We start from the raw sequence: 55,040 nt of genomic DNA, 5'->3' as shown, positions 1-55,040 counted from the left end.
GTTCAGTTTTCAAAGGACTACTTTGTCAAGCGACAACATTAACAATATACCATCGCAAGACTTCGCTGTCAACATTTAATTTTTCAACGCTTGGCGCTGATTTCTTCAAAAGACAACTTAAACACTTTAACAACTTTCAAAAGCGGCGTCAACCTTTTTCTGAAAATCAATTCAATGCCACACAAAAACCGGCCCGGAGCAAATCCCCAAGCCGGTTTAAATGACCTTAACGGTAATGCCGATTATATGCCCACAACTGTGCTAAAAGGCCGATAAGACCAACCATCATCACAGAAAGGCCAGCATAGCCAATCGAGCGTTGCCCTAAAATCACCATCGTCATGAAAGCGATGAATAACACCACATTTAGAATTCCTTTTGCAACAGTACTCATTCTGCCTCACGCTCCCATCTGATTTCTCCAGGTACCAAATCGACATTCGTTTGATGTCCATTCAGATACACGGCACTCGTTTGATGCTCGTTTGTATTGTTCAAAATGGCAATCAAACCGGCACTCGGATAAGCATTAACTTCGACATTCGGATTCTCAGCATAATACTGATTCAACGATTGCTCCTGATGGGCTGCATAATACAGGGCCCGCAATAACAGGTTGGCATTCGTTGGTGAAAATGGTAAGCCAGCCAGATAGACCCCGCGGCCCGCACCATAGTCATTCGTCACCAAGCGCGTATCATGATCCTCCTTGACGACAGTGGTGGCATCCCCGATTGGGAACAACCCCCGGGCTCCTTCGCCAAAGTCCAATGGCAAGGCGCCGACAATGAACGCTTTGGCCGCAGCGTCCACTGGCACGTCATAGCGGTCTGTGGACAAGCCATAGCCAATTTCCTGATCAACACCCAAGACATCAGCTAACTGGAACCGCCGGCCCTGGTAAGGAACCAATGTAGCAGTGGGTTCGCCAATGCCGACGAAACCATGTCCAGCAGCAACCCATTGCCGCATCATTGTCACCAGCTGTTCATTGCGCCAGATATCGCCACCAGAGAAGGCTGTACCAGCGGCGCCGACATTGATAATGACATCTAAGTCTTCAGGAATACCATTGGCCAAAATGTCACTAAAACTGAGGAATGACACATCCACCGCTGCACCGGACAGCGCTTCTAGCACGCCTTCATAGGAATACGTTTGTTGATACCACTTGCCGTGAGCCACGATAAATGGTTGCCAACTGCGTAGTTTCCCCCAGCTGTTTAAAATCCCAACCTTCAATCCTGAGTAAGGTTTGACGTCATGAATCCGCTGATAAATGTCGCGGAACTCGTCAGCAACGTGGGTCACATAGTCCACAAACTCAGGGAATTGGTTAGCCAATTTCAAATAACCACCATAGCCAATCCGATCAAGCGGCTTGCGCATGATTGCTCGGCGAGCAGTTAACCAATTCGTGCGAGCTTCAATCACTGGATCGTTTCCTTCATGAAAGACATCCGGGAAAAAGTATGGCAAGAACCGACCCTCAGTATATTTAACGCCAGGAATATCAGCAATCAGACGCAAGGTAATCCCGTTGCCGACAGAGCCGACCACTGAATCGAGCCCGATTTCTTTGAAGTATGGGCCATAAGGTTCGGCACCAATCCAGTTGTCCCCTAAGAACATCATGGCTTCTTTGCCTGCCGCGTGTACCATGTCGACCAAAATCTTGGCTTGGTCGCTGACAAAGCGTTGGATGAAATCAATATAATCTAAGTAATGTTGGCTTGGTGGCCGAAACGTCGAGTTATAGAAACCTGCATCCACAAAGTCTTCTGGTCGCAGCCGATAGCCATGAACCTTCTCGAAAGCTTCTAGTGCAGCGACAGAAACGGTCCCGCCATAGCCAAGCCAATCCACGAACTTCTCACGGGCGTGCTGATCAAAAACCAGTGTGAAATGATAGAAGAAGGTGGTAAAGCGAACCACGTCAATCTCAGGGTTTGCTGGTAACCATTCTTTTAAGAAGTTCTGCATGAAGTCGGCCGCGCCTGGCTGCCGGACATCAAACGGAATCTCATGTTCCTTATCACCCCAGTCATTGGTCAAATGATTGTACATCTCAGTGGGATCCCAAATCATATAGGCCAAGAAACTAACCGTGTACTCGTGATACGGCACTGAATCCGCAATGGTCACCACGTTGTCATTTTGATCAACAAGCCAACGCTCTGGTGCGACGACCTCGCCAGTCGTCCGATCAATGACTTCCCAATAGACCTTTGGATCATTGTTGTAGTTTGGCTGAATTTGTTGATCATAGTACTCTGCCATAAACGGAATCGCTAAACTTGTTTCGGCGCCTAACGTCCGCTTTGACATCAAGTACAGTTCCTGAGTGGTGTCCATGTGGGCTTTAGCGAAATCGTTGTGCCCGCGGGCCACAAAGTACGTACTATAAAACTTCATACTCAATGTTTTTAATTCTGGATCAAGTTTTGTGCCATCAGAATCACGGATGGCATCGGCGCCCCATTTCTCAATTAATGCTTTTGTGGCGTCAAAGAAATTCTCATCACTTGGGATGGTTAATTGTCCTTTAGTCATCTTTGTCTACCCCTTTACACCACCAACGGTCATTCCCTTGGTTAATTGTTTTTGAACCAAAATATACAGAATCAGGGTTGGCAGCATCACAATGACCAAGCCGGCATATAACTGCCCATAATTCTGAGCAGACTTTTGTGCGGCGGACAAGTTCAACAACCCAACTGGTAAGGTCTTGTTAGCCCCAGGAATCAGGGTCAAGGCCATGATATATTCATTCCAAAATGATAAGAAGTTAAACAGAATAACGGTAATGATTGATGGCCGAGCCATTGGGGCCATGACACTCAAGAACGTCTTCATATAGCCCGCGCCATCAATATACGCTGCTTCTTCAAAACTCTGTGGTAGCGTTCTGAAGTAGTTAGTCAATAGATAGATGGTGAATGGCAGCGCTGTTGCCGCATAAACCAGAGCCAGCACCCATAAATTATTCAAGAAGAATGTTGAGCCGAGCGTCCGTTGTAGGAACTGATCGCCGCCCAATAACATCAGGAAAATTGGAACAACGATGTAGTTGGCATTGATGAACAAACCCACCATGAAATACCCATTCCAGAACTTCTGGCCGATAAACTTAAACCGAGCCAAGACGTACGAAGCTGGTAAAGCAATAATAATCAACAAAACTAATGCCAGGGCGGTCACGAAGACTGAATTACCCAAATACCGACCCATTCCGGCAGTGGTCCAAGCTGACACGAAGTTGTTCCATTCAAAATGCTTTGGCAACGTCCAAGGATTGCCATAAAATTCTGGATTACTCTTAACACTTGCCATAAAGACCCAAGCGATTGGGACCACGATAGTAATCGCAAGAATAATTAACACCAGATAGACGAAGAACTTATACCAGCGCTGTGCGCGTTTGTTTTCTTTGCTTGCGTGAACTGAATCCATATCCTGACCCCCTTTTTAGAATTCGTAAATATCGCGTTTGGTAATGGCTTGCAGAACGGCTGACAAAATGAATGAAAAGCCGAAGACAACCACACCAATTGCCATCCCATACCCATAAGCACTGTTGGTATTTGCTTGCTTATACATGTAGCTTAAGAAGACTTCAGTGGATCCATTTGGTCCGCCGCCTGTCATCGCAGTCACCAACAAGAAACTTAAGTTGATGGTACTAATTACGAAGAAGGTCAGGGTTGTCCGGATGGTGCTCCAAGTCAATGGCAAGGTAATGCTGAAGAACTGCTTCAACACCCCAGCACCGTCCAATGCTGAACTTTCATAAAGGTCTTCAGGAATGCTGGCCATACTGGACATGTACATCACCATGTAGTACCCAATGGCTTGCCAGATTAACGTGATTGCCAGCGAGAAGATGACGATTTTCTCGTTCCCCAGCCATTGGATACCAGCCCAGTTAGCAGGATGGAAGAGCCGCAAGAAGCTATTCAACAGACCTTGGGTTGGATCATAAATCGCAGAGAACATCGCTGAGATAACAACAATTGATAAAATATTAGGAATGTAGAAAATTACTCGGAATAAACCAATCCCTTTAAATTTCACCCGCGTGAGAATTGCCGCAAAAACCAGTGCGAACGCTAACGTGAACACTGTAACCACAACAATCAATAGAATCGTATTTTGGAACGAGCGGATGAAGTTCATATCGCCAGCCAGGATTTTGAAGTTATCGAATCCAACGAATTGCTTATCCGGACTGTAGCCGCCCCACTTGTACAGGGACATCTGGAAAACTGAGACTACCGGATACAGCATGAAAATCGCCATGAGAATAACCGCTGGTGACAGGCAAAGCCAAATGAAACGCGTCCGTGCAGAGTTTGATCCTGTCATAAAACTTCCTCCTTTAACAACGAAGAGGCGGAAAGATTACTCTCCGCCTCTTCACCTCATTTAATCAAACTCGCTGATTAGCGAAGTTGATCTGCTGCTTTGACAACATCACTCTGCCATGACTTGACAGACTTAGAACCACTTGTGACAGATGTCATTTCGCCAAAGAGGGTATCAGTCCAGTTAACCCCTTCAACAGCCTTGGCATTCTTGAAGCCACCAACCAAGACCTTAGCACCTTGGTTATAAACATCGTAGAAAGTCTTTTGTTGTGCAGTTAATTGTGAGTCGATTGTCTTAATAGGTTGAACGGCGCCACCCTTTAAGAAGTCTTTAGCAGCTTTATCTGAGTACATGAAGGCGATGAATTTTTTTGCTAAAGTCTTGTTCTTAGCAGCCTTTGGTACCCAAATTTGTTCAAAGTATGTGTATGCATATTGATCGTCAGCTTTAATCCCTGGTAATGCGGTAAAGCCCCATTCGAAGCCCTTAGCCCGAGGTGCATCCTTCATTTCATCAACAACCCAGGTCCCATTAGGCATGAAGAGTGCTTTGTTATCAAGAATCAATTGTTGGTTCTTACGGTAGTTTTCGTTGTTAGCGTTAGCAACAGTGGTGCTTGCAGTTTGCTTCAACAATTGACCAACAGAATCAAAGTACTTGGTCCCGTTGCTGCCAGACCAAGCGTCATGGTCATAGGCCATTGCCTTGTTGAAGTAATCCTTACCACCGATGTCAGCAAGCAATGAGTAAGATAAGCTATCCATGTAGCCAGTTGTTGGATAAGTGAATAATGAAATGCCCTTTGCTTTCGCCTTTTGACCCAGGGCAATCATTTCGTCCCAAGTCTTAGGCACTGACCAACCATTTTCCTTCAACAATGCCTTGTTATAGAAGAGACCAGTTGGGGCGTAGAACATTGGCATCATATAAGTCTTGCCGTCGCCATAAGGTTCGGTAGCTAATGTGCCGTCAAACCCTGGACGAATCACATCTTTAACGGTCTTGCTTTCGCCAGGAATCTTCATGTTCATCACATCAGAGATGTTTTCCATGTTGTTGCCCTTGATCATGGTTTCGGTCAACCCATCAGGACGGCCCGTTGCCAAGTGAACAACATCAGGATAATCGCCAGCCTTCATTTGAGGACTGATAACAGATTCCAATTTCTTGTCGATGGTCAACTTAACTTTGACACCAGGATTTGCAGCTTCGAAATCCTTTGCGACTTGCTTCCAAACATCGGCACCATACCCGCCTTCAAGGGCAGCAACTTTCAAAGTTTTGCTGTCTGAAGATGATGTTGAAGTGCTGCTTGAGCTCTTACTTGAGCCACAGGCTGCTAAGATTAATGACACTGCAGCAGTCGCCATGACTGCGAATACCAAACGCTTTTTCATGCTGTATCTCCTCCTAAAATATAATTGCATTCCTTAACTGTGCTAAGTGTACCAAGATGTAAGCGCTTAATCTATAAATAAGTTGTCACAAATTTTAGGAATATTGATTGGTAAATATTTACCTAAAATCTATTTGTGGGCTTGGCGAAAAGCGGATGGCGACATCTGCGTTTTCGCCCGAAAAATCTGATTAAAGTAAGATTGTGATTCAAAGCCCGTGATCATTGCAATTTGGCCAATCGCATAATCTGTGTTGCGCAATAAATCTTGACTGGCTTCAATGCGCTGGCGAGTGACGTAGTTCATCGGCGTGTCATTAAAGGCTTTCTTGAACACATGGATAATGTAGAACTTGTCGAAATGAAGTGCCTTTGATAAGCTTTCCAGACTCAACCGCTCTTTAAAGTGGGCATCCAGATACGCCTTGACCAGTTGACCATCCCGTGGCACGCGGTCGACTGGGCTGACGAGGTGAATCTCGGTCGCCCGCAGAAACAATTGCACCACCACGCTGGCAAGCTGCCGCTTAACCCGCTCATACCCTTGCAATTGCCGTTGATCCTCAACCAGCATTAAGTTGAGCAAGGGCAGAATCTCCTTGCTATGATCAGTGAACAAATAGAAGTTCTCAACTAACATCTCATCCTTGGCCAGGCGAATATCATCCACACCCAGGACGATATAGCTCAGCGGCTTATCTGCCGTGGACACCTCCGTATGGCGTACATACGGGTTGACAACAATCACCGAATTCGCCGTCAAGATTTCTCGGTGATCATCAAACTGCATCGCGCCCTCTCCAGCGGTCACATATAGCATCTCGGTAAAATAATGTGAATGCATCGTACTATGCCAATCCTGTTCTGAATACTCGGATTCGCGGATATAGATGACTGACAGCGTTTCCGTTGTCAGTCCACTTGGTGCAACCATCCAACTTGGCCTCCTCCCCCGGTATCGCTTTCATTATAACGCTGTTTGCGTTCTCTTGTTAATTAGAACGTCTAGACCACTTTTCCTAAAAAGAGCGCCTCAGGAATTGACCTGAAGCGCTCTTTTCGCCTTCAATCTGGACCTTACCGAATGCCGTTGGTTAAATCAGCCTGAATCCACTGATTAGCAGCAATCTGCAGCATCACACCTTTAGCCGTATTTTGAGTGGCAATGACAGTCACTTGTTGCCCCGCAGCTAAACGTTTAACTTGTTGCTTCTGTTCAGAGGTGGTCCACACCGGTGCAGCAACTTTCAATTTTGCAGAATTCTTAGTCACCTTTGCGGCCGCCGAATTAGGCAAAAGCATTAGGTTCGCGCCATCAATCCATTGGTTACCACCTAAGTTATAGTAGGTATGCCCATTTTTACCGGTTGCTTTAGCGAAGAGTTTCCAACTCGAGCCCGTTTCCAGACGCTTGCCTGTGAACTTAGTCCCATTTTGATCAGACCAAACGGCAATCCCGTAGCCAGGAGCGTAGTTAATCACACCAACACCGCGGAAGGCTTGCACATGGTCAAAGACCACACCATCAGCTTTAATCCATTGATTGGTGCCGACACGATACCAAGTCTGGCCGTCTTTAGTTGTGACCGTGGCAGAAATTTGCCAAGCCGTACCAACTTTCAACGTCTGGTTAGTGGCTTTACCACTGACACCAGGGGCTGTATAGACGACACTACCTGCTGTCTCACTGATGACACCGACCGTCCGATTGTGGTTATATGTGGCAGGCTTAGCATCCAAAATGACACCATCGCCTTTAATCCACTGGTTACCACCTAAGTTATACCAAACCATGCCGTTTGCGTCCGTAACTTGACGGAAGGCCTTCCAATCAGTCCCTTCAGCCAGTTGCTTACTGGTAGCAGTCCCGTTGACTTGATCATAAACAATCACCGGCGTGCCATGTTGCACAATTGTCGCAATGGCATCGGTCAGTTCTTCACCAGTGCCTGGGGTTTCAGTCCCGGTGCCAGGATTACTTGGGGTTTGATTATCTGCGGCAAGTACAGTCACAAGGAATGATCCACTTGCAGGCTGACCGTTCACCGTACCCGTATAGGTAACGGTGTAGACGCCTGGGGTTGATAAATCAACCTTTGAGCTATCAACAGTTAATCCCGTCTTCGCCGTCTCTTGGCCGTTAGTTCCCAACGCAGTTAATGCAGCCAAGTAGTCCGGTTTAGCAGCATTTTGTTCAACAACAATATCCTCGCTTTGAACAGTTGGGGCATCGGTTAATCGATAAACCTTAAAGTTATCCAGCACGACGGTTCCCGAACCATCTCCAGCCGACTTATAAAGGCCGAACCAAGCATTATTGACGTCAGCTGGGACCTCAAACTCACCGCTGAACACGCCAGTCTTGTCATTGGTCTTGCTCAAGGTGGCGAATTGCTTATCAGTCTTGTTAGCATCAAACTCTCCATGTGCAATGAATGGCGTGAATGCATCAGCCGTATCCGCTTCGTAACTGAAGACAATTTGGTACTTGCCGCCAGCTTGGAAACCAATGGTCTGTGGCAAAGTTTGTAGCAGCAGACCGTCACTTTCTTCATAAGACTTCAAAGACCAGTTACCATCAATCGTATCGTCCAATTGGAAGGTATCACTACTTTCTTTACCAACCTTCCATTCCTTGTCCGTATATGGCGCATGCTTCTCAGACAGGTGCGTCCGCGGGTCGTTAACCCCATCCGCACTGCCCATAACAAATGGTGCTAGGCCAGTGGCGGAAGTATCTTCAAAGTCTTGACTATAGATAAGTCGGCCATGGCTATCAGTCCCTGGGATTTCGGTGGCCACTTCATCTTTATTAGGCGTTGTCAGCCGTGACACAATCCGTAAATTATCCCACAGCAATTCCCCAGAGCCATCCGCCGCAGCCAAGATCAACTTAGTTTGGCCTGTGCCAGCGACAGTAAAGTCAACCCGCAAGATCTGCATATACGAGGTTTCGGTCGCACCGTTACCAACTGTGTGATGAGCATCCCCACGAATATAGTTTTGCGCGACAGAGTCAACGACTGTCCCCACATAAGTCTTCCCGCCTTGTTGAATAATCAATTGCCCAGGACGATTCTGTGAAGAGACTTGGATCATTGCCGAGTATTGACCCGCCGCCAAACTAACATTTTGACTCATCTGTAGAGCACTTGTGCCAGTGCTCAGTTCATAGTCGCCATTGGTATTCCGAGCAATCGTTGGTTGTCCTTGATCAACTTTCCAATTCTTAGCGATTGTGTCCTTTTCATTAAACCCAGGGTCCTTAATGCCAGTGCCTGAACCAAAATCGGTTGCAGCCGCAAACGTATCCCCAACTTTAGCCACAACATAGGCTTGATTAGCATCAGCGTCGATGGTCACTTGATGGTTGGTCACATCCAGTGTGCCAACAGCTACGCGGCCTTGATCAGTCAGCTTGTAGAGAACCACTTTGCTTTCATTGGTCCAGCTGTCAGGCAAGGTCCAAGTGGTGGCGCCCCCCTTAGCATTGAAGTGATACAACTTACTGTCAGCAGTCTTGCCGTCAGCCGACCACCATGGCAACAGATAGCTATCTCCATTTAAGACAACGCGACCGTCTTGCAGAATTTGGTGCGTTTGTGTGGCATTGTCATTCGTTGAAACAACGTTACCTGTAAATTTAATGGTCCCGTTATTTTTCCCTGCAGTGTCCATTGTGGTTTGCCAGTTTTGAATCTGGAAATGTTGCAAGAACTTGGTCGGCAGGTTCTCACTGAAAGTCTTGGTAATCATCTGATCATAGCTACTTGCCCCAGCCCAGCCTTCATACGCTTGGAGCTGTGCTCCACCAAGTAATGGATTTTCATTGTTCTTTGAAATCCAAGTATCGCGCTGGTCATTGAACATGAAGCGGACGATATTACTGTTAATTCCCTTCGTGGAGTCGCCGCCATAGTTAACGTCGACTGCCCAGTGACTCATCAGCGAGTCGCCTTCCATAGCTTGTGGGAATTCAGATTGGACCCACCAACCATTACTTTGAATTTCTTCAGCGAGGCGCTTATTCTCAGCGCCACTTTCACCTTGTTGCCCCCAAACATCCACATAGATAAAGTCGAGCTCAGGCACAAGGGCTTTTAGTTCAGCAATCCGATCAAGACGATCACCTGAAATTGCGTCTTCCCGTTCTTGAATCAGGTAGGCTTGGTCTAACCATGCCCAGCCCTTTTTGGCGGTGTTCACTAATGGTGTCGACCCGTCTTTGCCGTCGCTAAAACTCTTGGCTTCTGGGTAAGCTTCAGTGGCGTTAATGTGGACCCCAATCTTGCCGCCATATTTATGAGCCTCGGCAATCATGGCTTTCAGCGCATCAACACCGCCAATCCGCTCCCCAACGGAGAAGTAGTCTGGGTGACCGGAATCGTGGCCTTCATTGGCGTAACCTTTCAACAAGATATCCTGCCCTAAGCCATCCGTACTGTTGTAAATCCGCTTGGTTTCGTCCAAGGTCTTGGTAAATGGATTAGTAGCTTCACTGGCAAAGTTAAATGGAATGCGGTCAACGACCAAATTCTTAATTTGATCAGCCCCAATTGGTGCGGGCGTAATAGAACGATAAGCTATCGCACCATCTTGCCAATCGACCACGCCATCGCCATTTTGATCACTCGTCAATTTGACGGTAATTGCCGGCATTGGATCAAGTGCATCATGTCCGTCTGGGGCAGTAAAACTACCGCCAAATTCGCTGACGGCACTTGGCCGGTACGTGAATTCACCACTGGTCAGCACAGTAACACGGCCTTGATCCGTGGTGACCGTTTGTTTGTACAGACGATCATACTTGGTCCCACCAGAGCGCAAATCGTCGGCAGAAGTACTGTAAACCGCCACTGACGTATCTGCATTAGACAAGAAGCCATAGGCATAGCCCTTCGCATTGGCATCAAGGGTCGCGTCTTTGGTCAGATCAGTAATGGTATCCCCGTTTTTGTTTGCGTAAGCATTGGTAGCCAGATAAATGGTGGCACCAGCAAATTGCGCGCCTTTATCCATGGCATTGACACTCACCAGTTGTAAGCCTGGCAAGCTGATTGAGTTCAGTTGGTTCTTTGGATCTTGAACATTCTGCATCTTAATTTGCAGTTGATTGTCGGCCGTGACTTCAAAGGCAATATCAAAGCTTAAATCTGGGAAGTTGGCGAATGTCAAAGTGTAAACCATCTTGCTTTGGCCATCTTGCTTGCTTGAGATTGTTGGCGTGTATGTCTTCCCGTTAATCACCACTGAATCATTAATCGTGGTGCTAGCCATCATGTGTTTGCCGATCTTTTGGTTCGTGTAACCGATAATCCGCAAATGATTTGGGTCCAGTCGAGCTGCCATATCCCCAGCAACAATATCAGTGCCTTGTTCCAATTCAACGTTCGGATCGAGCACGTGAACGGTGGTTTTGGCTGTCAGCGTCTTGCCGTTGATGGTGACGGTCCCATTGACTTCAAACGTTGTCCCAACCTTATCCGTTCCCCACAGACTTGGATCAATCGTATCCCAGACCACTGGGGCACTCTGAGCGGGGCCATACGTGTAATTCACTTGTACGGTTGGCGAAAGAATTGGTTGGTTCCCGGCCCGGGTGTAGCTATCGGATGGTGTGGTGGAAACTGGTGGATTCGGCAAATCAGGAATGCTACCTAATTCGCCCACTTGCAAGCTATTAATGGTCAGGTCTTTAACAAAACGCCATGACCGAATCCCAAAGTAACCGGCGTCCAAGCCGATGTTCGCACTCGTACCCGTGAAGAACGACTGACCATTCAAAAAGACGTTCAACCAATTGCCAATGTATTGCACTTTCAACACATATTGTTGACTCGGTGCTAGGGCAGGTCCATTAATGGTTTTGAACCCATGATCAGAAGATTCTAGCACCCAGCCATTCCCGGTGTCGTATTCCACACCGCTCCATTTAGTGCCGTTAGCGCGGAATAAGAAGCCAATTTGTGAGGCATTTGTTTTAGGTGTGGTAAAGGCCACTTGGAACTCCCCATCAGTTTGTGATGGGGCGTTGGTGTCATAGGTAACGGCGTTTGGATTCGTCGAATCGTTATTTGTCACGGTGACAGTGTTGTTAGCGGTGGTGACTGTTGGCTTGCCAAGACTCGGATTAGCTTGCCAGCCCGTCTGTTGTTGGTTGAAGTCCGGTTTATAAGTTGCTTGAGCGCTTGTCTGCAAGTTCAAGAACATTTCGGCCGCTGAGCCAAAAAGTAATTTACTACTTGGATTGTCATTAACAGCCGCCGTGATCTGGAAGCGAACATGCATGGTCGTCACTGGCTCGTCGAAATCAATGACTTTAATGGCCGCATTGGCAGCCAATTGACCCGTCTTAATTGGCCGCCAGGTTTGGCCATCATCACTGACTTGAATACTGTAGGCGGTCGCAATCCCATTGGTACCACTTTGTCGTGGCATGTACGTTAACCCATTGAGGGTTGTCGCCTGCTTTAAGTCAGCTTGAATATAGTTATGATCGACATCAGTGCCATTCCAACTGGAATGCCACAATGTGCTTGGATTCTTATCACTGACATTGGCCGCTTCATTCCCTGACTGGACACTACCCGCTTGCCAAGTAATCTGATCACTGGCGACATATGGATTTGTAACGCCAGCAGTTGGAACAGCGGTCGCTGGTGCGGCAGTCGGAACCGCAGTTGCCGGTGCACTGGTTGGACTCGCTTGAGCAGGTGCTTGAGTGATCGGTGCGGCAGTGGTCGCCGTTGTTGCTGGTGCCGTTTCAGCCGCATGCGCAGTGGTCTGAGCCTGCTGAATCGCCGTCACGGAAAGAATGGAGCCACTGAACAGGAACACAAACTTACCAACTGACTTAACTTGAGAACCAATCTTCGTCATTTTTGTACCCTCCAAAATTTTGTAAGTGTTTACAATGAGAGTATAACCGCTATTTAGCATAAATAAACAACTAATAAAATACCTTGAAATGACGGATATCAATGAAAGCTTTATATATTTAGTTTTCAATCAGCTTCCAATCAATATTTATAAAAAATAAGCCAATTTTAAAAGTGCAATATTCGGAGAAAATTATACAAAAAAAGCGTCCGGCTTCTGCCGAACGCTTATGTTGTAATCTTAAATTAGATAGCTTCTGGAACGAGCTTGATAGGCTTGTTACCAATCCAACCAGTGATTTCTTCAAAGGTTGCTTGGATAGCATCAGTACCAGGCTTAAGTAACTTACGAGGATCGAAGCCCTTACCAACTTGGTCCTTACCAGCTTCGATATATTCACGAGTAGCCTTGTCAAAGGCAAGTTGGCATTCAGTGTTGATGTTCAACTTAGAAACACCCATTGTGATAGCCTTTTGAACTTGTTCTTGAGGAATCCCTGAACCACCGTGTAATACTAATGGTACTGGAACAGCATCGTTAAGTTCTTGGAGACGGTCGAAGTGCAGACCCTTCCAGTTATCTGGGTATTGGCCATGAATGTTACCAATACCAGCAGCCATGAAGTCAACACCGGTAGCAGCGATTTGCTTAGCTTCTTCAACATCAGCTAATTCGCCTTCACCAACGATACCGTCTTCTTCACCACCAATTGAACCAACTTCAGCTTCAACAGAAATGCCCTTAGCATGTGCTAAAGCAACGATTTCCTTAGTCTTAGCTAAGTTTTCTTCAAAAGGTAAGTCATGGCCATCAAACATAACTGAGTTGTAACCAGCAGCAATGGCTTCCTTAGCAGCATCGTAGCTACCGTGGTCAAGGTGAATCACAACAGGAACTGTGATACCCATAGACTTAACAGTTGCTTCGATCATGGTCTTACAAAATTCGTAACCACCCATGTATGTAGCAGCACCCATAGAAGTTTGGATGATAACTGGAACGTTCTTTTCTTGTGCACCAGCTAAGATGGCACGAGTCCATTCCAAGTTGTTGGTGTTAAATGCGCCAATTGCATAGTGGCCTTCATGAGCAGCCTTAACAATTTCAGCAGCGTTGACTAATGGCATAAATAGAATTCCTCCTAGGAAATATTGTTATTCACTTACCAAGATATTTTAACACACTTTTTCATAATGTGGACTGAAAAATTAAAGCCGCCTCAGAGACCAAAAACCGCGCCATAGACAGCGCTTTCAGTAACTGTCTGTGACACGGTCTTTTACTTTAGTGAATTTTTACTGTTCATCTTTCTGAAAACTTTCACTAGACGAGGTCGATTTGATAACTCATCTGTTTTTGATCCCGGGCTTTGACGGCGACATTGCCTTCTTTATGGAACAAATCGCTCGGATCACCAAATTCATCAGGTAGACCATTGAAGGGTTCAACACAAACAAACGGTGCATTTTTGTGTTCAGGGCTCCAGATTGCCAAATAAGGGAAATCGTTAACCTGCAATGTCACGCTGTGCTTCTGATTGGGCGAACTCAAGCTGATACTTTGAATTTCGGGATTGTCCAAAATAATTAAGCCATCATCAAGCAGCTCATGGGTCAATGGAATTTTGTTGTCTTCAGCCGCATCCAAGTCGGAGATGTCGCCATCGCGGAATGGGACCGGATCAATATCAAATTGTTTAATGGCCCCATCCACTGGCGTCAGCGTCAGGCTGTAATCATCGAAGTCACCTTCATCATTAACAGCGACTTGGAAGCCCGGATGGGAGCCCAGTGAAAAAGCAAAGTCTTCCTTGTCCACGTTTTTAACGGTGTAATCAATTGACAGGCCCTTTTTGTTTAAGGTATAGGTCACCAGCAGTTCAAAATCATAGGGAAACATCGTCCGGGTTTCGTCGTTTGATTTAAGGCTAAATGTTGCTGAACCCTTGTCATGCTTGACTAATGTGAAAGGAAAATCGCGAGCGAAACCGTGTTGGTGCATTGGGTACAACTGGCCATCAATCATATATTGATCATCGTTAGATTTCCCAATCGCTGGAAACAAAATGGGCGCATGCCGAGGCCAAATACCGCGGCCTTTATCCGACCAGATGAACTCGTAGTCATCCTTGCGGTTCACTAAACTTTGGAGTTCGGCACCCATTTCACTAATGGTGGCCCGAAATTTACCATTCTCAATCGTTAACATTCACTCTTCCTCTTCTTTCATCGCCAAGCTGAAACCGCTTGCGTTTTACTTACGCTCTTATCATGCAACTCATTACCGGTTAATTCAACTATTCCGCCAAGCGCCACAAAAATAGGCCCCGTTATCGGGGGCCCATTTTTGATACTAAACTGCCTTGGTATAGCGGGCATCAATCCACTGATTTGTGCCAACTTGCAAGAAGGTCTTGCCGTTGGCCCACTTTGCAATGGCACTGACTTTCCACTTCGAACCTGTGGCCAGATGGCGACCGGCAAAAGTGGTACCGCCATTGTCCTTCCAAAGTGCAATGCCATAACCAGGTGTGTAGTTTACGGCAACAACTTGCTTGACTGATGTCACAACTGGTTTAGCGACAGACTGACCAACTTGAGCATTCTCCACTTTGATGTATTGATTTCCACCAAGGTTGTACAGCTTGTCACCGTTTGGCAAGTACACGAGATTGAAGACTTTCCAACTCGTGCCGACTGCCAACGTCCGCCCATCAGTCTGCATCCCCTTAGCGTCAGTGAATACCGTAGCAGCTGACTTAATTGTCACAATGCCTGGGAATTTAGCCAGATAGACATCGCCTGTTTGTGTATATCCAGCATCAATGAAGCCACCACTAGTTAATTCATAAAATGTCTTGCCATCAATACTAATGGCCTGCTTAATGTCATACCAAGTACCTGTCATCGCGCGCTTACCGCTAAAGACAGTTGGCTTCCCATTGCCATCAAGATTCCAGACCGCAATCCCGTAATCTGGCGCGTAATCTACCACCACGTTTCCAGAAAGTGCCGTTGCTTGGGTATCGACGACTAAATCAACGGTCTTAGTAATTGTTTGTCCGTTGACGACAGTACTGTAAACCACTTGATAGGTGCCTGGCTTATTGAAATCCACCTTAGTGTGATCCACGGTAATCGCTGGTGTTGTGCCGCCAGCGTTATCAACGCTGACACCTTTCAGCCAATCGACTAACGCTGGGTTGGTCCCAACCGTCACGTGCGTTACACCACCACTAATGGCAGGAGTTGGCGTTGGTGTCGGGGTAGGTTGTGAAGGCTTAATGGCTTCTAATTTACCAACAGCGGTGTTAATTTGATCAATTGCTGCCTTAATCATTGCCGATGTTGCCTGATCGTCCTTGAGCACTTTATTCGCATTCTCAAGTGCATTTTCGACCGCAATCCACGAACCCGCAGTGTAGTTGGCCGGATCCAGCTTGTTGGTTTTCTCAACCAAAGCTTCTAGAGCCGTCTTATCAACTGTGTCATCGATTGGCACCAGCGCATTCATTGCAGCTTTCAATGCTTGGTTTGCACTATCAATTTCAGCCTGAGTTGCGTTGTCATCAGCTTGAACCTTCTTAGCAGCTGCCAATGCCTCAGTGAAGGCTGGCCAATTAGCAGGTTGATAGTCAGATTCCTTGAGTTGGCCAGCTTGACTAATGCTATCTGCCAAAGCAATCTTGCTAGTTGAATTGTCTTTAATTGGTTTTAGCTGATCAATTGCCGACTGAATCGCTGCGGTCGCTGCAATGACGTCAGCTTGGACCGCATTTTCATCAGGAATGAGCTTATCACCTTTTGCCACAGCCGCCTGTAAGGCCGCCCAAGTATCTGGTGTATAGTCTTTTTCTGTTAATTGTGCTGCTTTGTTAAGCGTTGCTTGCAGGCCTGATTTGTCTGCCCGCGTTTGCAATTGTCCCAAGGCCGAAATTAAATCAGCAGCAGCTTGATTAACTTCCTCCCGAGTCGCGCCATCATTACTCATGACGGTAGTGGCCTTGCTCAATGCGTCGGTGAGAGTCTTGGCAGTATTTGGCGTATAAGCTGAGGCATCAATAGCTTTAGCACTGTCAATAACACTTTGAAGACTCGATTTATCAAGCTCTTTGGCAGGCGCTAATTGTGAAATCGCATCCGTAATGGCCTTTGCAGCTGTATCAACTGCGCCCTGATCTGGATCATTGCCGGTCAGCACGGTCTTACCGGCCTGAATGGCATCAGCTAGCTTTTGCCAACTATCCGCTGTGAAAGCATCTGGCTTCAAACTCTCACCAATCGTTATTGCTTGAGATAATTGTGAGGTATCTGCCTTGTCTTGAGTGAGCAAAATTGGATCTTGTTCAAGCGTCATCGTTTCTGGTGAATATTGGTTGACCAATTCACCGTCCGCAAGTTGTAAGGAAATGTCCTTGCCGTTAATAGCCTTGTTGGCTGTCAGCGTAAATGTCATCAATGTCTGATCCCCACTCAAGCGTGGTTGATCACCTTGGTTGACCAGCACCAGGTATAAATCTTCTGATCCGTCCGTATGGAGACGATACTTCGAGAAGTTAGTCATCTTGGCCGATGCGGCAGTACTGCTGAAGTCGCCTGACAACTTGAGTTCAGCTCCGTTAATATGAACCCGGGCACTCAGACCGTTAACACCGCTCATTCCAGTCCCGACAAGCGTCACCTTAATTTGATCACCAGGTTTGTATGACGTTTTATCAGTTCTTAAGCTTAAGACACCCGTTGGAACAGTTGTATCTGGTTGTGTAATTGCTGGATCAAGTTGGGCCAAAACATAGTTAATATCGTAGGCGTCAATGACCCCATTACCATTAATATCGCCATTTGATACGTAACCTTGGAAGTCACTATCCTTGCCCTTTGTTAGACCAGTATAATTTCTCAATGATGTCGCATCGTTATTGTCGATTGTGCCATCATTTGAAATATCACCAACCACACGACCCGAGGTATTATCCCGCTTCATAAACAGAAATTCATTCCCAGAAACAAAGTCCCCAACAGAACCGCCAGCAGGGATTTCAATCTGCACATAACGAGCCCATGTCCCAACAGGGAAGTCAACTTCCTTATTCGTCTTATCAGCTTGCCAAATGTAATCTTGTCCGGTTGACTGCCAATGAATACCATCCAAACTATAACTAATCTTCGCCTTGGTGATCATCCCATTGTTCCCGCCATCTTGACGAGGGACGTAAATGAATTGCGCTAAATCATAAGCCTCGCCAAAATCAGTTGCAATGGTCATTGGTGTGGCTGACTGTTTCACATCACCGGCACTGGCGAACCAATTTGAGTGAGCTTGTGAGGACAAATCTTTGTCAAAAAGTTTGTCAACGCCGTATCCGCTCTGCCAAACATCAACGCCTTTAATGTTTGACTCAACTTGATTTCGAACTACCGTTAAAGCATTCCGCATCGGATCTGGCACGGTGGCAATCGCCAATTCATCACTCCATGCTGATGATGCATCGGCAGTAACGGCTTGTACTTGGAAAGTATGCGTTGTTTCAGGTTTTAGCGCATCAAGAATAAATGAAGTATCTTTAATGCCTGTGTTCACTTGCCCATCGACTTTAACGTTGTAACTCACAGCACCTGGAACAGCATCCCAAGTAACTTGAAGACTCGTGGAAGGCGTTTTGGTATCAACAGCTTTGAAGTTCCCAGGGACAGCAACGTTATCTGACATTGGTGGAATGGTATTTTCAGCTTGGGTATTCACCGTCACACCATCAATGACGACATTCGTTGCGCCAGCAGTGACATCACTGGATTCCAACTTAATACGCAAGAACTTCTGATTCAGGGCCGTCCCACCGAGATCATTCAAATAACTGTTTGTGCTGTATGCTTCATCAAAGAGGAAGACGTTCGTGCCAGCAGCAAAGTCGGCTGCGCTCGTGACTGCTTTCAAGGTCACAGTCTTTCCACCAATAGTGGCAGTGACTGTTTCAGGCGCGCTTTCAGACTTGACGGCCAATTCAGTTGTCCGATTCTTGATCATGCCATTGTAATCGCCAGCCGTCACATCCAAATGGATGGTTAATTTCTTGTCGGATAAGGCACTAGTGATGTGTGTGGTTGCCGACCGGCCATCCAGATAACCCTGGCTGACGCCATCGTCTTCGTAGACGCTATAGTCATTGGTGCCGCCTGGGAAAATTTGGAAACTGCGATTTGTATGATCAATTTCTGATGGATTATTATTTGGATTGGTCGTCGCGATAATCGACCCTGCCTTCACAAACACTGGCAACTTCCAAATTGGCGCGTCAAAATTATTCAGCGTTTGGCCGCCTTGATAGGCCTTACCTGTGTAGTAATCCAGCCAAATTTGGTTCTTATCTGGTAGGTAAATGCCATTCCGGATGTCATTGCCGTCCTTGTCAGCGGCGGTATTTTGGTAAATTGGTGCCACTAACATGTTGTCACCCCAGAGATATTCATACTGGGTAACGTTGGTATAGACTTGTGGTTCATTTGGATAGTCCAGGAACAGCGCCCGAACCATCGGCTTGCCAGCAAATGAAGCTTGGGCTGCCGAGCTATAAATATATGGCATCAGCATTGACTTCTGTTTCAGGTAAGCTCTGTTAATGTCGGTAGTCTTCTTATCAAAGATGAACGGGTTCTTCGGGTTAGCCCCCCACCCATCCATGTTTAATTGGATTGGCGTGAACGCCTTCCACTGGTAATCGCGGGTGTTGATGACGGGATTGTTCCCGCCGAAAATACCGTCCATGTCTGAGCCAACGTTTGGCTGACCTGAAAGGCCTTCACCAATGTACGTTGGAATGTGGAAGCGAATATATTCCCATTGTCCACCAGTCTGGTCCCCATCCCAGATGCCGGCGAATCGTTGAGTACCAGCCCAACCGTCCAAGGTAACAATCAATGGCCGGACTTGGCCATCCTTTGTTTTGACAAATAAGTTGTAAGCGTCATCAATTCCTGATAACCCAAATGAATACCCTTGTCCTACCCATGCCACGTCTGTCTTTAGTGCGGTAATACCGGCGCCGATTTCTTTCTCTAAATCCCGGTCTTTATCAGTTGGATGTGCGGGATCAACAGGGTGCAAGGCCTGCTGCGTCCACAAGCCGACGTTTACCCCTTTAGATTTTGCATAATCAACAAAGCTCTTCAAATTAGCGATGTTCCCATCCAAAGTACCAGTTTGCCCATAACCGGCACCATAGCCATCGTTTGGCAAGAACCACCCCAGTGGCATGTCGTTATTAATATATTGATCGATTACTTCTCGAGCGCTAAATTGATAGGCACTCGTATCACCATTCAGCGATTCCAGGACACCAGTCTTGCCAGCTGGGACACTACCTGGTTGATATTCAACATAGTATTTCCCATCCGGGAAAAGAATGGCATTGTGATCGCCTTTATTGGCCTCGACCCAGTAGTCCCGATTGTAGGCATTCAGATGTGCTTCATAAAACCCGTACATTGGCATCAATGCTGGGTCACCAGTCAAATCATAATAACTCTTCAGAATTTGATACGGTGTATCCCCAACAAAATAGAATGCGTCCAGACGGTTCTCATCATGTGTAGTCGTTAATTCATTAGGATCTGTGGAGCCAAAGTCATATAGTCCCGGCGTAAAAGTATTCCGTAGCACACCATATCCATTAGTGGACCAGTAGAACGGATTTGGTGAAGCCACGCCACCATCTACCCAGTTATTCGTGTTGACAATCTTGACTTGCTCACCACGATGCGTGAACCGTCCATTTTGGGTCCCACCGCCAAAGAAGTTTTCGTCCTTAGCAACGCTCAAATGTTCGGTCGTCGAAGTACTGGTGACGTCAGTCGTCTTCGTTTCGGTGAAGGCCTGTTTGCTGGTGCCATTGGAAATCTTATTAACAGCCATCGTCCCAGCTGCCTTATTAAAGACGATGCTCATTTGCGGCGTCTTCAATGTGAAACTGTCCCCAGCAGCTTCCAATGTTGAAGCATTAAAAGCGTCCAACCCATACGCCGCTAGGTCTTTCACAATAATTTTGGCGTTCAAGTTTGGAGCTGATTGTGCCGGATCGGCGTATTGTCCAGTTGGATCCAGATAGTACCGGAATAAATTATTGGCAAAAATATAGACCCGTGCTGTAGTTGAATCACTATATTGAATATCATAGTGATCAGACTGCTTAATCACATTCACAATTGTCCGCCCGGCCACTGGTTCCGCGGTCGTTACTGCCGCCGTAGTCCTAGGCTGGGCAACAGGTGGATTTTGAACCGCTGTCTGAGGGACAGCAACTGGTGCTTGATTAGAACCAGTCGTGATGGTTTTCTGACCGCCAGGCTGTTGAGCGTCTACCTTAGCTTCGTCAACATTTGCGGTCGTGGGTGCCACGGTCGCCGATTGTGTTTCCGGCACAGTAGCAGTAATCGGCTCGACTGTTTCTTCAGCCTTGACGGTATGGCTATGGGTGCCGCCAATCACCATCAAGGTCAATACCGTGCTACTAAACAGTAAACTACGTGGTACTTTAATCCGGCGCTTGTCTTTCATGTACACTACCTCCAATAGTAAAAATCATGAACAACAAAAAACAACTGGTTCCTACAACAGAACCAGTGTAACCGCTAACAATATTTAACGCAATACTTTTTAATAACAAAAAACACCATCATTAACATAAACTCTTTTAAAACGAGCTTACATTCTTGGTTTCATAACTAAAACAATTCATTCCACGCTGTTATATTTATTTCTGACCGTTATTACATTCAATATTTCTAAAATCTTTCACTGACATGATAATTTGCATTCTTGGGAAATCCCAACTACAATCGCAAAAAAGTAAAACCTTGGAGGGCGACGATGAAAATTCTCGTAACAGGCTTTGATCCATTCGGGTCTGACCAAATGAACCCCGCTATCGAGGCCGTCAAACAATTACCCGACACCATTGCGGGCGCGACCATTATTAAGTTGGAAATCCCCACAGTCTTCAATCGCTCAGCTGAAGTCGTCCGCGAGGCAATTGCGGTCAACCATCCTGATTACGTTTTGAATATCGGGCAAGCCGGTGGCCGGACGGCGGTCACCCCTGAACGGATTGCCATCAATCTCGATGACGGTCGTATTCCTGATAACGCTGGCTATCAGCCGCTTGGTGCTCCCATCCAAACCAACGGCCAAACAGCTTACTTCACCCAATTGCCGGTTAAAGCAATGGTCAAAGCGATTCGCGCAGCCGGAGTACCGGCTGCAGTCTCCAATACGGCTGGCACCTATGTTTGCAACCACATCATGTATCAAGTGCAGTACATGCGGGAGCAAGAGTTCCCATTCATCAAAGCCGGATTCATACACATCCCCTATCTACCTGAGCAAGTGATCGATCGGCCGGGCCAACCCTCCCTTTCCCTTGCGGAGGACGTTGCTGCCATTACGGCTGCGATTAGCACCATCGTTCATCAAGACGGTCAAGCGGACATCCAAAGTATTGAAGGTACCATTAACTAAAAAAGCGTACCGGCAAATTTTGTCGGTACGCTTTTTGCATTCCAAAGAATCGCTTAAACCGTTACGGTATCACCTGGTTGTGCAATTTCAACCACACCAGCAGGCAACAATTTTGCGAACTGTTCTGGATCCTGCTTAATTGTTGGGAACGTATTGTAATGAATTGGCAGCACATGCTTAGCATTCAACCGCTTAGCAGCGCTGGCGGCTTCTTCAGGCCCCATGGTAAAGTTGCCTCCAATGGGCAGGACCGCCAGCTCAACGTCGAACCCCTTACCAAAGAGTGCCATATCCCCAAAGTTCGAGGTGTCACCAGCAAAGTAAACGGACTTGCCATCGATCGTCAGCATGAAGCCACAGGCATCCCCCATATATACAGGTAAGCCATTAATCACCAAACTAGAACTATGTTGAGCGTGCATCATTTTGATTTCGCCAAATGGAAACGCCCATTTGCCGCCCAAATTCATGGGATGGCCTTCGACCGCCCCTTGGCTTTCTGCGTAATGAACCAATTCTGGCATCCCAATAATCGGAGCCTGATTGCGCCGGCTGACTTCAACCATATCGCCACTGTGGTCTTGATGTCCGTGGGTCACCAAGATATAGTCGCACTTCACATCTAAGGTTAAATCCGTTTGGGGGTTGCCGGTAATCCAAGGGTCCACCAACAGCACCGTTCCATCATCCAGCTGTGCCTCTAAACACGCATGACCATGATAAATGATTTTCATTTGTCTTCCTCCTTGATTGAATATTCAAACGGGCTGACAATCAGCCAAAGCGTTAACAATCCTATAACAGCAATCCCCCAAAGTGGTGCCACGAAAGCAACCAAAATAGTGAGTGCCAACATAATCAAATTGATTAAATTCTTGGCTGGCTGCTTGGCGCTGACACTCGGGTTGGCCCGCAATAGGACCGCTTCTAGCCAGGAATACGTGACTGACCAGAGTAGCCACAACACGGCAAAAAATACGATTGGTTGCCAATGCGTGGGATATGCCATTACCCAGGCCATCGCAAATGGTGACGTCGAAAGAAACAATAACCAGACTGCGTTGGCCCAGTAGGCATGGTGATTCAACATCTTAATATACTTCAACAAATTATGATGGTTGTACCAAATCGCCATAATTTGCAAAAAAGTAATCAAGTACACAATATAGGTGCGCCAGTCATGCAACAGTGCAGCAAAGGTAAATCCTTCTGGCCGCGGAATTTCCAAGACCAGTAAAGTAACCACAATCGCAATAATGGCATCAGTATAGGCTTCAAATCGCCCTTTATTCATTTCCTCATCTCCACATAAAAAACCTCAACCTCATTTTAGAGGATTGAGGTTTTTGGACAAAGCATTAACCATTGATGGCTTGAATTTGATTGATATCAGCTTCAAGGGCATCCTTGGCTGTCTTGTACGCGTCAAGATCAGATTGATTTGGATATTGGGTGTAGAAACCATCCACACCGCCAGCTGCAAAAGCATATTCATAGTTGAATACCTGGTCGTAATCAGCCGCGAACTTCTTCAACAAGTCGGCGTGATTGCCGTCTAGTTGCAAGGCCATTTGAATAGTCCGAAAGTCAGTATAAGCTAATTCAAATTGCACCGCCCATGCGCGCATAAAGTCATGTTTGGCCACGATGTGCAAGTAATGATGCTCTGCCGTCCACAACAAACGATCAATTGAACCTTTAACATCTAACATTGAAAAGACCTCCTCAAACCTATTTTCAATGTGAGTATAACGCAAGCAATCGCAAATGCGGTGGATTAACGCTTATCATCAAAAAAAGCGCGTCCCCTCAAAGGGAAACGCGCTCACAGCATTATTTATTGAAATTGAGTGGTTGCATGGAAGCCTTGTAGATGCTGACGACGTCGCCAGTATTCAACTTCACATAAGGCACAACATCCAGGCGACCAACGGAAACGGCGCTGTCAGCCATGGCAACAAAGTTCTTCTCATCAGCAATCCCGACTTCTGGCAACGTCATCGGAATACCCAAGTTTTCAATCCAATTGTAAGTCGCTTCGATCGCTTGGTTAGCGACCATTTGATCATCATCGCCACGTAAGTCCCAGACATTGCGGCCGTAACGAGCAAACAATGCTTCTGTGTCAGCGTTCAAAGCAAATTCCATCCAGCGTGGGGTCAAAATACCTAAGCCGACCCCATGGGTGATGTCATAATAAGCTGATAATTCATGTTCTAATGGGTGCACTGTCCATCCATTCTGGTTCCCAGAACGGACAATTCCATTTAAGGCCATGGTTGCGCCCCACATTAAGTTAGCCCGTGCATCGTAGTCATCTGGGGTTTCTAAAGCAACAGGGGCCCACTTAATGACAGCGCGCATCAGCCCTTCAATCAAGCCTTTAGACACATCATTAGCGCCAGCAGCATCAAAATATTGTTCTAAGAGATGGCTCATGATGTCCATGGAACCAGCCGCAGTTTGATTGGCTGGCACGGTATAAGTCAAGGTTGGGTCCAAGAAAGACACAGCCGGTGAATTAGGGCCATATGTGCCCAGCTTTTGGTGGGTTTCAGGATTAGAAATCACTGAGCCATAGTTCATTTCAGTTCCGGTTGCCGCTAAAGTCAAAATATCAACAACTGGCACTTGCGCTAACTTAGTTCGTTCAGAGGCATTGATAACCAAGTCCCATGGATCGCCAGCATAGAACTTCGCTGAAGCGATTACCTTAGCGGCATCAATAACAGAACCGCCCCCAACAGCCAAGATGACATCAACGTCATTATCTTTGGCTAATTTTTGGCCATCGCGAACAGAATCAATCTTTGGATTTGGGGCGATGCCAGGTAATTCAGTCACAGAAAGACCATTGAGGAGGCCTTTCACTTGGTCGTACAAACCAGAGCGCTTGATGGACTGGCCACCATAGACCAGTAACACGCGGTCCCCAAATTGTTGAACAGCCGGACGCAGTTCTTCTTCAATTCGGTTGCGACCGAAACGAATATCAGTTTTGTTGTTAAAACGAAAGTCTTCCATGGTTGTGCTCCTTTGTATCAAGATAGCTGCATTATAACGCTTATCGAATATCAGTAAATAACAAAACGCTTAAATCAACACGCCATTACAGTGATCAACTTCATGTTGGATGATTTGAGCCGCCCAATCGGTAAAGGTTTGCGTGTGAGGTTGAAATTGTTCATCGAGATAGCTCACTGCAATCGATTGATAGCGCGTCGTTTCGCGGGTGCCAGGAATGGATAAGCACGATTCTTCAGTGGTGTAGGGCCCAACTTGCTTGGTGATCACCGGATTCACCAGCGCCAATGCCAAGGGTCCCACTTGAGCAACAATAATCCGCTTATGCACGCCAATCATGTTGGCGGCCAAGCCTGCTGCTCGGCCGGCATTGGCCCGCAACGTATCAAGTAAATTAGTGACCACTGGCGCGTCCAAAGGGCTGGCCGGGGTCGATGGTTGGGCTAAAAACGCTTGGTCATGAATAATGGTTTGTTTCATCTTTTTCTCCTATCATCGCTTAAGCAGCTTTTCTTGCCAGAAAAGGGCTGTCGCGGGATACTGTGGTGTAAATCAACACGCGACATTATGTCCGTGTTACTCTTTCAAAAAGAAGGCGTGGTTATGAAGATTTTCATTACCGGAGGAACCGGGTTTATTGGGACCGAGGTTGTTAAAGAAGCAATTGCGCGCGGGCACGAGGTTGTTGGCTTAGCTCGCTCGGATAAATCAGCTGCTCTCTTACAAGGGTTAGGGGCAACGGCCGTTCACGGCTCACTTGACGACCTTGAAGTCATTAGTAACGCTGCTAAAGCCAGCGATGGTGTCATCCACCTCGCGTTCACAAATGATTTTAGCGACTTTGATGGGGCCGTGCAAAAAGATATCAACGTCATCACGACGATTGGTGAAGCGCTCATCGGGTCGGACAAGCCTTTCGTCAACACATCTGGGACACTAACCGTCCAGAATTTAGGCCGGCCCGCCACTGAACAAGACTTTTCAGAAGATCAAACTGGTCGCGCGCAGTCTGAAGCCTTATCATTGAGCTTTGCCAAGCAAGGTGTGCGCGCCACGGCTGTTCGCCTCGCGCCAACCGTCCACGATGTTGGGCGGCAAGGTTTCGGGACCATCTTTGCGCAAATGGCCGCCCGCCAAGGTAAAACTGGCTACGTTGCCCAAGGCACTAATGTGTGGCCTTCCGTCCATCGTAAGGATGCTGCGAAGCTCTTTGTCGATGCCTTGGAGACAGGCACCGCTGGGCAAGTGTATAATGCCGTGGCTGAGGAAGGCGTTTCGTTTAAGGCCATCATCCAAGTGATTGCAGATGCCATGCATTTGCCAGTTAACCACTTCACAGATGATGAAGCTGACACTTACTTTGGCTGGTTTGCCCAAACGGCGACTACCGATGATCCCACCAGCAGTGTTTGGACGCAACAAGCCCTAGATTGGCATCCCATTGAGACTGATTTACTCAGTGATATGCGGACTTTCCTTGCTAATCCTGATAATATCGCCCAATTAAAGAAATAGAAACAAATAGCGTTGTGCCCAGCTTGAAGCTGGTGTCGCAACGCTATTTTTATGCGCCGTGTCCTTTGCCGCGCAAGACGTGATCCACGTGCTCCAGCATCTCATTGACGACATCCAGAATGTGCGGGTCGTCTAATTGATAGTAACTAGATTTGCCGACTCTGGTCACACTAACCAGTTGATGTTCACGCAGAATCGCTAACTGATGCGAAACGACTGACTGTTCTAACTGCAAAACCGTACCAATCTCGCCGACATTTAGTGGTTGTTGTTCCAAGAGTTTCAACATCTGGAGGCGATTGGCATTACTCAACAATTTAAAAATCCGCTCAGCTTCCTGTAAAGCTGTCGCGTCAATTAATTCTGGCTTGTCTGCTGTCATTTGTCCGTCCCTTGCCTTTAAAATCGTATTGCCTTCACTCTCATTATACATAACCGTAGGCCGACCACAAAAAAACCGCGAACATCCGTTCACGGTTCAAATGACGTATTCTATCAGGTCAATGTCAGTGATTAACGCACAACAGTAACCGAAACTGGTGCATATTTGGCCATGTAGGCTGCTTGACTACCAAAATATCGGGTCACGCCTTGCTTAGCCCTAGCGCCGATGACCAAGAGATCGGGTTCAACTGCTGGAATAACTTCTTTAACAATCGCTTCTCCTGGGTCACCCTCGGCGACGACTGCACGCACTGATTGGATACCACGATCTTTTGCTTGCTGCTGAAAATCCAAGATATGCTGTTCCAACATTTCCCGCTCACCATGAATATAGTCACGATCCAACGCTTGGAAGACGTTCATCTCATCCTTTTCAAGAACGGAAACCACAATAAGTTCTGCATTGTCCTTAAGGGCCAAGTTAATTGCGTAGTCAAAAGCCAATAAGGCATCATCTGAATCATCCACCCCAACTAAAATTTTCTCCAAGTTTGCTTCCATTTCGGATTCCTCCTAATTTTTGGCTGCTGCGACATCTTGCAAATGTTTGGCATAACGCTTGTTGCCGCGGTAGAGGTCATAAACAGTCCATGCGAGCAAGGCTAAGACCGCCACAATCAAAATATAGGCGATAATGTGGGCCATGTTGACGGTGCCTGCACTGGGGTTGTCACCAAAGAAACCGGTGATGGCATCTGGCAAACTCTTCATGTTCAAACCCGTCAGACTAATCACTGAAACCCAGCCGGCAATTTTAACCCAAAGGCTATTCTTGAAGCGATCGCCCATTTCAACTCGGCTATCTGTCATCATCAGTAGTGGCAACATTGAGAATGGCAAGGCAAATGCTAAGAACACTTGAGAATTATTCATTAAATTGTTAAGGGCGGTATGCTCTTCGACGGCACTTTTACCACTGGTCATCATGACACAGACCAGCACTGGAATCACCGAAATCAGACGAGTGATCAAACGCCGCGCCCAAATTGGCATCCGCATATGGATAAACCCCTCCATAATGACTTGACCAGTCAAGGTCCCGGTAATGGTGGAATTCTGCCCAGAAGCCAATAAAGCAACAGCGAACAACGTAGAGAGAATCCCCGATTTCGCAACGGCAATTAAGACTCCGTTGCTCAACATGGACGTGTTTGACAACGCGTCAAACAGTCCGAAGAATGAAGGGTCTTTGACGGCACCACTTTTGAAGACCGCGACACCCATAATCAGTAACAACGCATTGACGAAGAAAGCAAAGGTCAACTGGATATTTGAATCCCATGTCGAAAACTTCACAGTCCGAGCAACGTCTTCTTCGTCATTATGATCAATCGCCCGCGTTTGAGAGATGGCCGAATGCAGGTAAAGGTTATGCGGCATCACCGTCGCCCCGATGATCCCCAGGGCCCCATTAATTGGTGACATCCCATTGATGACTGGCGAACTTGCCATCACTTTAGCGGATGGCACTAAGCCGAAGAGCACGCCTTTCCAATCAGGATTGGATAACGCCACTTGGTAAACAAAGACGAACAGGATGACTAGAATCAAGGCCACAACAATCGCTTCAACTTTTCTAAAACCAATCTTTGTCAATAATAATAAGAGCAAGACATCAAAGACGGTGATAAATACAGCAATCACTAGCGGAATGTGAAATAACAGATATAACGCAATCGCTGCCCCAATAACTTCCGCAATATCAGTGGCCATAATCGCCAATTCGGTTAGAATCCATAGCACAATTCCGAGGCTCTTGCTGGTTCGAGCCCGAATCGCCTGGGCAAGATCCATCTGACTTACAATGCCAAGCTTAGCAGCCATATATTGCAGTAACATCGCAATTAAGCTTGAAATCAAGATGATGGACATCAACATGTACTGGAAGTTTTGTCCCCCAGTGATTGAAGTTGACCAATTCCCCGGATCCATATACCCGACAGCGACCAGCGCACCAGGACCCGAATACATAAATAAGGTCTTCCAAAAACTTAAATTTTTCGGCACTTTGACCGTCCCATTAATTTCTTCAAGCGACCGCCCATTAGCATATTCAATCAGCTTATGGTGTTGCTTTGGGTTCTTGACTCCCTTGTCCATAAAATGACTCCTCCTTTTTATCTTGAACCAGGGCCTATTATACGCTAAATTTTGCAATTAGGAAGACGAAATTTAGGAAAGCCTTAATAAATTCGGAGGAGCGCACAATGAGAAGTAGTCGGGATAACTATTTAAGAGCCGTGTATGAATATAGTCTGGTCACGGGATTCGCCCATAATAAGCAGCTCGCGGAATCTTTGGATGTGGCACCCGCGTCAGTTACCGAGAAAATTAAGCGACTAGTTTCGGGTGGGCTAATCAAACGGCATCCATATGGTCAAATCAGCCTCACACCACAAGGCGCAGCTCAGGTTAAACGTTTGATGCGGAATTACTATTTGATTGAGGTTTGGCTCGTCAATAGCATCCACTATCCTAAAGCAAACGTGGCCGATTTGGCCTGGCAAATGGCAGATATCGACGATTGTCTCGCTGAAATGTTATACACACAGTTAGGCGAGCCTAATAAAAGTCCTTTTCTTGAACCCATTGTCTGCTAAACATTAAAAAAGAGTTGGACCCGATTCAATTCACCGGGTCCAACTCACATGTTTATGATGCAGATTGATTTTGTTCGAGGCTCACGTCGTCGCGGTGAATCAGTTCAATCACTTCACCCTTAGCGCGGCGCTCATCAATATTGGCTTCGCCCCACTTACATAGTTGATTCAAAATCATGTTCAAACTCTCTCCCCGTTCAGTTAAGCAATACTCAACCTTAGGCGGCACCTGTTCGTACACGCGGCGCTGCACGATGCCATCTGCTTCTAACTCACGCAATTGTTGCGTGAGCATTTTTTGCGTGATCTGGGGAATGGCCCGCCGCAATTCACTCGTTCGCATCGTATCGTGTCGCAGATGACAGAGAATGATGGCTTTCCACTTACCACCAATCACTTCCATCGTGGCTTCAACGCCGATGTTATAGGTCTTATCTGCCATAATAGCCTCCTATAGGCACTAAAAGGTGTGTATCGCACTTTTTAGTACGTAATTGTCTTTATGAATCTACCCAGTATAATGAAAATTCGTACGTAACGCAACGACACAGGAGGAATTAAGATGGAGAAAACAGAAACACATGCTGTGGCACCGACACTGACGTTACTGGCGTTGGCCCTCAGCGCCTTTGCCATTGGCTCAACTGAATTTATTAGCGTGGGCGTGATGCCGCTGATTATTGACAGTTTCGGTATTAGCCTGAGCACCGCGAGTATGACGGTGTCAGTCTATGCGGCTGGGATTATGATTGGTGCGCCATTACTGACCGCACTCACAGGCCGGTTCCCACGCAAAGGCCTGTTGTTAGCCATTATGGTGACCTTTATCCTGGGCAATTTATTGACGGCGATTGCGCCAAACTTTGCGATGTTACTTGTCGGCCGCGTGGTCGCTGCCTTTGCCCACGGCCTCTTCATGTCAGTCGCAACTGTCATCGCGGCCAATGTGGTTGAGCCAAGCAAACGCGCCTCGGCCATTGCGACGATGTTCACCGGCTTGACCGTGGCCACCGTAACTGGGGTACCACTGGGGACCTTCATTGGGCAACACGCTAGCTGGCGTGCATCATTCATCGTTATTGCCGCCATCGGCTTCATTGCCTTGATTGGTAACTATTTCTTAGTCCCAAGCAATTTGCCCCAACCCATCCCTGGTCGGCGTGGCAGTTTGCTTCGGATTTTTAAGCAAAAGGAATTAACGGTCGGCTTAATCGTCACCGCGATTGGTTATGGGGCCAGCTTCCCAGTCTATACATTCTTAACCACCATTTTGACCGATGCTGGCTGGTCATCAGGTGTGATGGTCTTCATCCTAATCGCTTACGGATTAGCCGTCGCTATTGGGAATATTGTGGGTGGCCGCGTGGGCAATACTGAACCACTCAATGCCTTGGCCTGGATGTTTGGCGCCTTATTTGTTGTCATGACTGCCATGCTCTTTGGCTTAGGTCATCAAATGATTGGTTTGATTTTGATTCTGCTCATGGGCTTACTGGCCTTCATGAATGTCCCCGGCCTGCAACTCTTCACCATGCAAATTGCCGAGAAGAACTTACCTGAAGACGTCCAGATGGCATCCGCGTTGAATATTTCGGCTTTCAATGTCGGCATCATGATTGGTTCGGCCGTTGGGGGACAGATTGCGGATCACGTTGGCTTGGGCTTAACCCCGATTGCGGGGATGGTCCTCGCTGCTTTGGCCTTAATCTTGACTGGTTTGCTCAAAAAGTGGCGGTAAACGGGCACTTTCTTCAAACACACATTAAAAATAGCCTTGTCACGGCGGGCGGCAAGACCAAATATTTCCATTTTTGTGATTTTACAATTAGTATAACCGCATCAAGACAAATGATGAGGTGAGTTATATGGCAAAAGTTTTAGCAGTTTATGGGGTCGGTAAAGCCGGCTTGGGTCAAGCTTTAGGTTCAGTCTTCGGTAAACAGGGTTATAGCATTGCCTTATTGGAACGTGATCAAGATCATTTGAAACAAGTGCAAGCCGCATTGGCCGCTGAAGGCGTGACTGCAACCGCCATTCCTGTCGACCTATCCGACTTCGATAGCATTAACAAGTCCGTTGACGCCATTAGCAAGCTCGGCGATTTGGATACCGTGGTCTTCAACGCCACCGTTCGGCGTAAGGGCCGCCCAAGTACCTTTACTGGCGATGAAATCATGCAAGACTTACAAGTCAACGTCGGCAGTGCCGTCCAAATCGCTAATGCCACGATTCCATTACTCAAGCAGACTAAAGGTGCCATTCTGTTCACCAACAGTGTGGTGGCTGAAAAACCTGGGACTACGGATGCTTCGCAATCCATGGGTAAGGCAGCCGTTCACAATTTCGCCTTGTCCTTGAACAAAGACTTGGCTAAAGATGGCGTCTTCTCAGGGCTGGTCAACATTTGGACTTATATCCGTGAAGGTAATGATGGCAAGCAAAACCCAGACACCATTGCCCAAGCCTTCTATGACCAAGCAACCCAACGTAAAGAACCAGAACTGATTTACGGCAAACGTTAACCAATAAGAAGGGGTTGTGACAAAACTACTTTTGTCACAACCCCTTTTTTAGTCTTTAAATCGCGCTTGCAACTCAGCAAAGAAGTCTTCATTAATCGCGGCCTCGTTGCGTTTCAACCCAACTTCCCACGTGGGGGCAAACTCAGGAAATACGCGAGCAATCAGCTGATCTTTGAGCATAAACTGAACGATGGCCAAACTTTTTTCGGGCACCAGGTTATACAAACGCCCTGCGCTCAATGTCCCTCGCGCCTTAGTCCAGGTATTATTGGCGACATAACCCACCTTGCCAATAACTGGCAACACGGCAGCAATCGCTTCATCATCATGGACATTGGTCGGATCTTTTTGCAACAAGAGATAGGTACCGATATCAAACGGCGCCAAGTCAAAATAGTGATTCATCCCTGTGATCGTGACATATAACCCGTCATCCAGCGTTGGCTGTGCCATAAGCTCAAATCCTTCCGCGTATTTTTACGGTTAGTATAGCAGGTAAGCCACCAATTGGCATGGGTTAATTATGCGTTAGGCGCGACATCCATTGGTGGCCAGGTTTTTTGGATAAAGGTGGCCATTTGTTCCGGCGTTTCCTGCTGACCATGTGCCAACCAATCAATAATGACGCTGTCCAAGCCTGCTGCTTGATACAAAATGTAGTACCGTTTCTCAGCATCGGTGAAGTTTTGTAACGATTCCTTAGATGCTGCTAAATTTGTCATCACTGTCATCACGGCCTGCCGCAGCATTGCCTCTTGGCCTGCTTTTAATAAGAGTTGCAGGAACTCAGCATGTTCACTGAAAAACCGCATATAAAACATCATCGCCGCACCATATTCTTGCACCGGAAGATGTTTGTACTCTGGTAACATGGCCACCAATCGCGCCAACTCTTGGCTGAGGACATCGGCCACGTTGCCGTAATGCCGATAAAACGTCATCCGCGAAATCCCAGCCACTTTGGTCAGTTCACTCACAGAAATGGCATCAAAATCCTTTTTCTCGATGAGGCGTGCTAACGCCCCTAATAGATACTCACGTGTATTCTCACTGACACCTGGCATTGACAATTTCTCCTTTTTTGTCACATCTGTGATCAACGGACTTGCATAGCCGATGACACGAAGTTACACTTGTCACATCGATGGTTACAAGTGTAACATTTTTAAGCCGATTGGCAAAGGAGAAAATCATGACAAATCAAAAAGTAGTTGCAATTACTGGGGCTTCAAATGGCATGGGCAAGGCCGCCTTAGAACTTTTCACGCAAAAAGGTTGGATTGTTTATGGGGGCGCGCGGCACATTGACAACATTCCGACAGGCGCGAACACCCGCGCATTATTTCTCGACGTGACAGATCCCGAATCAGTCACCAATTTTGGACAAACCATTCTCGATGAGCAACACCGGATTGATGTGTTGATTAATAACGCCGGTTACGGCGAAAATGGCCCTGTGGAAGATACGACGATGGCTCATATCCGGCGCCAATTTGACACCAACTTCTTTGGCGCCGTTGCCCTCACGCAGTTTTTCCTGCCAACAATGCGAGCTCAGCACAGCGGGCGTATCGTCAACATTTCTTCCGTCGGTGGCGACATCTATTCACCGCTGGGCGCATACTACCACGCGTCAAAAGCAGCACTGCAACAGTGGAGCGACACCCTTGACCTTGAAGTTGAGCCATTTGGCATTCGTTCAATCATTGTCCAACCTGGTGGGACGCAATCGTCTTGGGGCGCCGTCGCCCGGGCCAATATTCAAAAGAACCTCAAGCCAGACACAGCCTATGAACCACTTGTGAACGTGATGAATGCCACATTGGCCGATGATGCACCAGGAATGGGCGCCTCAGTTCAGGACCTCGCGCAACTCTTTTATCGCGCGGCGACTGACAACAAGCCCAAGCGCCGCTACTTCAATAAGTTCAGTGATCATATGAGTGTCATCGTGGCTCGCGCGTTTCCTAAGCTTTTCCGAAGTAACTTGAAGCGCATGATCCAGCAAAATAAATAAATTAGCGGCCTAATTCGAAGCTGAAGTAAATAATCGCTCCGACCAGAATTAAGCCGTGCGTCAGCAGTTTTAATTGGTACTGCCGCCGCAGTTGCACAGGTGGGGTCCAGTATAAGTCATTGGGCCCGCCGGGATGACTGGCATCAGCTGCAGTAAGTTGCCGAAACTGGAACCGCGCCATGATGAGCCACAAAATAGCAGCGATAATTGCGAGGCCCGCAGCCAACAAGCCGCTATAAGGAATCTCGGAGACGAAATTAATCACCAACCGCAGCACTCGAATCCGCAACGCCCCGAATGCCAACGGGAATTGTTGGACAATCGTCGCAAAAGCCATGAACCCAGCCAAACCCGAAATGATTTTGGCCGCCAAGTTGAGGCCAGCCATGCCGGAAACCTGCCGGACCAGTCCGCGCCAATAAACTCGGCGGGCATTGCGAATCTGGGGTGGAAACATCATTTTATGCGTTGCCAGTTGGGCGGCCACAATCTGGTTGCTGTTCAAACGCTGGCCAATAAGAACCAAGATTACGGCCACGGCAATGATGCCGAGTAACACATATTCAACCATAGTGGTCCTCCTTTAAGTATTTGCGCTCATTATAGTCGATAATCACGCCTTAATAAAACACTACTGAATCGAGCGTTTCGTGAATAGCCATTGACCCTTAATTTGTTCAAGTTGGTGTGTCACTTGAGCCAAGGAGACTATCTGGCGTGAAGTAACCTCAACGATTACTAATATTGAAGTGGCCGTCGCAGTGTTAGCTGTGAGACTTTGGATGACGACAGAGGATGTTAAATGTAACGTCTGCCCTTCTTGTTGCCAAACACGTTGCACCATCTCCATGAGAGCTTCATGGCCGGTGGCCTGGCCTTGAGTGCCCTCAATTGCGCCATCTTCGGCAAAAAGCGCCACATAACCTTTGGCATCCTTTTGACCGGCCAACTGATCAGCTTGAGTAATTAGTTGCATAATTGCGAATTGATCATCACAACGAGCCATTCTTTTCACCTTCTGCATATATTGAGTTCACACTGCCATTCTGGCGCGATTTGGCCAAATGTCAAACTATGCTGCTCACGACAAAAGAGGCTGTGACACCCGCAAGGGTTTGTCACAGCCTCTTAATTATGATCTGGCATCGTCTTGCGCGTTGGTGACACCCAGGTTCCTGAGCCAAAACCAAGAATGGTTTTAACTGCGGGGATAAATGTCACAATAATCGTAATGGGATTAATCATCCAAAAGAACATCATATATAGCGGCGCAAAGGGCAGATATTTTAGTTTGGCGCCGCGATGATCCAGCAATAAGGCCGTAATCAGTTGCAATAACCCAGCCAACAATTCAAAGGTCACAAAAATCCACGCCATCGCGAACATGTGCCAAATTTCAGGCCAATTACCTTGAATCGCCTGCCACGCAAGACTGCCTACGTACATGGCCGTCGTGATGGCAAAGAAAAACGACCAAATCACTGACAACGTCGAATCAATGAACATCGACATCTGATAGCGATGCCGCCATGGATGTAAGACGAACTTCTTGAAGTTCGTCAGCCAGACTTCAGTGCCGCCTTGGGCCCACCGCTTGCGTTGCTTGTATAAATCGCCAATTGTTTCAGGCACATTCATATGAAAGACAATGTTTGGTGCAAACCGCGGTACTGCGCCAAGCATCTGATGATCCCAGGCAATACTGATATCTTCTGTGGCACGATTCTGGCGGAACCCACCAACGTCAATGAGAAAACTTTTACGGTACATGGTATTCGCACCACTGTAAGCATACATCGAGTCATTCACTGCCGCCTGACTCCGTTTAATCACACCAACAATGCTCGAGAATTCAACCGTCTGCGACTTGCCTAATAAAGTCGTGCGATTCTGTACATCCATGTTGGCTGTCACGGCCGACGTGTTCATATCATAATCGTGAATGAAGTAATTCATATACTTCATGATGGCATCTGGCTCAGGAATGGTATCCGCATCATTACTGAGAATATATTCACCACGTGCGAAGAACATTCCAATATTAAACGCGTGGGCCTTGCCTTTATTTTTGACAATTTCAAGCATCCGTAAGTTCGGGTACTCCGCCTCCAGCTTCTCAACAATCGCCGCCGTCTGATCGGTCGAGCCATCGTTACAAATGAGCACTTCATAATTATCGTAATTCAATTGATCAAACAGGTAACGGATGGTTGATTCGATCATCAATTCTTCATTATGAGCTGGGATCATAATTGTGACGTAGGGTTGCTTGTCCTTGGGCAAAACCTGCCAATCATCATCCACAGTGTCCCGCCGTAAGAAGCGATAACTCAACGCCCCGAAGAACCAGAAGAACGCGCCCATGATTGGATATAAACACAGAATTAATAAAAGGGCCGTCACAATTGTTTGGCCGTTTGTCACCTCAAAAAGGTGGTCAATCATTTGCATGCTTACACCTCATTGAGTTTCTTTTGTGCGTACAAGTCTTGAATTTGGTCCGTCTCGAGATTCTGGTCGGGTTCAACGCGATAATTACGGACATGTTCCCGAAAGTCTGCATCCCCGAATCGTTCAGTCATAAACGTTTCCACTGTTTGATTACGCGCGTGTTGGTTCAGCGGATTATACGTTGGCCACTGTTCCACCAGCCGTTCGCGCTTGCGGACTTGAATAATCGCCATACTGACCGTGTAAATCAGCGCCACCGCAGCTAAGAATAAGAGGAGCACACCGATAAATTCAATTTCGGTTACCCCTTCGCGATACCGCCAGAATGCGAAGCCTTTCCCAGACATGGCGTAAGCAAAGCTCATCCCAGTCACGACAATTGGCACGATGACCGTTAACCAGCCTAAGATTGCGATCAAGGTCTGCCAAATTTTGAGGCTCCAATGGCCCTTAGCGAAATATAAATCTGTATATAATTGTTGCCGGTTATTGTTCAAGCTTGTCCTCCGTTTGTTCTGAGACATCCACAGGCCGTCCGTAACGATAACCTTGTAAATGGGTGATATTCAAAAGTTTTGCCAGTTCAACGTCCTGATCATCTTCGACACCGATGAGCATCAAATCAATCTGATGATCTTCGGCTAATCGCCGCCAAAACTGCAAATTCAAATCGAGCCACTGCCCGTCTTCTTTGCGGAATTGGCGCATAGAGGCCTTAATGAGATCGGTTTGTGGCAGCATCCATTCGATGGCTTTCAAGTCAACTTGGCGATTACCAACATTATCAATCGCAAACTCCGCGCCGTAAGCCCGCGCTGCAGCAACCTGACGTAGAAACCGCCGATGTTGTCGGTAGCGTGCGTCCGGATTGACTGTCAGTTCAATGACAAGTTTCATTGGCGCTATCCGACTTTGGGCCCAGCGAACGAAATAATCAAATTCCGGACTGATAATTTGCTCGTACTCTAAATTAATGGCCAGCGTGTACGGGACTTTGGGCAGATTAACAAACACGCCATCAAGCAAGAAAATCACCCGCTGTAATGGCAAGGTCTCCATGTGCATGGGTAGGCGCCAGTGTCCGGATTCATCTTCTTGACGCAGCAAACACTCATACCCGGTAATCTCACCATGGCTATCTACCTGTTGCTGGATGAAATAGCGCAGTTCACTTTCGTTCTTTGCAAGATAATTCCGGCTGCGGCGACGGGACTGATAGAAGAAAATGGCTATCGTACCGCCGGCAATAAGCACAAGAACTAAGGTCACCCACAGTAGAAAAGTGGTTAATTCTCTTAACATGCGTGACCCTCCGTTCTTTGTCTCCGCTCATGATTTTATGTATTTTGCACAATCTATTATGGATATTGTACTCTTACGGTCAGAAATGGCAAGATAACATTCGCAAATGTAAATACGAATCATAACGTTTAAATCCAAGCAAAAAGCCCAACTGCATAAGCACAGCTGAGCTTTGGCTAAGTACGGGCGTCACACTTAGAAATCTTCATTTGCCGGGGCGTCTGGCAGCAGAAACGCAAGAATGATATAGATCCAGAAGAACCCTGGGCTTCCAAATAGGAAGACCAAGCGCACCCAGAAGCTACTAATTCCTAACCGAGCCGCAATACCACCACAGACGCCAGCAACCCAGCGGTCATCACGTGACCGGGTTAACTTTGTTGTCATTGAGCATCCCTCCATTCCTTACTATGAGCGTAACAGAACGAGAGAAGTGGATGCTACTTTGCTGCTGGCTTCGTGCTATCAGAATTGACTGGCTGCCAGACGCGCACCCCGTCTTCAAAGAATGGAAAAGGCTGGCGTTCCTGCCGATCCACCGCATTGGTCGCCGAGACTGCTGCGTGTACAGCCGCAAATAAATCACTAGCCTCCATAGAATTAATGGCAGATAACGCTAACTGCTCGGACGTGGTGACCTCAAGGACTGGCTTGTCGCCGGCCAAGTCCACTGATTGAACATAGCGAACTTGAGAATCAGGATACTGGATGCGCACGTACATCACTTCCAACTCTGCTTCCGCTGTTAAGCCCGCCTGTTCTAAATCCTGCCGGGATTCAAAACTGTCAAAAGGCACGGGGCTCCCCTTGTCCAAAATCATCTGCAATTTTTCTTCCATCTTTTCAGATCCATTCTGTGTATATTTGAATTTTATCTCGAATTAAATAACAATCTATTGGCTCCGAAATAAATTATACTCAAAACGAATACGATTTTCTGCAAATTATTGTAAATGTTTGGCGAAAAATCAATAAACTTTGCTAATCATTCTGCCATTCATCAAGACTGGCCCGATTTCACTCCCAACCCGAATTTCTGAAATCAGGCAAATAGGCTTATTCTAGGGATTGACGAGCCGCGGCGAAGTCATTTAAAAACGCCAGGACGGTTTCTTGCTCGCTGCGAGAATACCGATTCAGCACTTCTTTATAGCGGCGATTCTGAGCCGCATGTAATTTGAGATGCAAATCGCCGATTTCGTGGCCGATAGTCGTATTGCGGAGCATCACAGCCTTTTGATTCTCAGGGGTATGGAACTTCTCAATCAAGCCATTGTTGGCCAAACGTTCAACATAACGGGAGAGCATCCCTTGCGACAGTGATGACTCCTCCTGCAGTAGTTTAAAGGCAAGTGTATCGTCATGCTCGGTTAATGTAGAAAGAATCGCCAGTTCAGAATGGGTGAAGTTGCGAGAATTCCGGATTGCGGCCCGAGTGCTGTCCGATTGCGCATGGTTCATGAGCCACTGTTTCTCGGGATCCGCGCCTTCATCGGTGTGGAGTTGATCAAAGACTTCTTTGAATTTTTTTAATTTCACCATTTTAATCACCTGTAATATATATTGACAAACATCAAGACCGGTTCTATACTCATTTTACATTACAGGTAATATAAATTCAAGATGTCGGGCGCTGAAAAGACACTCGTCCTCGGTCATCATAATTACCGGTAATATAAAATTCAAAAAGGAAGTCTTTTTATGCAAGCAATCGTTGTCCGTAACTTTAACTACACGCCTCAATTCGAGCATGAATATCCTGCCCCAAAACCAACAGAACAAGAAACGCTGATCCAAGTTCAAGCCGCCGCCTTATCACAACGGGCCAAGTCAGGTGCAGACGGTTCTCATTATTCTTCTAAAGGTGCTCTACCAATGGTGCCCGGAGTTGACGGCGTCGGCACCCTACCCGATGGGCAACAAGTCTATTTCGTGGCCAATGGTTCCTTTGCCGAGCAGGTCGCTGTGCGCAACGGCTTCTGGGTGCCAGTCCCAGCGCAATTAGACCCAGTGAAAATCGCTGGTATGATGAATCCTGCCATGTCTTCTTGGATGGCCTTGCAATACCGCGCGCATATCCAATCAGGTCAGAAAGTGATGATTCTCGGTGCCACCGGGACCGCCGGACAAATGGCCGTCCAAATTGCGAAACGCCTGGGTGCCAGTGAAGTAATCGCTGTCGGCCGCAACACCACTAAACTTGAAGCCTTGTCTGCATTGGGCGCAACCCAACTCATTAATCTGAGTGCAGATTCTGCTGCCGCCGATCTGGCTAACGCAGGTCAGGATGTCGATATTGTGCTCGATTACCTCTGGGGCGCCGTGACACCACTGGCCCTTAAAGCCATCGTACCGCATCGGCTGCATGACGACCAACCGCTGAAATGGGTTGAAATTGGTGGGTCAGCCGGCACTGAGGCCATGATTCCTGCTGCCGCCTTTCGCGCAGTTGCTTTAGAGATGGTCGGTTCTGGTCAGGGCTCAGTGGGCGTCACCAACATTCTCGAAACGCTCAAAGCCATTGTGGCTTCAGAAGCAACAGCTCCCTTCACGTTTGCGACTCAAACTGCAGCTTTGGCTGACGTCGACCATGTCTGGTCAACAGCGACAAAATCCCGGTTAGTCTTTGTCCCATAAAGAGCTTTAGATTTAACTTATTCAATGAATTCGCGTAAACTTAAACCAGACATTTTAAGGAAGCGAGGAATCATTAAGATGAAGAAAATTTGGATCGCCGTGGTGGCTGTCGTTATCGTGGCCGTCGTTGGTTTAGGTAGCTGGTGGGCCGTGGATCGAAACACCTATGCTGGGATGGTGGCTTCATCAAAAGATGTTAAGAAATGGACAGCTGATACAAAGCCATTGCAATCAAATGCAGCTGTGGAGAAGCAGTTGAATCGCTTGACTCAGGCCACTAAAGCCGACAAAGATCTGATGGCCACCCAAGCCACGATTGTGATTCCAGGCTTGCGTGGCGCCTGGTCCATCAACCACAAAACTGGCAAAGCCGAATTTGGGACAGACTGGGTTCCGCAAGGTGTGACGCAATCAGGCTTTGATTTCTATATTAGTATGTATGATGGTAAGCACAAATTAAATTCCATCATCACCCAAGTGAGTCAAGATACCGGCAAGTACGTGAAGACCTTGATTCTGAACTCGACCTCACATGTCGGGGCCATCACTTACGATACCACGCACAAGCGCCTCATCTGGTCTGATGACAACGGTAAGCCTGATGGCGCCGGCTTCGGTTATGCGAATCAGAACACCATCGATACGTATCAAGCTTCAGTGGCCCAGGCTCCCATTGAATCAAATCGTATCAAGTGGGCACTTGGTCACCGCACATCGGCGATGACCCTTTATAACAACCAATTAATTATTGTTAAATATGGCGCCAAAAAATCGCAACACTCTATTGTAGCGGTCTCACTGAACAAGCAAGGCCTGCCAAACCCAGTATCATCAAAGGAAATGAAAGCGGCCATTGCCAAAGCACCAACAGCCGACCTAGAAAAAGATCCGTTGAATACTGGTCTCAAGCAGTTAATCAAAGACAAGATTATTGATTCTTATACAGCTGGCTGGAATCGGATGCAAGGGGTTGCCATTGCTAAAAACGGCGTGACCCTCATCAGTCAGTCCAATGGCGAACATCCAGGAAAAATCTTCATTCGCGTCCCAGAAGGCGGCGGTTGGTCGAACTTGAAGTTCAAGAAACCAACTATCGGCGCGACCGAAGTTAACGTCCCTAACTCAGTCGAACAAGTCTCATTAACCACCGATGGCCAGCTGCTGAGTATGGCATTTGAAAGTGGTGCTCGCCAATACCGTGAATCTGGGAGTTTCTTGCACCGAAACCAATTCATGGATCGATTGCTGGTTCTCGGCGTCAAAGTTGAATAAACCCTATCAGAGTCTGCAAGCTTTGCAGGCTCTTTTTTTATTTGTTGCATGCTATAGTAAGGGCATCAACCAAAGGAGGGCTTCGCCATGGCCAAGTTCGAAACCTTAGCGGCATTTCTTGACAGCATCCCCGGCCCAACCAATCGCCAGAAATTGACTGATTTAATTGCCTGGATTCCGACCCAGTTTCCGCAACTTGAATTGCGAATTGCATGGAACCAACCGATGTTCACCGATCACGGTACCTTCATCATTGGGTTCAGCGCGGCCAAGAATCATATCGCCGTTGCGGTAGAAGATTTCACCCTAGAGCACTTTCGGGAGACGATTTCCGCGGCGGGGTATGCTAGCACGAAGCGTCTTTTTCAAATGCGGTGGGATCAAGAATGGTCACAATCTTTGCTCAAACAACTGATTGCATTTAACATTACCGATAAACAAGGGGTCGATGCCTTCTGGCGCAAAGCCTAATAAAAGCTGTGTTAGTGTTCGGTTGCTGAACGCGAGTTTTCACACTTCTTGTTAACCGGAATTCTCAGTTTTTTGGAACGCGATTAGTCTAGTTTGCTCGGAAATTCAAACAGGGGTTGTGACAAAACTACGTTTTGTCACAACCCCTTTGCTTATTGATCAACGACGGTAAAGCGCCGCTTAATATGCGTTGGATTTTCTAATTCATCAAGGATTGCCGTCGCCATATTGCCAGTCGTGATATGCGACTGACCATCACTGCCAACGAGCAAGGTGTCCTCTCCTTTAACATAACCCGTCTTGGGTCCGCTAGGAAAGGCTTCACTCGGTGAAACGCCAATCCAGTTGACGTTATCTACCGTTTTGAGAAATTGCCATTCTTGGTATTGGAACTTGGCACCGTCATACCAAGGTGCCGCTTCGGCTTGCGGTGGGAATTCTTCAAACATTGGCACGTTTTCGCCCGGCATGCTCAAGCTAGCACTGCCGAGAATGAAGACCGCGAGCGTCGGTTGATTCGCCAGAATTTGAATAATATGTTGGGCAAATTCCAAATGCAAATATCCCAACCCCGAACCCCACGGAACACTGAGCGCATCCACGACTGCATCAAACCCAGCCACATCAGCTGCAGTAACATCTTGCGGTGCTTTAACTAGTAAAGCAACGTTATCTCCCAGCACCTGTTTTGCCTTGTCCGCATCCCGGACAATCGCCGTAACTTCGTGTCCGCGGGCGACGGCTTCTTGCACAATGACATGGCCCGCGCGGCCACTACCACCAAACACTGCAATTTTCATCTGATTACCTCCCGACTTGTATTGACTCAATTATGCGCCAGAATCTACTTTTCGGCGACTATCTTGTCTGGCTCACTCTCTCGCAAACTAAACTTTATACCAGGAAAGAAGGTATTTCGATGGATGATCTGAATCAATTTTTGGCTCGATTTGCGCCTGGTGACGTCTCATCACAACAATTCCGGAATCATCCCAACCAGATACAGACTTTTTACACTGAAGGGGCCATCACCGGGGCCGCAACCTGGTGGATGAATGTCTTTCACCCGCAAGCCCTATACTTTGACGTAATCGTGCAGCCTGAAGTATCAACTGCCCTTTATGAGAACATGTTGGTAAGTGTGATTGAGCAAGCGCGCATCGCTGGCAAGCCTGTGCTTATTTTCCGGGAGCAATCTCCCGGGACCCCCTTTGGGCAATGGCTTGCTACCGCGGGCTTTGAGGTGGTTCGCCAAACCACCATGCCGCTTTTGACTTTAGGCAAAATTGCGCCCGTTTCCATTTCTGCTCTGAGCTTCAATCAACTGTCCGACCGCCAAAAGCAGCAGTTACTGGCGGCTAGCTACCAACACTATCAGCAAACCCATCTGATCAATCCCGTTCGTGATTTTGATACAAAGGTTTGGGCACAGGTGGCGTTTACAGATATGATTCCGGAAGCCCCGATAGTTCTTTTTGACGGTGTCCGAATTGTGGCTTATTGCCTGGTCTACGCTGCTGATGCCAGGGCTGTTGAATGGGGATGGATGGCGGGAGAATCGCTAGATAGCTTGTTAAGTTTGCAACACCAACAGCTTGCTTGGCTGCAAAGTCGCTATCAAACCGTCCACGGTGAGTTTGACAGTACTGACTCGATGGCAGCCGCAACTCGCAAGTTTTGGCCATTTGCGGCCAGTCCTGTTATCCGAACCTACTTGAAGCCACTTGTCGCCCCCTAACCGTCGCCGCCAAAGTGTGGTAGAGTATTGAATGTAAATATTGTGTACCTGCAGACAGTGATAGGAGATATCTATGATTACACTTAAATCCGCCCGCGAAATCGAGGGCATGCGCGAATCCGGTAAAGTCCTCGCCGGCGTGCATCTGGGCTTACGCGACTTAATCAAGCCCGGCATTTCATCTTTTGAAATTGAAACATTCGCTAACGATTACATCTTAGCCCACGGTGCTACCCCATCTGAAAAGGGTTTTGAAGGGTATAAATATGCCACCTGTGTCGACGTCAACGAAGAAGTGGCCCATGGAACGCCACGGCGCGACCTCATCTTGAAAGATGGCGACATCGTCAAGGTCGACTTGACCGTCAATAAGAATGGTTACGAAAGTGATTCTTGCTGGAGTTACGCCGTTGGAGAAGTCAGTCAAGAAACCAAAGACTTGATGGACGTCACCAAAAAAGCCCTCTACCTTGGGATTGCTCAAAGTGAAGTTGGCAAGCGTCTTGGCGATATTGGTTTTGCTATTGAAGACTTCACTGAAAATAAGCACCACTATGGTGACGTGCGCGAATTGATTGGCCACGGCATTCAGCCAACTATGCACGAACAACCCGATGTCTTGCACTACGGTGACAAAGGCGAAGGTTTGCGGCTCAAGGCCGGCATGACCATCACCATCGAACCCATGATTAACGAAGGCACGTGGAAGATCAAAGATCACCAATTGGCCGATAAAAATGATCCGTGGGTCTACTACGTTTCAGCTGATGGCAGTTGGTCATCTCAATATGAACACACCCTGGCCATCACCGAAGATGGGCCAGAAATCTTGACCTCACAAGATGCCAAGGAAGATGCCGAACTGCTCGCTTGGGCGCGCCAATATATTAAAGATAATAACTACTGAGACCCAGTTACAAATCTCCGTTGAGGCCCTACCGATTTCCTAATCTGGGAGTAAAAAAAGCAGTTTCCAAATGGAAACTGCTTTTTTGTTGTAGTTATCACGATACCCTCTAAAAAGAGTATGATTATATTTATATTTGTGAATCTTCAGTCGTGGGTCGTGAGCATATCTTCAGATAAGTGGATCACTCACCAATTGTCTATGACCCCCGTTTTCAAGATTCACACGGAAGTTTTGGAGGGTACCCATGAAAATCTTAGTTGTTGGAACAGGCCTCTTTGGCGCAGTTAGCGCACGGGAATTAGCGCTTCAAGGTCACAGAATCGATATGATTGATAAACGTGACCACATTGCGGGAAATATCTACACCAAAGAAATTAAAGGGATTCAGGTTCACCAGTATGGTGCGCATATCTTTCACACGGTGAATAAAGCCGTATGGGACTATTTGAACCAGTTTGCCGATTTTAATCGCTATACAAACGAAGTTATTGCCAATTATAAGGGTGAAATCTACAACCTGCCCTTCAACATGAATACTTTTAACCGAATGTGGGGTGTGGTCACCCCAGCAGAGGCCGAGGCAAAAATCGAAGAGCAACGCGCGGTTCTCAAAGGCAAGCAACCTAAGAATTTAGAGGAACAAGCCATTTCACTGGTAGGCACGGACATCTATGAGAAGCTAATCCGCGACTACACTGCAAAGCAATGGGGTCGAGACCCTAAAGAACTCCCAGCCTTCATCATTCGTCGATTGCCAGTTCGACTGGTCTACGACAACAATTACTTCAATGATCCTTATCAAGGAATTCCAATTGGCGGGTATACACAAATTGTCGAAAAGATGCTGGACTTGCCGAACATCTCGGTTCAACTCAATACTGACTTCTTCGACGACCGTGATCGCTACTTACAGGATTATGACAGAATCATCTTCACCGGAATGATTGACCAATTCTTCGATTACAAATTTGGTGAGTTAGAATACCGGAGTTTACGCTTTGAAACTGAGACCGTTGATACGGGTAATTATCAAGGCAATGCAGTGGTCAACTACACGGACGCTGAGACACCATTCACCCGCATTATTGAGCATAAGTTCTTTGAATTCGGTGCCGGCAATAAAGACAAAACCGTTATCACTCATGAATATCCGCAAAATTGGTCGCGAGGCGTTGAACCATACTACCCCATCAATAATTCTCAGAACAATCAACTTTTTAAGCAATATCGGAAATACGCTGAAGAAAACTATCCCAATGTGGCCTTCGGCGGTCGACTTGGACTTTATCGCTACTACAATATGGATCAAGTCATCGCTGCGGCCCTCCAATTTGTGCAAACCAGTAATCTGTTCAAATAAACAAACGGCAGTGCACATGCACTGCCGTTTTTGTTTGCTTATTTTCGCCGTTCATTCCACAGATAGACTGGCACGCCAATCGCTGTCAGCACAATTCCAATCACGGCCAGGAGCGGTTGCGTAATGGCCGTCACCACCAGGATGAACACTCCGCCAATCATCGCAATTGCTGGCACAATCGGATAACCCGGTACCCGGTACGGGCGATCCATGTCTGGTTCGCGGCGACGCAGGATGAAGACAGCGACGAATAAGGCGACTGAGAACCCCCACATCACAAACACCAACATATCCGTCAGCAAATCAAAGCTCCCCAGTAACATCATGATCAATGCAATCAGGAACTGAACGCTCCCGGCAAAGTATGGCACTGAAGTATGTGGTGACAAGCGTTTGAACAAGTGGCTGAATGGGAGCGCGTCTTCTTCTGCCATCGCAAACGGCACCCGCATCCCCGTCATCGTGTAGCCATTGATAGCGCCATACACTGAAATCAAAATCCCAACCGTGACTAGCTTGCCCCCGAGGTCACAGAAAATCTTCATCGACGCGTCCGCCGCCGCATTCAAATTGCCAGCCAAGTCAGCAATCGGTAGTGTGCGAACAAATACCAAGTTAATCAGGACATAGATAATCGTAATCGCCAGCAACCCGCCCCCAATCGCCAGCGGAAGGTCGCGCTTCGGGTTCTTCATTTCACCGGCAATCGCACCGACGCCGAGCCAACCGTCATAGGCAAACATCGTCGCCACGAGCCCAGCGGAGAAGGCTGACCAGAAACTCGTTTGCTGCGGCGAAATCAGCGCCGTCCAGGCAAACGTCACATGGGCTGGCGCAAAGAGGCCCACCACCATAATCAGTGCAATCGGTATCAGCTTGAAAATTAAGCCCAACGACTGCACCCGTGCACCGACCTTGGCCCCCAGGAAGTTCAGTCCCGTGATACTGGCCCCAGCGACAATTGCCACCGGGACGATGGCACTATTGGACCAATGCAACAAGGCGACCCATTGCGTCCCGAAAATAATCGACAACGCGGCAATGTTAGCCGGAAAGTACACAATCATCTGCGCCCAACCCAGCAAAAAGGCCGGTAGTTTACCATACGTGTACTCGATATATTTGACCGCGCCCCCCGTCTTAGGGATCGCCGCAGCCAGTTCCGTGACCGTTAGCCCAGCAGCCAGCGTCAGCAGACCACCGAGCAACCAAACCAGCAGTGTCAGGCTCGCAGACTGTGTCGCTTGTACGACCGTGGCAACCTTGAAGAATACCCCGCCGCCGATAACCGTGCCCATCACCGTTGCTAAAGCAGCGAATAAGCCAATTTCTTTTTTTAAATGTTGCTGTTCCATGATCATTCCTATGCTTTCTTGAAAATTATCCGAACTCGCACAATTGTACCAGAAACTTCACGGCCGCGTCCTGGTGTACCCAGATTTTCGGGCTAAATTATGCTATCATTATTTAGGTAAACTTGTATTATTAATGACTTTTTAGAAACTAATCTCAACGTCATGGAGGAAAACTCTTGAAAAAGTGGATTATTAAGATGAACTCTGGTTTCTCGTTTGACGCCACTGCCAAAGCTAAAAACGACGTCGCACAAATCGGAGTCGACCATGGATATGAAGCGATTAATGTTTTTCGATATATTGATTCTGGTGAAACCGATGAAGCACAAATTGCTCGCATTGATGGGATTACTGCCGGGGTCAATCCTGGTGATATTGTTGTCATCCAGTATCCAATGCTAATCAGTTATCGATTTGAGACTTTCTTCATCGACCAGATGAACAAACGCGGCATTATACCGATCATCTTCGTTCACGACGTGGACTCTTGGCGCTTTAATTGGGTAAAAGACGGCTTTGACGAAATGGGCTACTTTAATAAAGCAGCAGTTCTCATCGTCCACGGTAAACCAATGGCTGATCGTATGCGCGCAGAAGGCGTCACTGCGCCAATGGTTGATCATCTTTTGCTTGATTATTTAGATGATGAGCACCAATGGGACAAGTATGAAATTCCCGCGGAAGACTTTGATCGCCAGCTAGTCATGGCAGGTAACCTGCTGAAGTCCCAATTCTTGGTCGATTGGGATTTAGAAACACCAATTTCGACTTTTGGTGTGACTGACGATGATCTTGCAGATAAACTGCGTGCTAACCCACAAGTAACCTACGGCGGCGGGCTTTTCCAATGGGATCTCGTTGAGACGATGCCAAGAGCGTTTGGGCTTGCTTGGGATCACAATCTCGAGGGCCGCCCTTATGCCGACTACACTCACTATAATCACCCTCACAAGGTTTCACTTTATCTTTCCCACGGTATGCCGGTGATTATTTCAAAACAAAGCGCCATCGCCCCGCTCATCGAAGCTAACCATCTTGGTTTCACTATCGATGACATTCATGAAGTAGATCAAATCATTAATGATACGCCCGACGAGGTCATCGAGGATATTCTTGAGCATACAGCCCGTGTTGGCCGGATGATGCGCGATGGTTGGTTTACGGCAAACGCCTTTCTGCAGGCCGAACGAAAGGTACTAGTGCCAGATTTCGATTACCAGATTGATGAACTTCGATAATTTTTTGGGGGTAACGTATGAAAAAATGGATTTGTACATTTAGCGGGGCAGGTGTCGGTTTTGACGCTTCTGCAAAATCACGCCTGGACATTTCAGCCATCGGAGCAGCCAATGGCTATGAATTGCTTCATATTTTTGATTATAACGATAATGGCGAACCTGATACCGCAAAAATCGCCCGGATTGACGGCATCACTGCTGCGGTGGGTGCTGGCGATATCGTTGTCATCCAGCATCCTGCATGGATAGGGGCAAAGTTCGACACATTCTTTATCGATCAGATGAATAAGCGCGGGGCTTTGCCAATCTTGTGGATTCACGACATTGACTCTTGGCGCTTTGATCATATGAAGACCGCAGAGAAGAATTCAACAGAATACTTTAATAAGGCAGCTGCAATCATTGTGCATGGTCAAGCGATGGCGGACCGTCTGCATGACGAAGGTGTCAATGTTCCGTTAATCTTGCAACCATTTAATGACTACCTTGATGACGATCATTCATGGGATAAGTATGAATCTAACATTAATTCTTTTCACCGCTCAGTAGTCATGGCCGGGAATCTTCTTAAGTCTCAAGCATTATTGCTTAATTGGGACTTAGAGACACCTGTTATCGCCTTTGGCGCCACCACACCACAATTTCGGGAGCAACTTAACCAGATGTCAAAGGTTACTTTTGCTGGGGGGTTTGGTCAATGGGAATTAGCCAATCGGCTTCCACACGCATTCGGTCTGGCGTGGGACAGTAATATGGCTGGCAGCTACTATGAAGATTACACCCATTATAACCATCCACACAAAGTATCACTATACCTCTCTCATGGTTTGCCCGTCATCGTCAGCAAAGCGAGTGGCGTAGCTCCTGTCATTGAGGCAAACCACCTTGGATTTGCAATTGATGATATCCACGAGATTGACCAGGTCATTCGTGAAACTCCTGACGATGTTATCGCTGATATCCTCGACAGCACTGCACGAGTCGGCAGACTGCTACGCGATGGTTGGTTCACAACCAATGCGCTTCTACAGGCTGAGAAGTGTGTGTTGGACCCGAAGTTTGTTTACAATACTGAATACCTCAATCAAGACAATAGCGTGGAGGTGTGACCATGCAAAAGTGGATTACTTCAATTTATGCCGGGGCTGGTTTCGATGCATCAGCAAAAGCAAAAGATGATATTGCAAAAATTGGCGTCGCTGCAGGCTATAAGCCTATCCACGTATTCTTTTACAACGACAATGGCGAATCAGACGCCGCCAAAATTTCACGAATTGATGGATTGACGGCTGGTTTAAATTCTGGTGACATGGTCGTTATTCAGTATCCATCTTGGATTAGCCATAAATTTGACACTTTTTTCATCGACCAAATGAATAAAAGAGGTATGAAGCCAGTTGTCTTTGCTCACGACGTCGACTCTTGGCGCTTTGAGTCAGTTAAAAATGACTTCGACGAAATTGAATACTTTAACAAAGCCGCCGTGCTGGTCGTACATGGCCCAGCCATGGCCAATCGCCTCCGTGAAGAGGGCGTCACCGTGCCGATGGTTGATTACCGCCTACTTGACTATCTCGATGATGACCACAGCTGGGACAAGTATGAAATTTCGATTGATACTTTCCAGCGTGAAATTGTCCTAGCAGGTAATCTTTTTAAATCCAATTATCTCATCGATTGGCCATATGACACACCAGCAACAGCTCTGGGGGTGACCAACGACGAGTTAGCCAACAGACTAAACGCTAATCCGAAAGTGACATACGGCGGCGCTTATCACCAGTGGGACTTGATTAATCACCTCCCACGGGCCTTTGGTCTTGCATGGGACATTAACCTCGAAGGAAAGTCCTACGCCGACTACACCAATTATAATCATCCCCACAAAGTCTCGCTTTACATATCCCACGGCATGCCGGTCATTGTTCCAAAATCTAGTGCCGTGGCTCCTTTTATTGAAGCTAATAAATTAGGCTTTGCACTCAACAGTCTCGATGAGATTGATGACATCGTCTTACGAACCCCTGATGATGTTCTCGCAGACACATTAACCCACACAGCGCAGATGGGGCGCTTGTTACGCGACGGTTGGTTCACCGCCAATGCGCTCCAACAGGCTGAGCGGAGAATTTTGGACAACGATTTTAACCCAGCGGGCCTGACAGTTTAATAACCTATGCAAAGCAAAAAACCATCCTGAGCTACTTTAAGCCAGCTCAGGATGGTTTTTTGTCTGTTTTCAACAGACCGGAGTCATTCAAATTTCACTTGGCATGAGGCGCTGATTAGCGATGGTCCTGCTTCCGTGACCATTCAATGGCTTTCTGCTTCATTGCCATCAAGGTCGCCCAGAAATCGTCTTCGAATCGATCATCAGTGCGCAAGTGTTCCCAGGGCATGTCATTGGAAACATATTGAATAAAATGCCGAACCACAAGTTGCTCGCGTTCATCTATGATTTCTTGGCTGAATTCTTCACTCAACGGTTTTGCATAGCTTTCAAGCCAATGTTCGCTCTTTTGATCATTGAAGCGTAACGGCAGCAATTCAATGTACCCTTCCCCAATCGCGTTAAGGATTCCTTGATCTGCGAATTGAAAATCAGGATTGTCAATCGTGAATTGCAAAATTGACTCAGCAGGAATCAATTGATTGAAAGTATGCACATTTATCACTAAAACTCCAGCATTGATATAATTTAACGACCGTTCTTCTTGATAAGTATGGGAACTTGGCACTAATGCCTGGAGGTGAATATAGTAATCTGGAACCGCACCGAAGGCCTTATCATCAGGCACCAGATTGAACATCTGATCAATCGAGCGATAGACTAACGTATCGTTATCCAGATAGATAAGCTGGTCATAATCGACTAACGAATCAGCTAAAAACAACCGCCACAACACCATCTTTGGATAGCGATCATTGTCATAATCAATTTCATCGACTTTAGCTGGTGGATCCAACAAATTAACGATAATCTGAGGTTTGCCCATCATTTCAGGCAAATCCTGCAGAATTTTGAGATCATCTGGGTAGATATCCGCATGAACGACCAAAACCTCCAAAGAATCCGTCGAGTCATAGGAATCAATCAATGAATATAAAGATGTTGCCGTCAGCGTCACATGCTTCCCACTGACCAAATACACCACTGCACGTTTGTTCATGACTTGCCCCTCTTTAAACATTTTCACTTTTTAGTATAGCAAAAATCATCCTGCTAAGCATGCCGCATCACGAGATATCAGGGTATGGTCTATTTTTGATTTTGTGTAAGCGCTATAATTCATTCACCAAATACGGAGGAGTGATTTAGATGAATTTGCCCCACTTCGGTACTGAAATTTTGCGACTCTCGGAATTACTGGTTGGCCATGATATCCCACTTCGTCGCCGAGGAAAAATTGGCGGCGGCACACTTGCTATTTTCCCAATTGAAGACGGTCAGTTTCACACGCTGGTCGTTGATGGTCTCGAGGGCATTTACCTGACCGGCTTTCATACCCGCACCTTGATGCAGCAACTCATGCGAACATACTATCACCTCACTATTCAAACTCGCGTTGAGCGGCAATACTTGGAGACACAATTGGGACTTGGGCATCAACGGCCTGTAATCGTGCTGAATAATGAATACTATATCCCACTTTCAAGTGCCAAAAACCGCGATACAACTTGGATCTCTGGTCATTGGTTGCGCCAGATTGATTTCACCGGTCCAAAACAAATCCTTGCGACTTTCAATATTAACCAACAAACAATCACCGTTGAGGCGCATACGTCAATGGGCCGCAAACAAATGAGCGAGTTCGTTTGGTTTGCCACCACGCTACACAACGTTCACTTTGCCGCCATAAAGCCTGGACTTTTACGTTATCTGACGACACAACAGGCCACACCCGAGAACAACAAAGCCAAGCCGGTCCCCGCAGTCATCTACAAAGGGGTTGAACTTGCTGTGAACGATATCGACGCCACTGAACATGGGCGAAATCTCTTTGGCTTGGCAGATTTACTCAATGATGAATTAACAGTTAGTTTAATTTAGTCGCAAAATTTGGCTTAACCCTTCTAATCCCCTGGAGACACGAGTGCGGGGGAACCGATTTGATTTAGTAGCCCGTTAACTCCCGCGATTATTGCTGATTGCTGCGACCTAACATCTAGTGGAAAATCCCGTTATAGTCACGATATCATCACCGGAATGATAATCTCGTGACCCATGGGACGCAACTTGGATGTGGAAACAATGCAAAACCGATATCAAGCGGGTTTTGATCTCTTTCTGGCCAACAAGGCCGTTGTTTATGGTGCACTCGCACGTATGGCTGTACCACGGTTTGCGTCTAACTATGACGATCTTTTCCATGATGGCATGCTTATTTTTGTGAAATACCGCGACCCAACCAACACGCCAGAAGCCATCAAAAAATTCAATCGCTTGGCTGGGTATTTCGTCTACAAGACGCTGATTAGCCGCGCCAAAGACCAATCGCGCCGTCGACAGACAGCATTTACTGTCGACACTGACACTTTAACTATTATGGCTGAAGACACTGCTTATTTGGCCAGCGATCGCCTACAAACCAATAACCTTCTGACCTTAGTCTATGCCGATCTGACGTCAACAGAGCGACAAGTTCTCTTACTACGTTATTTTGATCAATTCAACAATACGGAGATTGCATCACGACTTGCCATCTCTCATCAGCGGGTCGGGCGCATTCGCAACCAAATCCTGACCAAATACCAGCGACTTTTAATTGAGCAACGCAATTAAAAGCCACACAAAAACCCCTGAGGGCATCAGCCCTCAGGGGTTTTTGTTTGTGTTCACTATCGGATTCTAACGAAGTCCAGTAGTGAACTTACCTTGGATCCATTGATTATCGCCGACTTGGTACCAGACGTTGTTATTCACAACTTCTGTCGCCCAAACGCTATAAGTCTGCCCATCTAGTAAGGTTTCACCGGAAACCTTAGAAGTTGGTGATTGCCAGGTCTTAATTCCATAGCCTGGTACATACTTAATTGTCGTCTGGCTCTTAGGAACTACGGTCGTGCTGTGTGACGAACGTAAGATAACGTAAGTGCCGTCAATCCATTGCTTGCCACCAATGTTGTAGAAGGTGTGACCATTCTTACCAACTGTCTTGCCAAAGACTTGCCATGACGAGCCAGCCTCAAGTTTCTTGCCTGTTGCTGCCGATTCGTTCGCATCGGTCCAGACGGCAATGCCGTAGCCTTTTGCGTACTTAATCGTCGCAACATCACGGAAACCTTGTTCACCACGGAGATTGATGAATTCTGCCTTGACCCATTGGTTCGTCCCAACACGGTACCAAAGTGTCCCATCGTTTGTGTAGACGGAAGCGCTAATGTGCCATGCGGTACCAGCCTTGAGTACTTGGCCATTGAGTTGACCCTTTACACCTGGAAGGCTGTAAACGGGTGCGGACGTACCAGGTTTAACCACGCCGACTTTGCTCAATTCCTTGTAGGTGAATGGCTTTGCATCAAGAATGACACCAGTTGACTTAATCCATTGGTTGCCACCTAAGTTGTACCATACCAAGCCATTAGCATCAGTATATTGCTGGAATGCCTTCCAGTCAGTACCTTCTGCTAACTCACGGTTAGTAATCTTACCATTTGGCTTATCGTAGATGACCGTTTCGACGTGCCGTTGAACAATTGTTGCAATTGCATTGTTCAAGGTCAAGTAACCATCTTCGCCGTTACCATTTGGTAATGTTGATCCGCCGTTGCCGTTGTTCCCGCCATTACCAGTGTTACCACCGTTGCCGTTATTGCCACCACCATTATTTGATAATGCAGATAAGGTTTCGGACATTGCGGTTGAAAGCGCGGTACTTGCGGTTTCAGAGTTTTGACTTGCCGTTGACAAGGCTTCTGACATTGCAGTTGATTCTGTCTGACTAGCGAACTTAGATGTGGTGCTGTTAGCAGACATTGTTTCTGACAACGCAGTTGAATTCTCGCTTGCTGTTGATGCAGCACTTGCTGA

51 protein-coding genes are annotated in these 55,040 nt (G+C 47.1%); 18 read left to right on the top strand and 33 right to left on the bottom strand.

Annotated features, from left to right (window positions below; all coding sequences use genetic code 11):
• The coding region (locus FC34_RS09840; protein WP_235803420.1) for a hypothetical protein at window positions 1–224 on the top strand (224 nt) is incomplete at its 5' end.
• A gap of 2 nt (window positions 225–226) precedes the next feature.
• Here FC34_RS09840 and FC34_RS09780 read toward each other — a convergent pair.
• The 10 genes from FC34_RS09780 to FC34_RS09330 all read right to left on the bottom strand — a co-directional run bounded on the left by FC34_RS09780 (window position 227) and on the right by FC34_RS09330 (window position 21,193).
• Window positions 227–394 (bottom strand): DUF6903 family protein, encoded by a 168-nt coding sequence (locus tag FC34_RS09780; RefSeq protein WP_169790027.1) that lies wholly within the window; start codon window positions 392–394, stop codon window positions 227–229.
• On the bottom strand, window positions 391–2,553 hold the full coding sequence (gene gnpA / locus FC34_RS09370; protein ID WP_057895175.1) for a 1,3-beta-galactosyl-N-acetylhexosamine phosphorylase: 2,163 nt from the start codon (window positions 2,551–2,553) through the stop codon (window positions 391–393). Before gnpA ends, FC34_RS09780 begins: the two co-directional genes overlap by 4 nt.
• A 6-nt stretch (window positions 2,554–2,559) precedes the next feature.
• Entirely contained in the window at window positions 2,560–3,453 is an 894-nt protein-coding gene (locus FC34_RS09365) for a carbohydrate ABC transporter permease (protein ID WP_057895174.1), read from the bottom strand.
• A 15-nt stretch (window positions 3,454–3,468) separates the two neighbouring features.
• Window positions 3,469–4,365: a carbohydrate ABC transporter permease gene (locus FC34_RS09360; RefSeq protein ID WP_057895173.1), complete on the bottom strand. Its 897-nt coding sequence runs from the start codon at window positions 4,363–4,365 to the stop codon at window positions 3,469–3,471.
• Window positions 4,366–4,442: 77 nt separating this feature from the next.
• Entirely contained in the window at window positions 4,443–5,765 is a 1,323-nt protein-coding gene (locus FC34_RS09355; RefSeq protein ID WP_057895172.1) for a carbohydrate ABC transporter substrate-binding protein, read from the bottom strand.
• Window positions 5,766–5,894: 129 nt separating this feature from the next.
• On the bottom strand, window positions 5,895–6,698 hold the full coding sequence (locus FC34_RS09350) for a helix-turn-helix transcriptional regulator (protein WP_057895171.1): 804 nt from the start codon (window positions 6,696–6,698) through the stop codon (window positions 5,895–5,897).
• 143 nt (window positions 6,699–6,841) lie between these two features.
• A complete protein-coding gene (locus FC34_RS09345) occupies window positions 6,842–12,643 on the bottom strand; it encodes an endo-alpha-N-acetylgalactosaminidase family protein (RefSeq protein ID WP_057895170.1) in 5,802 nt (1,933 codons plus the stop codon).
• Between the two features lie 245 nt (window positions 12,644–12,888).
• Window positions 12,889–13,770 (bottom strand): class II fructose-1,6-bisphosphate aldolase, encoded by an 882-nt coding sequence (gene fba / locus FC34_RS09340; RefSeq protein WP_057895169.1) that lies wholly within the window; start codon window positions 13,768–13,770, stop codon window positions 12,889–12,891.
• A gap of 196 nt (window positions 13,771–13,966) precedes the next feature.
• Window positions 13,967–14,851, bottom strand: a complete 885-nt coding sequence (locus FC34_RS09335) for an aldose 1-epimerase family protein (protein WP_057895168.1) — start codon at window positions 14,849–14,851, stop codon at window positions 13,967–13,969.
• Between the two features lie 144 nt (window positions 14,852–14,995).
• Entirely contained in the window at window positions 14,996–21,193 is a 6,198-nt protein-coding gene (locus FC34_RS09330) for a TIM-barrel domain-containing protein (protein WP_057895167.1), read from the bottom strand.
• Window positions 21,194–21,505: 312 nt separating this feature from the next.
• On the opposite strand from FC34_RS09330, the gene pcp reads away from it, so the two are divergent.
• Complete coding sequence (gene pcp, locus FC34_RS09325; protein ID WP_057895166.1) at window positions 21,506–22,153, top strand: pyroglutamyl-peptidase I; 648 nt, start codon at window positions 21,506–21,508, stop codon at window positions 22,151–22,153.
• Between the two features lie 53 nt (window positions 22,154–22,206).
• Here pcp and FC34_RS09320 read toward each other — a convergent pair whose 3' ends face one another.
• The 5 genes from FC34_RS09320 to FC34_RS09300 form a co-directional block, all read right to left on the bottom strand.
• The gene (locus tag FC34_RS09320; protein ID WP_057895165.1) at window positions 22,207–22,887 is read right to left on the bottom strand and encodes a metal-dependent hydrolase; all 681 of its coding nucleotides are present in this window, start codon (window positions 22,885–22,887) and stop codon (window positions 22,207–22,209) included.
• Window positions 22,884–23,447, bottom strand: a complete 564-nt coding sequence (locus FC34_RS09315) for a TMEM175 family protein (protein WP_057895164.1) — start codon at window positions 23,445–23,447, stop codon at window positions 22,884–22,886. Before FC34_RS09315 ends, FC34_RS09320 begins: the two co-directional genes overlap by 4 nt.
• Window positions 23,448–23,511: 64 nt before the next feature.
• Window positions 23,512–23,865: a hypothetical protein gene (locus tag FC34_RS09310; RefSeq protein WP_057895163.1), complete on the bottom strand. Its 354-nt coding sequence runs from the start codon at window positions 23,863–23,865 to the stop codon at window positions 23,512–23,514.
• Between the two features lie 121 nt (window positions 23,866–23,986).
• The gene (locus FC34_RS09305) at window positions 23,987–25,177 is read right to left on the bottom strand and encodes an iron-containing alcohol dehydrogenase (protein ID WP_057895162.1); all 1,191 of its coding nucleotides are present in this window, start codon (window positions 25,175–25,177) and stop codon (window positions 23,987–23,989) included.
• Between the two features lie 69 nt (window positions 25,178–25,246).
• On the bottom strand, window positions 25,247–25,657 hold the full coding sequence (locus FC34_RS09300) for a peptide deformylase (protein ID WP_057895161.1): 411 nt from the start codon (window positions 25,655–25,657) through the stop codon (window positions 25,247–25,249).
• A gap of 123 nt (window positions 25,658–25,780) precedes the next feature.
• On the opposite strand from FC34_RS09300, the gene FC34_RS09295 reads away from it, so the two are divergent.
• Entirely contained in the window at window positions 25,781–26,692 is a 912-nt protein-coding gene (locus FC34_RS09295) for an SDR family oxidoreductase (RefSeq protein ID WP_057895160.1), read from the top strand.
• A gap of 49 nt (window positions 26,693–26,741) precedes the next feature.
• Here FC34_RS09295 and FC34_RS09290 read toward each other — a convergent pair whose 3' ends face one another.
• From FC34_RS09290 to FC34_RS09280, 3 genes are all read right to left on the bottom strand, one after another.
• The gene (locus FC34_RS09290) at window positions 26,742–27,074 is read right to left on the bottom strand and encodes an ArsR/SmtB family transcription factor (protein ID WP_057895159.1); all 333 of its coding nucleotides are present in this window, start codon (window positions 27,072–27,074) and stop codon (window positions 26,742–26,744) included.
• A gap of 131 nt (window positions 27,075–27,205) precedes the next feature.
• Complete coding sequence (locus tag FC34_RS09285; RefSeq protein WP_057895158.1) at window positions 27,206–27,637, bottom strand: universal stress protein; 432 nt, start codon at window positions 27,635–27,637, stop codon at window positions 27,206–27,208.
• Window positions 27,638–27,649: 12 nt separating this feature from the next.
• Window positions 27,650–29,236, bottom strand: a complete 1,587-nt coding sequence (locus tag FC34_RS09280; protein WP_057895157.1) for an Nramp family divalent metal transporter — start codon at window positions 29,234–29,236, stop codon at window positions 27,650–27,652.
• A 107-nt stretch (window positions 29,237–29,343) separates the two neighbouring features.
• On the opposite strand from FC34_RS09280, the gene FC34_RS09275 reads away from it, so the two are divergent.
• Window positions 29,344–29,736 carry a metal-dependent transcriptional regulator gene (locus tag FC34_RS09275; RefSeq protein WP_057895156.1) on the top strand — a complete coding sequence of 131 codons (393 nt, stop codon included), beginning with the start codon at window positions 29,344–29,346 and terminating at the stop codon, window positions 29,734–29,736.
• Window positions 29,737–29,788: 52 nt separating this feature from the next.
• On the opposite strand, the gene FC34_RS09270 is transcribed toward FC34_RS09275, so the two are convergent.
• A complete protein-coding gene (locus tag FC34_RS09270; protein ID WP_057895155.1) occupies window positions 29,789–30,178 on the bottom strand; it encodes a winged helix-turn-helix transcriptional regulator in 390 nt (129 codons plus the stop codon).
• A 120-nt stretch (window positions 30,179–30,298) separates the two neighbouring features.
• Between FC34_RS09270 and FC34_RS09265 the strand changes: the two genes are divergently transcribed.
• Complete coding sequence (locus tag FC34_RS09265) at window positions 30,299–31,474, top strand: MFS transporter (protein WP_057895154.1); 1,176 nt, start codon at window positions 30,299–30,301, stop codon at window positions 31,472–31,474.
• A 127-nt stretch (window positions 31,475–31,601) separates the two neighbouring features.
• Entirely contained in the window at window positions 31,602–32,258 is a 657-nt protein-coding gene (locus FC34_RS09260) for an SDR family NAD(P)-dependent oxidoreductase (protein WP_057895153.1), read from the top strand.
• A gap of 48 nt (window positions 32,259–32,306) precedes the next feature.
• Here FC34_RS09260 and FC34_RS09255 read toward each other — a convergent pair whose 3' ends face one another.
• The gene (locus tag FC34_RS09255; RefSeq protein ID WP_057895152.1) at window positions 32,307–32,711 is read right to left on the bottom strand and encodes a hypothetical protein; all 405 of its coding nucleotides are present in this window, start codon (window positions 32,709–32,711) and stop codon (window positions 32,307–32,309) included.
• A 68-nt stretch (window positions 32,712–32,779) separates the two neighbouring features.
• Window positions 32,780–33,322: a TetR/AcrR family transcriptional regulator gene (locus tag FC34_RS09250; RefSeq protein WP_057895151.1), complete on the bottom strand. Its 543-nt coding sequence runs from the start codon at window positions 33,320–33,322 to the stop codon at window positions 32,780–32,782.
• A 128-nt stretch (window positions 33,323–33,450) separates the two neighbouring features.
• Here FC34_RS09250 and FC34_RS09245 point away from each other — a divergent pair, with 128 nt between their 5' ends.
• On the top strand, window positions 33,451–34,275 hold the full coding sequence (locus FC34_RS09245; protein WP_057895150.1) for an SDR family NAD(P)-dependent oxidoreductase: 825 nt from the start codon (window positions 33,451–33,453) through the stop codon (window positions 34,273–34,275).
• 1 nt (window position 34,276) lies between these two features.
• On the opposite strand, the gene FC34_RS09240 is transcribed toward FC34_RS09245, so the two are convergent.
• From FC34_RS09240 to FC34_RS09205, 8 genes are all read right to left on the bottom strand, one after another.
• A complete protein-coding gene (locus FC34_RS09240) occupies window positions 34,277–34,846 on the bottom strand; it encodes a hypothetical protein (protein ID WP_057895149.1) in 570 nt (189 codons plus the stop codon).
• 60 nt (window positions 34,847–34,906) lie between these two features.
• On the bottom strand, window positions 34,907–35,281 hold the full coding sequence (locus FC34_RS09235; RefSeq protein WP_057895148.1) for a nuclear transport factor 2 family protein: 375 nt from the start codon (window positions 35,279–35,281) through the stop codon (window positions 34,907–34,909).
• Window positions 35,282–35,403: 122 nt separating this feature from the next.
• Window positions 35,404–36,726, bottom strand: coding sequence for a glycosyltransferase family 2 protein (locus tag FC34_RS09230; RefSeq protein ID WP_057895147.1), 1,323 nt, complete (start codon window positions 36,724–36,726; stop codon window positions 35,404–35,406).
• A 2-nt stretch (window positions 36,727–36,728) separates the two neighbouring features.
• The gene (locus FC34_RS09225) at window positions 36,729–37,250 is read right to left on the bottom strand and encodes a hypothetical protein (protein ID WP_057895146.1); all 522 of its coding nucleotides are present in this window, start codon (window positions 37,248–37,250) and stop codon (window positions 36,729–36,731) included.
• Window positions 37,213–38,028 carry an EAL domain-containing protein gene (locus tag FC34_RS09220; RefSeq protein WP_057895145.1) on the bottom strand — a complete coding sequence of 272 codons (816 nt, stop codon included), beginning with the start codon at window positions 38,026–38,028 and terminating at the stop codon, window positions 37,213–37,215. The genes FC34_RS09225 and FC34_RS09220 overlap by 38 nt, the downstream gene beginning before the upstream one ends.
• Before the next feature lie 195 nt (window positions 38,029–38,223).
• Complete coding sequence (locus tag FC34_RS09215) at window positions 38,224–38,415, bottom strand: PspC domain-containing protein (protein ID WP_057895144.1); 192 nt, start codon at window positions 38,413–38,415, stop codon at window positions 38,224–38,226.
• A gap of 53 nt (window positions 38,416–38,468) precedes the next feature.
• Window positions 38,469–38,867 (bottom strand): hypothetical protein, encoded by a 399-nt coding sequence (locus tag FC34_RS09210; RefSeq protein ID WP_057895143.1) that lies wholly within the window; start codon window positions 38,865–38,867, stop codon window positions 38,469–38,471.
• Between the two features lie 217 nt (window positions 38,868–39,084).
• Window positions 39,085–39,570, bottom strand: coding sequence for a MarR family winged helix-turn-helix transcriptional regulator (locus FC34_RS09205; protein WP_057895142.1), 486 nt, complete (start codon window positions 39,568–39,570; stop codon window positions 39,085–39,087).
• 159 nt (window positions 39,571–39,729) lie between these two features.
• Here FC34_RS09205 and FC34_RS09200 point away from each other — a divergent pair, with 159 nt between their 5' ends.
• The 3 genes from FC34_RS09200 to FC34_RS09190 all read left to right on the top strand — a co-directional run bounded on the left by FC34_RS09200 (window position 39,730) and on the right by FC34_RS09190 (window position 42,408).
• The gene (locus tag FC34_RS09200) at window positions 39,730–40,665 is read left to right on the top strand and encodes a quinone oxidoreductase family protein (RefSeq protein WP_057895141.1); all 936 of its coding nucleotides are present in this window, start codon (window positions 39,730–39,732) and stop codon (window positions 40,663–40,665) included.
• A 72-nt stretch (window positions 40,666–40,737) separates the two neighbouring features.
• A complete protein-coding gene (locus FC34_RS09195; RefSeq protein WP_157052287.1) occupies window positions 40,738–41,937 on the top strand; it encodes a hypothetical protein in 1,200 nt (399 codons plus the stop codon).
• Between the two features lie 87 nt (window positions 41,938–42,024).
• Window positions 42,025–42,408 (top strand): iron chaperone, encoded by a 384-nt coding sequence (locus FC34_RS09190; RefSeq protein WP_057895139.1) that lies wholly within the window; start codon window positions 42,025–42,027, stop codon window positions 42,406–42,408.
• Between the two features lie 152 nt (window positions 42,409–42,560).
• On the opposite strand, the gene FC34_RS09185 is transcribed toward FC34_RS09190, so the two are convergent.
• Window positions 42,561–43,208, bottom strand: a complete 648-nt coding sequence (locus FC34_RS09185) for an SDR family oxidoreductase (RefSeq protein ID WP_057895138.1) — start codon at window positions 43,206–43,208, stop codon at window positions 42,561–42,563.
• 119 nt (window positions 43,209–43,327) lie between these two features.
• On the opposite strand from FC34_RS09185, the gene FC34_RS09180 reads away from it, so the two are divergent.
• The 3 genes from FC34_RS09180 to glf all read left to right on the top strand — a co-directional run bounded on the left by FC34_RS09180 (window position 43,328) and on the right by glf (window position 46,416).
• Window positions 43,328–44,146, top strand: a complete 819-nt coding sequence (locus FC34_RS09180) for a hypothetical protein (protein ID WP_057895137.1) — start codon at window positions 43,328–43,330, stop codon at window positions 44,144–44,146.
• Window positions 44,147–44,219: 73 nt separating this feature from the next.
• Window positions 44,220–45,053 carry a type I methionyl aminopeptidase gene (gene map, locus FC34_RS09175; protein WP_057895136.1) on the top strand — a complete coding sequence of 278 codons (834 nt, stop codon included), beginning with the start codon at window positions 44,220–44,222 and terminating at the stop codon, window positions 45,051–45,053.
• A gap of 247 nt (window positions 45,054–45,300) precedes the next feature.
• Window positions 45,301–46,416 (top strand): UDP-galactopyranose mutase, encoded by a 1,116-nt coding sequence (glf, locus tag FC34_RS09170; RefSeq protein WP_057895135.1) that lies wholly within the window; start codon window positions 45,301–45,303, stop codon window positions 46,414–46,416.
• Between the two features lie 38 nt (window positions 46,417–46,454).
• Here the strand turns inward: glf and FC34_RS09165 are convergent, their stop codons facing one another.
• Window positions 46,455–47,771 carry an APC family permease gene (locus tag FC34_RS09165; RefSeq protein WP_057895176.1) on the bottom strand — a complete coding sequence of 439 codons (1,317 nt, stop codon included), beginning with the start codon at window positions 47,769–47,771 and terminating at the stop codon, window positions 46,455–46,457.
• A gap of 176 nt (window positions 47,772–47,947) precedes the next feature.
• Here FC34_RS09165 and FC34_RS09160 point away from each other — a divergent pair, with 176 nt between their 5' ends.
• Genes FC34_RS09160 through FC34_RS09150 form a run of 3 tightly spaced genes read left to right on the top strand, consistent with a single transcriptional unit; the run spans window position 47,948 to window position 51,179 of the window.
• The gene (locus FC34_RS09160) at window positions 47,948–49,009 is read left to right on the top strand and encodes a glycosyltransferase (RefSeq protein WP_057895134.1); all 1,062 of its coding nucleotides are present in this window, start codon (window positions 47,948–47,950) and stop codon (window positions 49,007–49,009) included.
• A 17-nt stretch (window positions 49,010–49,026) separates the two neighbouring features.
• The gene (locus FC34_RS09155) at window positions 49,027–50,118 is read left to right on the top strand and encodes a glycosyltransferase (protein ID WP_057895133.1); all 1,092 of its coding nucleotides are present in this window, start codon (window positions 49,027–49,029) and stop codon (window positions 50,116–50,118) included.
• A gap of 2 nt (window positions 50,119–50,120) precedes the next feature.
• A complete protein-coding gene (locus FC34_RS09150; protein ID WP_057895132.1) occupies window positions 50,121–51,179 on the top strand; it encodes a glycosyltransferase in 1,059 nt (352 codons plus the stop codon).
• A 115-nt stretch (window positions 51,180–51,294) separates the two neighbouring features.
• On the opposite strand, the gene FC34_RS09145 is transcribed toward FC34_RS09150, so the two are convergent.
• The gene (locus FC34_RS09145; protein WP_057895131.1) at window positions 51,295–52,179 is read right to left on the bottom strand and encodes a glycosyltransferase; all 885 of its coding nucleotides are present in this window, start codon (window positions 52,177–52,179) and stop codon (window positions 51,295–51,297) included.
• Between the two features lie 149 nt (window positions 52,180–52,328).
• Between FC34_RS09145 and FC34_RS09140 the strand changes: the two genes are divergently transcribed.
• Together FC34_RS09140 and FC34_RS09135 are read left to right on the top strand one after the other, a co-directional pair.
• Window positions 52,329–53,060 carry a competence protein ComK gene (locus FC34_RS09140; protein ID WP_057895130.1) on the top strand — a complete coding sequence of 244 codons (732 nt, stop codon included), beginning with the start codon at window positions 52,329–52,331 and terminating at the stop codon, window positions 53,058–53,060.
• Between the two features lie 201 nt (window positions 53,061–53,261).
• Window positions 53,262–53,792: a sigma-70 family RNA polymerase sigma factor gene (locus tag FC34_RS09135; RefSeq protein WP_057895129.1), complete on the top strand. Its 531-nt coding sequence runs from the start codon at window positions 53,262–53,264 to the stop codon at window positions 53,790–53,792.
• A gap of 66 nt (window positions 53,793–53,858) precedes the next feature.
• Here the strand turns inward: FC34_RS09135 and FC34_RS09130 are convergent.
• On the bottom strand, window positions 53,859–55,040 hold a 1,182-nt coding region (locus FC34_RS09130; RefSeq protein WP_191978492.1), incomplete at its 5' end, for an SLAP domain-containing protein.

It is taken from the genome of Lacticaseibacillus brantae DSM 23927 (assembly GCF_001436115.1).
Classification (GTDB): Bacteria; Bacillota; Bacilli; order Lactobacillales; family Lactobacillaceae; genus Lacticaseibacillus; species Lacticaseibacillus brantae.
Note: the sequence above shows the minus strand (reverse complement) of the source record. Positions and strands in the feature narration are given on the sequence as shown.

Bases quoted from the DNA above. Each gene is read 5' to 3' on its own strand.
- map (WP_057895136.1), top strand. From the start codon at position 44,220: ATGATTACACTTAAATCCGCCCGCGAAATCGAGGGCATGCGCGAATCC.
- FC34_RS09300 (WP_057895161.1), bottom strand. From the start codon at position 25,657: ATGAAACAAACCATTATTCATGACCAAGCGTTTTTAGCCCAACCATCG.
- FC34_RS09335 (WP_057895168.1), bottom strand. From the start codon at position 14,851: ATGTTAACGATTGAGAATGGTAAATTTCGGGCCACCATTAGTGAAATG.
- FC34_RS09350 (WP_057895171.1), bottom strand. From the start codon at position 6,698: ATGGTTGCACCAAGTGGACTGACAACGGAAACGCTGTCAGTCATCTAT.
- FC34_RS09190 (WP_057895139.1), top strand. From the start codon at position 42,025: ATGGCCAAGTTCGAAACCTTAGCGGCATTTCTTGACAGCATCCCCGGC.
- FC34_RS09295 (WP_057895160.1), top strand. From the start codon at position 25,781: ATGAAGATTTTCATTACCGGAGGAACCGGGTTTATTGGGACCGAGGTT.
- FC34_RS09360 (WP_057895173.1), bottom strand. From the start codon at position 4,365: ATGACAGGATCAAACTCTGCACGGACGCGTTTCATTTGGCTTTGCCTG.
- FC34_RS09235 (WP_057895148.1), bottom strand. From the start codon at position 35,281: ATGGCTCGTTGTGATGATCAATTCGCAATTATGCAACTAATTACTCAA.
- FC34_RS09215 (WP_057895144.1), bottom strand. From the start codon at position 38,415: ATGACAACAAAGTTAACCCGGTCACGTGATGACCGCTGGGTTGCTGGC.
- FC34_RS09250 (WP_057895151.1), bottom strand. From the start codon at position 33,322: ATGCCAGGTGTCAGTGAGAATACACGTGAGTATCTATTAGGGGCGTTA.
- FC34_RS09210 (WP_057895143.1), bottom strand. From the start codon at position 38,867: ATGGAAGAAAAATTGCAGATGATTTTGGACAAGGGGAGCCCCGTGCCT.
- FC34_RS09320 (WP_057895165.1), bottom strand. From the start codon at position 22,887: ATGAAAATCATTTATCATGGTCATGCGTGTTTAGAGGCACAGCTGGAT.
- FC34_RS09305 (WP_057895162.1), bottom strand. From the start codon at position 25,177: ATGGAAGACTTTCGTTTTAACAACAAAACTGATATTCGTTTCGGTCGC.
- FC34_RS09260 (WP_057895153.1), top strand. From the start codon at position 31,602: ATGGCAAAAGTTTTAGCAGTTTATGGGGTCGGTAAAGCCGGCTTGGGT.
- FC34_RS09150 (WP_057895132.1), top strand. From the start codon at position 50,121: ATGCAAAAGTGGATTACTTCAATTTATGCCGGGGCTGGTTTCGATGCA.
- FC34_RS09145 (WP_057895131.1), bottom strand. From the start codon at position 52,179: ATGAACAAACGTGCAGTGGTGTATTTGGTCAGTGGGAAGCATGTGACG.
- FC34_RS09180 (WP_057895137.1), top strand. From the start codon at position 43,328: ATGGATGATCTGAATCAATTTTTGGCTCGATTTGCGCCTGGTGACGTC.
- FC34_RS09315 (WP_057895164.1), bottom strand. From the start codon at position 23,447: ATGAATAAAGGGCGATTTGAAGCCTATACTGATGCCATTATTGCGATT.
- FC34_RS09155 (WP_057895133.1), top strand. From the start codon at position 49,027: ATGAAAAAATGGATTTGTACATTTAGCGGGGCAGGTGTCGGTTTTGAC.
- FC34_RS09355 (WP_057895172.1), bottom strand. From the start codon at position 5,765: ATGAAAAAGCGTTTGGTATTCGCAGTCATGGCGACTGCTGCAGTGTCA.
- FC34_RS09270 (WP_057895155.1), bottom strand. From the start codon at position 30,178: ATGGCAGATAAGACCTATAACATCGGCGTTGAAGCCACGATGGAAGTG.
- FC34_RS09310 (WP_057895163.1), bottom strand. From the start codon at position 23,865: ATGTTAGATGTTAAAGGTTCAATTGATCGTTTGTTGTGGACGGCAGAG.
- FC34_RS09205 (WP_057895142.1), bottom strand. From the start codon at position 39,570: ATGGTGAAATTAAAAAAATTCAAAGAAGTCTTTGATCAACTCCACACC.
- FC34_RS09365 (WP_057895174.1), bottom strand. From the start codon at position 3,453: ATGGATTCAGTTCACGCAAGCAAAGAAAACAAACGCGCACAGCGCTGG.
- FC34_RS09140 (WP_057895130.1), top strand. From the start codon at position 52,329: ATGAATTTGCCCCACTTCGGTACTGAAATTTTGCGACTCTCGGAATTA.
- FC34_RS09240 (WP_057895149.1), bottom strand. From the start codon at position 34,846: ATGGTTGAATATGTGTTACTCGGCATCATTGCCGTGGCCGTAATCTTG.
- FC34_RS09135 (WP_057895129.1), top strand. From the start codon at position 53,262: ATGCAAAACCGATATCAAGCGGGTTTTGATCTCTTTCTGGCCAACAAG.
- FC34_RS09290 (WP_057895159.1), bottom strand. From the start codon at position 27,074: ATGACAGCAGACAAGCCAGAATTAATTGACGCGACAGCTTTACAGGAA.
- FC34_RS09230 (WP_057895147.1), bottom strand. From the start codon at position 36,726: ATGCAAATGATTGACCACCTTTTTGAGGTGACAAACGGCCAAACAATT.
- FC34_RS09165 (WP_057895176.1), bottom strand. From the start codon at position 47,771: ATGGAACAGCAACATTTAAAAAAAGAAATTGGCTTATTCGCTGCTTTA.
- pcp (WP_057895166.1), top strand. From the start codon at position 21,506: ATGAAAATTCTCGTAACAGGCTTTGATCCATTCGGGTCTGACCAAATG.
- FC34_RS09345 (WP_057895170.1), bottom strand. From the start codon at position 12,643: ATGACGAAGATTGGTTCTCAAGTTAAGTCAGTTGGTAAGTTTGTGTTC.
- FC34_RS09285 (WP_057895158.1), bottom strand. From the start codon at position 27,637: ATGGAAGCAAACTTGGAGAAAATTTTAGTTGGGGTGGATGATTCAGAT.
- FC34_RS09245 (WP_057895150.1), top strand. From the start codon at position 33,451: ATGACAAATCAAAAAGTAGTTGCAATTACTGGGGCTTCAAATGGCATG.
- FC34_RS09185 (WP_057895138.1), bottom strand. From the start codon at position 43,208: ATGAAAATTGCAGTGTTTGGTGGTAGTGGCCGCGCGGGCCATGTCATT.
- gnpA (WP_057895175.1), bottom strand. From the start codon at position 2,553: ATGACTAAAGGACAATTAACCATCCCAAGTGATGAGAATTTCTTTGAC.
- FC34_RS09255 (WP_057895152.1), bottom strand. From the start codon at position 32,711: ATGGCACAGCCAACGCTGGATGACGGGTTATATGTCACGATCACAGGG.
- FC34_RS09280 (WP_057895157.1), bottom strand. From the start codon at position 29,236: ATGGACAAGGGAGTCAAGAACCCAAAGCAACACCATAAGCTGATTGAA.
- FC34_RS09330 (WP_057895167.1), bottom strand. From the start codon at position 21,193: ATGAAAGACAAGCGCCGGATTAAAGTACCACGTAGTTTACTGTTTAGT.
- glf (WP_057895135.1), top strand. From the start codon at position 45,301: ATGAAAATCTTAGTTGTTGGAACAGGCCTCTTTGGCGCAGTTAGCGCA.
- FC34_RS09265 (WP_057895154.1), top strand. From the start codon at position 30,299: ATGGAGAAAACAGAAACACATGCTGTGGCACCGACACTGACGTTACTG.
- FC34_RS09780 (WP_169790027.1), bottom strand. From the start codon at position 394: ATGAGTACTGTTGCAAAAGGAATTCTAAATGTGGTGTTATTCATCGCT.
- FC34_RS09275 (WP_057895156.1), top strand. From the start codon at position 29,344: ATGAGAAGTAGTCGGGATAACTATTTAAGAGCCGTGTATGAATATAGT.
- FC34_RS09200 (WP_057895141.1), top strand. From the start codon at position 39,730: ATGCAAGCAATCGTTGTCCGTAACTTTAACTACACGCCTCAATTCGAG.
- FC34_RS09225 (WP_057895146.1), bottom strand. From the start codon at position 37,250: ATGTCTCAGAACAAACGGAGGACAAGCTTGAACAATAACCGGCAACAA.
- FC34_RS09220 (WP_057895145.1), bottom strand. From the start codon at position 38,028: ATGTTAAGAGAATTAACCACTTTTCTACTGTGGGTGACCTTAGTTCTT.
- fba (WP_057895169.1), bottom strand. From the start codon at position 13,770: ATGCCATTAGTCAACGCTGCTGAAATTGTTAAGGCTGCTCATGAAGGC.